This window comes from Bacillus sp. CCB-MMP212 (assembly GCF_022748145.1).
Taxonomy (GTDB): Bacteria; Bacillota; Bacilli; order Bacillales; family Bacillaceae_G; genus Bacillus_A; species Bacillus_A cereus.
Genome location: NZ_JALDQE010000014.1, coordinates 57672 through 104149, shown reverse-complemented (window position 1 = coordinate 104149; position 46478 = coordinate 57672). Strand labels below are relative to the sequence as shown.

Genomic DNA, 46478 nt, shown 5'->3' with positions numbered 1-46478 from the left:
AAATCCAAACTGCAACCAGACTATCATAGTAATTTTCATTACCTTAGACTCTTAGCTTTGCGACCTATCCTTTCGAATAGTGTGCCCATTTATTTTTTCTTTTTAAGACAATAAAAAATCCGGTTGCCTCTTCGATTTTCATACATACAACTATGTGTGAAAATCCAAACTGCAACCAGACTATCATAGTAATTTTCATTACTTTAGACTCTTAGCTTTGCGACCTATCCTTTCGAATAGTGTGCCAAAAATAGGTATTTATTTATCGTGTTTTGAATATACCATTAAAACCCAAAAAAGAAAATAGTTTTTTTAGAAAAAAACAATTAATTTTTATAGTCTAAATTTTTTACTGGAAAATCCATAATAAAAACTAAAAAAAACATTTTGATCTTAGAAATACATCATACATTCTTTATCGATAAAATGAGATTTTTACTATCCACAAATAGCAAGATAAAATAGAAAAACATCACTTATTTGGAAGTGATGTTTTTTCTATTTAATGCAGTGGTAACATAACCTCAACCGTCGTTCCAACCCCAACTTCACTTTCAAAACTCATTTTACCGTTGTGGTCTTTAATAATTTTTTCTGTAACTACTAAACCTAGACCAGTTCCTGTTTCTTTCGTTGTATAAAAGGCTTCATTTAACTTTGGAATTTTATCTTTCGGAATGCCGCATCCCTCATCTTTCACTTGAATGATGATTCCATCTTTTACAGTAACTTTAATCGTAATTGTTCCGCCAACTGACATTGCTTCAATTGCATTTTTAATTAAATTAAAAAAGACCTGTTTTAATCGTTTTTCATCACATGTAATTGATGGTAAGTCTTTACTGTAAATACCTTGTATGTAGACTCCTTGTTTTAAAGCAGGCTTTTCCATAACTCGAATAACATAAGAGATAATTTCTTGTATGTTATGAGTTTCTGATTCTAGTGATTTAGATTTCTCAAATCCACTAAGTTCTGTAGCAATTATATGAATCCGATCTACTTCTTGTTTCATAATATCACTATAAATTTTATCCTCTGGATGCTTGTCTGCTTGTTTATTCACAAGTTTTTTTAAGTTTGCTAAAGGTCTTCTAATCTTATAACCAATAACCGTTGCCATCTTTCCAACAGCTGCTAGTTTTTCTGTCTGTTTTATTTCTTTGTCCATCATCTCAAGCGTACGAACATAAGACTGAACCCTCAAAAATATAATCCAACATATGATAGTAAATACGCTATATAATGCCATTGGGATTAAAACGAGAGAAGATTGAATAATGATTCCTGTAAGAGCATACTTTCCGACAAGTATCGCTGGAATTAACCAGAAATATCTTTTATTCACAAAGATTGGTGCAAACAAAATAAAAAATCCTTCTACTATATTTCCACCGTCAAATTCTGCATCGCTACCATAATAAATCATAATGTTATGGATAAAATCTAATACATTATAGCCAATTAGAATAATATACTTTACCGCAAAAGCATTCTTCCATTTCATAAAGTATATCCCAACGCAAAACAATACCACCATCAAAAAGTAAAGCCATAAACCTAAACCATCTTCAAACTCACCTACACCTTCTTGCTCTCCACCGATTAACGGTACGATAAATTCATAAGCAAGATCATATACAAAAAATATAATGAAAAATAAACTTAAAAATGCTTTCAGCGCCTTTATTTCTTCGTTTTTAAATATATAGCCTTTATTCATATGGTAACTCCTAGCTTTTCTTCCACTTGGATTTCAGTATTTCCACACTTCTTTGGGAGAATGATGTCTATTCTCGTTCCAGTATCTCTTTCACTTGAAATATGCAGCTCACCAAGGTGCTCGGCGACAATTCGATTCGCTACCGTAAGTCCCAGACCAATTTTATCTTGTTTCGTTGTATAAAAGGCCTCTGTAACACGAATTAAGTTTTCTTGCTTAATACCATGACCATTATCAATCACGCTGATCATTACATACTCTTTCCCTTTATTTTCTAATCTTACATGTAATATGCCATCTTGTTCCATTGCCTCTAAAGCATTTTTTATCGTATATAAAAAGACTCCTCTTATTTTTCGTTCATCACATTCAACTTCTATTATTTTTTCTTCCACATTAGAAATAAACTGTACGTTTAATTCATTCATTTTTTCGCGAAGACTTGTTATTACTTGTAATACAATTTTTCCTACATCATGTTTCTTATAAATAGAAGGTTTGCATGTAGCAACTTCCATTAACTCACTTATCATATTATTCATATTTTCTATTTCAAAAATCATACGTTTATAAATAGGATCCTCTTCATGCTTCTCTCGTTGTAATTGCGTAAATCCTTTTAATGAAGCGAGTGGATTTTTAATTTCATGTCCAACCGTCGCTGCCATTTTTCCGATTACTGCTAATTTCTGTGATTCGCTAGCAATCGCAATACTTTCCTTTACAGCTGAAAGATATTGTAAAAATCGGTTTAAAATGATATACGCCGCAATTAGCATAAGTGTATACATAATAAGATACATAAATGCTTTTACTTCCTCTAATACAAATAAATAAATTAAATATTTTCCTACAATAGAAGAAAGTAAAATCACATAAAATTTTTTATTTAAAAATATGGGTACAAAGAAAATGAGAATAATTTCTATTATATTTGTCGCATCAAACGCCGCCTTATTATAAAAAATATATGAAAGTATATTAGCGATTTCTATCCCTATGTATGCAAATATCCATGCATATTTAACAAGGTTTGCCTTCTCTTTTTTCATTAAATATATATTCACGCACAGTATCGCTACTCCGCAAATAACTTGCCATACTATGTTGTATCCCTTATCCATTATTGATTTATCGTCTAATACGATTGCATAGAAAATTTGATATACAATAACAATGACATATAACACCCATAAAAGGATTTTTGCATTCTTTTCTTCTTCTTTATATGATAGAAAACTTTCTTTCACTTCAACACCCCTTCAAAATAATATCTCGAAGAATACCATTTATTATAATAAATGATTTTCATAGACAAACAAAGATAAATCGAACATTTGAGGAAAATCATCCCAACGACGCAACATCTTCATGCTATATACAAGCATAAAAAACACAAAAAATAATACGTATATTATGGGAGGTGTTTTTTATGGACGGCAAAAAAAATAAAAAGACAGAACAACTCCAATCTTTCACGCGTGAAAATGAAGGAAAGGAGATGACAACAAATACAGGTGTTAAAATTTCAAATGATGAAAACTCTTTAACTGCCAGTGATCGTGGCCCTACCCTTCTAGAAGATTTCCTTATGCGAGAAAAACTTTCTCACTTTGACCGTGAACGAATTCCAGAACGAGTCGTTCACGCACGAGGATACGGAGCACATGGCATTTTTGAGTTATATGAATCTTTAGAAGAGCTAACAATGGCCCACTTTCTACAAGACCCTTCAAAAAAAACACCGCTTTTTATTCGTTTCTCTGAAGTAGCTGGATCAAAAGGAGCAAATGAAACGAATCGAGATGTAAGAGGATTCGCCGTTAAATTTTATACAGAAGAAGGAAATTTTGATTTAGTAGGAAATAATATTCCCATTTTCTTTATTCAAGATGGCATTAAATTTCCTGATCTTATTCACGCCCTTAAACCAGAGCCACATAATGAAATTCCACAGGGTCAAACAGCACATGATACTTTTTGGGACTTCATCGCCAACAATCAAGAATCAGCTGCAATGATGATGTGGATTATGTCCGATCGTGCAATTCCAAGAAGCTTTCGAATGATGCAAGGATTTGGCGTTCATACATTTCGTCTAGTTAATAAAAATGGAAAGTCACGATTCGTGAAATTCCACTGGAAGCCAAAGCTTGGCGTTCATTCGTTAATTTGGGATGAAGCACAAAAACTAGGTGGTGCTGACCCAGATTACCATCGCCGTGATTTGTGGGAAAATATTAATGCTGGAAACTATCCTGAGTACGAACTTGGCATTCAAATTTTAGAAGAAGAGGACGAATTTAAATACGACTTCGATATATTAGATGCAACGAAAATTTGGCCTGAAGAAGATTTTCCCGTTAAAATCATTGGGAAAATGACCTTAAATCGCAATGTAGATAATGTATTTGCTGAAACTGAACAAGTGGCACTACACCCTGGAAGTATCGTCCGTGGTATTGACTTTACCAATGACCCTCTCTTACAAGGTAGACTCTTTTCTTATACAGACACACAATTAGCACGCGTTGGTACAAATTATCAAGAACTACCGATTAACCGTCCAATATGCCCATTTCATAACAACCAAAGAGATGGTGCGTCTAAATATATAATCGACAAAGGAAAAGTTGCCTACCATAACAATTCCTTAGCAAATAATTCTCCTTATACTGTACCTGGAACAAAGGGGGGATTCGTTACATATCCTTCTACTGTATCTGGTCATAAAACAAGGGAAACTGCTGCTAGCTTCAAAGACCACTTCTCTCAAGCTCGTTTATTTTGGAATAGTATGAGTCACTTCGAAAAAATCCATATTATGCAGGCTTTCTCCTTTGAATTAGGAAAAGTCAAAAGTAAATCTGTCCGCCAACAAGTCGTGGATATGATTGGACATATTAGTACAGAATTGGCTACTTTAGTTGCAGAAGCTCTCGGAGCAAAAGTCCCAAATGTGCAAGAATCCAACGTTACAAAATCATCTCCAGCACTAAGTATGGCAAATACAACCTTTAGTCCTAATACATTACGAGTAGGTGTCATTGTTGCAAATGGATATGATGGACCAAGCGCACAATATATAATAAATCAGTTCAAACAAGTAGGTCTTCAACCAGTGATCGTTTCCGAACGATTAGGCATAGTGCAGGGAACGCCAAATGGACAGTGGGAAGTAAATGATACTTTCTTAACAGGCTCACCACTCCTTTATGATGGATTACTTCTTATTGGCGGAAAGATGGATGATCATTTTCTTAACAAAGCAAGTTCATTTGTCGTAGAATCATATAATCACTTTAAGCCGATTGGCTCCTTCCAAAACGGCTCTTCTATTATTCAATCTTTAAATATCGAAGGAAAGCCTGGTGTTTTAATAGAACAAGACCCTACGCGACTAGCAAATGAATTTATTAAAGCTATGACAAAACAACGCTTTTGGGATAGAGCATATTCATAAAATAGGGGGAAATTTATGTTTGTTACTGTCGAGAAAGATGTGCATATTTTTGTGCAAGACGTTAATCCTGGTCCAGGTAGTAAGACTGTTTTCTTCGTTCACGGATGGCCTTTAAATCATCAAATGTATCAATATCAACTCAATGTTTTACCAGAGCATGGCTTTCGCTGTATCGCCATGGATATACGAGGGAATGGACAATCTGATAAGCCATGGACTGGTTACACGTATGATCGATTAGCCGATGATATCGCAATTTTTCTAGAAGCACTCCAAGTAGAGAACGCTACATTAGTCGGTTTCTCAGTTGGTGGTGCTCTTTCTATTCGCTATATGTCTCGCTATAATGGGCGCCGCATTTCTAAGCTCGCATTAATTGACGCTGTCTCCCCCTCTTTCGTTAAAAATCAAGAGTCCCCTTACGGTGTACCGAAAGAACAAGCAGATGCTCTCATTAATCAAATGTATGCTAATTTACCAAAATTTTTAAATGATGTATCTTTATCCTTTTTCAATAGAAACTTAGGAGCTGCAACCCTTGAATGGTTTTCTTATCTCGGTATGCAGTCCGCTTCTTATGCCCTTATCAAAATTTTACAAGCAGCTGCAAATGAAGATGTAACGAAAGATTTAAATAAAATTAACGTCCCAACAAAAATCTTCCACGGCGTTCACGACCAACTAATTCCTTACAAAAGTGCTGAACTTACGCAACAACGAATTAAAAATTCTCAGTTACATGCTCTTACAAATAGTGGTCATGGTTCACCAATCGATCAAGCGGATGAATTAAATAAAGAACTAATAAAATTTTTACAAACATAACAACTGCAATATAAGAATGAAAGTTAACATAATCGTTTTTTATAAAACATAAAATTCACACATTTCTCACAAATACACAAATAAAACGATTATATTTTCATATATACTAAATGTACAAGTAATACTCCCTAAACCCAGCTTGTCTGGTTACCCCGTTAAATACTATGAAAAAAGAACTTGTATCGTTATACAAGTTCTTTTTGTTTCTTTTATTTAAAGAGGATATCTTTACTATATTGATTTCCAACGAGTAAATCATATTGAAGCATTTTATATTGCTCTAACATTTCTTTTTGTTTCTTTGTTAAATCATTGATTACTTCTCCATTTTTATCAACTTTTAATTCATCTCTAAGCACTGGTATTTCCTTGTAAAGTTCCGATAAAAATTGATAAAATAAGGATTTATTTAATCCTGCATAATCAAAAATAAGATTAGAAAAATGAATTGGGCTTACTAAACCTAAATTATCATTTGGCATATCAAAGTTTGCATACATTAATAACGGAGTTTGCGCCATCGCTAAACGTTCGCTCGGTGTTTTTTCACTCGTTATATACCCATTTTCTTTATAAAAAGATTTATTTGTTCCTAATGATGGAAGATGATCTCCAAAGAATACTAATAATGTAGGTCTATCTAAATTATCTAGTTGCTCTATTAAATATTGAAGGGCCTCATCTGAACGTCTTAATCCTTCTGTATACGTCTCTAATTCTCCCTTTGATTCTTCATTTTCTAGACCGCTAATTTCTATTAGGTTTTCACCAAATCGGCCTTCTGTAAATGGAAAATGATTTTGCATCGTAACTGCATGAATAAATGTTGGCTGTTTTTGTTCCTCTAACTCAGCAATTATCTCTTTACTCATCGCTAAATCACTAATATAATCTCCATCAATATCCACATTTTCCATCGTGTCCTCTGCATTAAACTTATCAAATCCTAACACCTTATATACATCGTCACGTTTAAAGAATGTGCGACCAAATGAATGAATTGCACTTGTATAATAACCTTCTTTTTTCAACGCCGTAGGGATTGATGGAATTTCTTTCTTATTTGTAATGACCTGCTGATATGGTATAGAACCTGGCTTTAACAAACTCATTGAATAACTTGTTAATGCCTCAAATTCAACGTTCGCCGTATTTCCCCCAAATGTAGGAGAAATAGTTTGTCCACCAGGAAAGTTTTCTATATAATGATGTAAATTTGGTACAGGATCTTCACTAAAAGAAAGGTTAGTTACTTTCGTCGGATCCCAAAACGATTCACTCATTACAAAAATAATATTCGGTTTCTCTTTTTTCTTTTGGCTCCCTATATTTCCACTATATTGTTTTTTTATATCGTTTGCTATTTGAAGCATATTTTCTTTAGAATAATTTTTTGGTTTTTCCATAACTGTTGTATCTAAATTGCTAATAAACCCTAGTACAAAACCATTTGAAGCATAGTTCTCATTTTGATTCCACAAAACAAAATCTACACCTGATTTTTGAAATACTTTATTCATAAATGTATTCGCAAAATTACCGTACGCATATAGAACAAAAATAGATCCTACTACTAATAAGGTTCTTATTCCTAGATGAATCTTTACATTTTGAATATATCTTCTCATATATATCCCTGCTACAATACAAGCTACGATACTTAAGATAATGACAAAAATATAGCTCCAGCTAAAATAGTCCATCACCATCGGTATAACAGATTGCATATGCGTAATTTGTGTGAAATCAGAAGGATATAACGGATCGCCTCTGAAAATAAGCTTTAAATAATTCACAATACCTAAAATGACTAACGTACAGCTCGTTAAAACCATACTTAGAAAAACCTTACCTATTAAATTATATACAAGAATATATATTGCATAAATTACTACAAAACTTAATATAAACTGCATATTATAAAAGTAAATCCAATTCATTGCCTCTATGAAAATCATATTAACTTGCATGACAATATAAAATAACGCTACTGTATGAGCTAGTAAAAGTAATATAAAATGCACTCGCAGGGATGCTCTAAGTATAGACATCTCTTTTTTATTGAAATGCGTAATATAAAACGTTATGCCCCATATGAAAATCATCATAACACTTAAAACAAGCTTTTGATTTAAATGATCTTTCATCATGTCTAAATTAAAAACCTTTAAAATCATAAACAGCATAGTTATTACTAATAAAGTCACCATACTACTTATAATGCTAGAAATTAATATATTTCTTTTTGGAAGATGAAAAAGTGTAGAACCATACTTCAATTCATTCCCTCGTTTCTATGTCTTAATTTCCCTCGCATCGAAAGAACTATTTCTATTAAAATAACATATATTACATATTTCGTCTGCATACTTGTTTCTATCATAAATGTATTGTCTTAATATTCCCTTAATCAATAGTTAAATTGTGGCATACAAATTACTCATTCTTGAAAAACTTAATTTCAGCATTCCACTTTATGATACAATAACTATTTTTTAGAAGTCCTGCTATTAAAGATTTAACATGAAAATACGAAAGAATTAATAAAAAGGCGTTGCACGTTTTTAACAACTATTACTATAACGAAAAGAACCTGCCACAAGACAGGTTCTTTTCGTTATTTTATGATAAAAGAGAAAATGATTAGTATGTGTATTATATAAAGGGAAGCAGCCATATTTTCCATACGATACATACGAGTACTATAATTACAAAATCAAAAAAATCTAATCTCGGACCTTTTTTCATATTCATATGTAGCCACATATGAAACCACTTTATTTTTGTATATTTATGGATGTTTTTCTTTGCAAATCGGTAAATAAGCATTTGCATGATAAAAAATCCGGCCACAAAAATAAATAATAAGATGAGAAATCCAATCACAAAATTCCTCCTATTTTTGTAGCGTTTTTTCTACTATCCGATTTTTCAACACCCACTCTTCAAACTGGGCACTTCCAAATTCCCAGCTAAGATCGCGAGCATGTACAGAAAAAACGTAATGACCAGCATATTCGTCCATAAATCTCCCTAACTCTACATCGTCTTTCTGAATACCGTATACTCCAAAATTAAAATACACATCCCATACGTCTTCATTCTTTCTCTTATAAGCAATCGATTCCATATCACATTCTGTCCCGAAATAATCAAGATGTAAATATACGCTATCATCGTATTCGTACTCCATTTTATCACCCCTTATATTTGTACTTCTTTACCACCAAAAAAATTCCTGCTATCTACACTCACATATGGGCGATTACCTACATATCATGCTTGTAGAGTGACTTCTAGGAGGTGTTATATAGTGAAAAAATTAATCGCGATTTTTTGCATCATGTTACTAGCTGTTTTTACTTTTGCTGCTTGTAGTAGTAAAAAAGAAGGTACGAAAGAACAAACTCAAAACATTCGCGTCGGCGAAGTTACCCATTCTCTCTTCTATGCCCCATTATATGTTGGGATTGAAAAAGGATTTTTTAAAGATGAAGGACTAAATATTGACCTACAAACAACAGCTGGTGGCGATAAAACGATGACCGCCCTATTATCTGGCGGAATTGATATTGCTCTCGTCGGTTCTGAAACGTCTATTTACGTTCATCAACAAGGAGCGAAAGACCCTGTCATTAACTTTGCACAGCTTACACAAACAGATGGGACATTTTTAGTTTCACGTAAAAAACTAGACTCTTTTAATTGGAATGACGTGAAAGGTGTTACGTTTTTAGGACAACGTAAAGGCGGCATGCCGCAAATGGTTGGAGAATACGTTTTAAAGAAAAATGGCATTGACCCTCATAAAGATACAAACTTAATTCAAAATATCGAATTTGCTAATATTGCAAATGCCTTCGCATCTGGTACTGGAGAGTTTGTACAGCTCTTTGAACCGACTGCAAGTATACTTGAGAAAGAAGGTAAAGGTTATATCGTCGCTTCATTCGGAAATGAATCTGGTACTGTTCCTTATACAACGTTCATGGCAAAAGAAAGTTTCTTAAAGAAAGATAAAACTGCTGCTGAAAAGTTCACACGTGCTCTCTATAAAGCACAGCAATGGGTTGATACACATAGTCCAGAAGAGATTGCTGATACTGTTTCCCCGCTATTTAAAGACACTTCAAAAGACATAACAGTAAAAGTAATTGAACGGTACAAAAAGCAACATTCTTATGCGACAAATCCACTATTAGATGCGGAAGAATGGAAACAGCTCCAAACTATTATGAAAGACGCTGGCGAATTACAAAAAGAAGTCCCACATGAAGCGCTCGTCAATACAAAAATTGCCGAAAGCGTTATTAAGAAATAGAGGCGAAGGGTATGAGTTTTTTACAAATACGTAACGTTTCTCACTGTTTTTTTGCAAAAGAGAATGCCAAACTTATTCTCGAAGATATGAGCTTACAAGTGGAAGAAGGCGAATTTATTTCTATACTCGGTCCAAGTGGTTGCGGTAAAACAACGCTCCTCTCAATCATTGCTGGATTACTTGATCCAATTGACGGTATCGTCTTTTTAGATGGTGAACCGATTACAACGAAAACATCATCTATGGGATATATGTTGCAACAAGATTACTTATTCCCTTGGAAAACGATTGAAGAAAATATTATGCTTGGACTTCATATTCGAAAGATTTATGATGAGCAGATGAAAGAACATACTTTAAATCTTTTAAAACAAGTCGGTCTTCATGGTGTAGAAGAACAATATCCTCGTGAACTATCCGGCGGTATGCGTCAACGTGCCGCTCTCGTTCGAACATTAGCGACTGATCCGAAAATTTTATTACTAGATGAACCATTCTCCGCACTCGATTATCAAACGAAATTAAAACTAGAAGAACTCGTTTTCAACTTACTAAATAAATATAAGAAAACATCACTACTTGTTACTCATGATATTGAAGAAGCGATCGCGATGAGTGATCGTATTTATTTACTGCAAGCGAATCCCGGAAAAATCGCAAAAACCTTTATCGTCCCGGAAAGTATCCGTTCTTTATCACCGTTAGAAGCACGCCATCACTACGATTTCCCAGCCCTCTTTCAAGATATATGGAAGGAGCTGGAACGACTTGGATAATATAAAACAACTACATGAACAATTTCGAAAGAACGAACGCAGACGCGCTTGGATTGCTCGCTCGCTACAACTTTTACTACTTATACTTTTCTTTGCACTATGGGAAATAGCTAGTAAAAAAGAATGGATTGATCCTTTACTCTTTAGCTCTCCTTCGAGTATTTGGGATCTCTTCTTAACGAAATGGATCGACGGTTCACTTTGGGTCCACATATGGACGACATTACTGGAAACAGGAGTAGGCTTCATTCTCGGAACAGTACTTGGTGCTATTATTGCCACGTTCCTTTGGTGGATGCCACTTCTAGCCCGCGTACTTGATCCTTATCTCGTCGTCCTAAATGCAATGCCAAAAGTTGCACTCGGTCCAATCATCATCGTTATTTTCGGTCCAAACATTTCATCTTCTATCGCAATGGGAGTAATCATTTCCATCATCATTACCATTCTCGTTATTTACAGTGCATTTCAAGAAGTCGATTCTAACTATATAAAAGTGATGGACACATTTGGTGCAAATAAATGGCAATGTTATAAGCAAGTCGTTCTCCCTGCATCCTTTCCAGCAATTATCTCAACGTTAAAAGTAAACGTTGGTTTATCATGGGTCGGTGTTATTTTCGGAGAACTTCTCGTTTCCAAACAAGGACTTGGCTACTTAATTAGCTACGGATTCCAAGTCTTTAACTTCACACTCGTCTTACTTAGCGTACTACTCACATGTGTTCTTGCAACTCTTATGTATGTTTTTGTTGAGGCATTTGAAAAAATTCTAATTGGAAAAAGAAAAAGAAGCTGACTCAAAACAGTACGCTATAGTCAGCTTCTTTCTTTTACCTTTTATCACACATTTTCGTTTCATTTGTAATGTTTCCATCCGCAACCGTAACTGTATGGAAACAGTCTTTCACACGTACTGTAACGACATTATCTTTTCGATCTATCACATGATAATCATTAAACTTTTCATTCAAAGCACTACGAATTTGCTCCCCTTCAAAAATCGGAAAACCGTGAGACATTACCCAAATGAGACCAGCAACAGCAAGAATCGTTTTCATACGTTTCATTACCTCCTCGAGAGTAAACTTATAGTCCCTACAACACGCGCATTATAATTGTGTCTAAATTGTGACATTTTTATACTAATTCTATTTTATACCTCCAGTTCCTTCTTCTTTTAAAGAAAAATACAGAATTTTCAATTTTATCAATATAAAAAAACGCAAAGAATTAAAAATTCTTCACGCTTTACTTTAACGAAACTATATCGAACACATAACTTACATTAGTCTCCACTTTGTTGTTCTATCGTTTTCGAAACATCATATAATCCTGACAGCACTTCCGCTCTCATTTTTACAAGCTCAGGGAACTGATAGAAGAAAGCAATTTTCTTATATTTTAACTCTGTTCCTTCTTTCACTTTTTTTGAATCTTGTAAAATGAACGCTGTAAATGTATCTGCGATATCTTCTGCTACATTTGTCGTTCCATACTGTGAGACAAACTCATCTTGCTTTTCTTTAAAAAACTCAATTTGAGTTTCTTCACTTTCTTCTACTTTCTTTTCTGTCCACTCTTGCTCAATAGGCTTCCAGAAAGAGTTATAAAATTGATTAATATAAGATTTTCCCTTCGCACATCCCTCTTGTAAGAAAAGATTTCCACATTTATTTCGGTACGTTGAAATATCTTTATCTTCTTCAAAAGCCTTTACATAGTTTTCATCTACTGGTATTTGCTTATGCCCGAGCGTCAACACGTGAGCCGTCTCATGAATTAATGTTTTCATCACTTCATCGATATTTACCGCAGAATCAAGCGTATCTAGGCTAAGAGTCCAGTCTTTCGGATTCTCCATACTCGGCATAACATGGGCAACAACACCGTCATAACCATCTGTTATTAAATCAAATTCTGTTATATTCCCACGATATTTAGCTGGAATGAGTGTACGATACATATCCCATAAGTCTTCATGATACCCTCTATCTTGACGTTGTTGTAGCACCTCTTCTTTCGCTTCTTTATCTTCAGCGAATACTTTATTTAAACGTTTCCGTTCTATTTTTTCAAAATAAGGATCTACAATTTCATCACCATCGATATAATAAGAAGCTAAAAAGAAATAACTTTCATCATCATCCTCATCATCTTTTTTCTGCTCTGCCTCTTTCATATCCGCACTTTCATGCTCTTCTATTTCATAATCTTCTACTGCTTCAAGCTCAGATAATCCATCTATTTTTTCATATACTTTTTGAAGTTTCTTATCTCCTATTTCCACACATTCTTCGTCTGTTTTACACACTTCTTTTTCTTTCACACTCTTCATAGAACTTTCGCATCCTGCTAGTAAGCCGATTGCAACGATAACCCCTACTAACTTGCCATACAGTCTCTTCATACAGTCCTCCATCAATACATTCTACAAAAATATAATAATCATTTTTTAACGAATATGCGATAATTAATTATAAAAACTGCAAGGAGGCTTCTCATGATTCGTGCAATCTTATTCGACTTAGATGGAACACTATTAGATCGGCGCCAATCTTTAGAACAATTTATTTGTGAACAATATAATCGCTTCTCCTCACATTTGATGAGTATAGAGAAATCAGAGTATTGTTCTCGATTTCTTGAACTCGATAATAATGGTTATACGTGGAAGGATAAAGTATATGCTACTCTCCTTTCCGAATACAACATTACTACTTTAACGCAAGAGCAACTGCTACACGACTATATTACAAACTTCCAACATCATTGTATTCCTTTCAAAAACACGCATGAACTACTTCAACAGTTAAAACAGCGAAACATTAAAATTGGTATTATCACAAATGGTTTTACTGAATTTCAGATGAGCAACCTTCGAGCACTACATATACATACGTATACAAACACCATTCTCGTTTCAGAAGCTGAAGGAATTAAAAAACCTCACCCTGAAATTTTCGAACGTGCTTTGCAAAGACTAGATGTTAAGGCAGAAGAATGTCTTTATGTTGGAGATCATCCAGAAAACGATGTGCTTGGTTCTGAACAAGTAGGAATTCTTGGTGTTTGGAAAAAAGATTCGTTTTGGGGTGATTTTAAGCATTCACGTATCGTAGATGATTTGTTGGAGGTGCTTTCGTTTTTAGAGGTGGAGATAAAAACACAATAATAGTAATTAAATTATATCAATAATTTTCACAATATATTGATTCACCGACAAAAAATAATAAGAGGAAGCAGTTGTTCAAAAACGCCTCCCCTTCCTTTATTATTCATATACTGTAAACTGCGGTTTACTCGGATGATCTTTTACTAGCGCATCATCTGGAAACTTTGAAACTTTTTGATATAAGGCAATGTCACCGATACAACCTGCTGTTAGTAGAATTCCTAAAAATGAGAGTGGCTCCAGATTCATAGCTACTCCCAATACAATTGGCAAAATTCCAGTTGGTAAAAACGGAAGCATTAACACTTTCTTCATTTGCTTTACTGTAACCGCCTGTTTAGAATGAGCATATGCAACACCTAATTTCCAATTAACGCCCCATTTTAGTTCACTCCATGGAACACCTCCGATATAGCGAAAGCCAATTAAATGTATTGCCTCATGAATACAAACGAGAACAATCATTGCGATAATAAAAAGAAACACAGTTGGTAACGTAATTTCAACTTGAACCCCGCCTGAAAGAAGTGCATGTAAAAAACTAATTCCAAATGCCAAAACAAATATTATAAGAAATGCATAGACATTTAATTTAACCATAGACACAGTAACAGTCGTTTCTTTTCTTTTATCCATCTTCCCCCTCCTAAAATGTAAAGATATATTTACATTTATTCTTACATACAAAAAAAAGAAACCGGCTACTTTACTTCGTAAAACAGCCGATTTCTTCTATATGTTTCATCGTACGCGCTAATACGTCATCGCGCATTATAAAGCTAAATTTTCTATTCGTTTTAATGTTGTCAGGAATGTCTTTTAATAAAACAGACCCTTTCGTTTCTTCGTAATGCGTATGTTCTTCTACCGCACTAATTGTTGCAAAATAAATGTTTTTAATGATTATTTTGTCTTTTCCAGATACTTTGTATTGTCCTAAGTAAGTTAAATCAGAAACTATGCCGCCGGTTTCTTCATGAACCTCTCGAACTGCCGCTTCTTCCGGTGTTTCCCCTATTTCTACTTTACCACCTGGAAATTCAAGACCGCGACGTAAATGATGTGTTAATAACCATTGATCCCCGTACCGGCATACAACCCAAACATGCTTTGGCTCAGGAGAAAATGGATAACGTTCAAACGATAATTGTACAGTGTTGTGGTAATAATCTTTAAATTTGTACATGCCATTACTCCCCTATTGATGGTTACAAGTTTTTCCTACCACAAATTGTAGCATATTCTCGCTTTTCTGCATAATATTATCCAATTACAATCCATTGATTATTCCCATTTGCGCGACTAATTCTTTCGTCTCATGATTTCCTAAATCGTAAATCATTTTATATGCTTTTTGTAGTTGTTCATCATATCGGTCATTATTTGAATCGTGATGATACTCAACAAATGGAACGTGGGAGCGTACAAATGACCCTAAATCTTCTACATACGCTTGATCAAAGTGCTCTCTTAATTCCGTAATTTCCTCATCATTTGCGGAAATCTCAAAATTATACGTATCCGCCGTCTTCACTTGTGAAATTTGACCATTTCCTATTGATATATAATATGTTTTTTTCGTCTCCATGTAACACCCTTCTTTCATCCTTTTATTTTCTATTGTTTTCATCAATTACAAAATTATGTAAAATAAAGAAAAGGAGGGATTTTATGTTCAAAATATTAATTATCGGTATTATCATCGTCCTAATCATCCTCGTACTCTCCATCATGACAATTAATAAAGGCTATGCTTATAAACATTCCGTCGATAAACTAGAAGACAATCCTTATACAAAAAAGAATAAGGAGAATTCCTAATATGCTTCGTATACTTCGCATCATAGTAGCACTCACTGTGATCGTTATGTCGGCAATTGGATTATATACAGGTCAAAATAATTTTTTACCTCTTTCACAATTTCTATTAGGGGCTTTAATGTTTCTCATCGCATTTGAACAAATAAAGAAAAAGGAGGCAGCAACTGGATTTATTTGTATTATTGCCGGTGCTTTCATTTGGATTGTTCTCATCATTAGCTATATCAAATAAAAGGAGGTACATGCATGCTAAAAGGAGTACGGATTACTTTATCACTTATTGCTTTATGTATAGCAATCTATGGATTTTTTACTAGTAATAGAGAAATAATGCCGTATATGTTTATCTCTTTAGGAGTTATGGCCCTCACCATAAGTTTAGAGGAAATATTAAAAAGGCAAACAGGAGGTAGTGTGCTCGCTCTACTAGCAGGAGCCGCTGCTTTATTTATTGGTTTCACAGAAATATTCCGATAAATGGTCTAAAGGAGGCTATACAATGCTAACTCTAACTATATTACGGAGTTTTTTAGCATTTCTCATGCTTCTCTTACTCATTCTAAGCACTTATATCCATGTTACCGATAATTTTTCACTTCTCCCATACGTACAATTTATTCTCAGTTGTTTCTTTATTCTTCTAGGAATTAATGAATTGAAATCCGGACGAAAATCAATGAGTATCCCGTATTTTTTCGTTTCCAGTCTCATATTCTTCTTTTTAATATCAAACTACTTTCGTTATATGTAGAATGAAATTTTGACCAATTTAGCATTTATAATTATTTTCTCTCAGTAACTATTTCTTTCTACTTAAGGGGGATTCCATGTTAAAAAACATTCAAATTATAATCGCCACTATCGCTCTTTTTCTCGCCCTATTTAGCTTCTTTGCAAACTTCACTATTCTTTTACCTTACGTGTTTATCCTTTTAAGTATTATGTGTATCCTTTTTGGAATCGATGAAATAAAGAAGCAGCAAAAAACGAAAGCATTTGTTTATTTTCTCTGTTCTGCCTTTGTTTTATATGTTGGAGTATGTAATATATTTTCATAAAAAAGAAGAGTATGGTTGCTCTTAGGACAATAAAAAAACTGCCCTTTCACAGGCAGTTTTTTATTTTATCCAAACACTTTCTCAAGTTCATCTTTATCTTGGCTTAACCAGAAGTTCATTAAGCGTTGTGCTCCTTCTAAGTCGTGAAGCTTCGCTTGACCACATTGTGTTTCATTTGCAGCTGGAATTTCTGTAATTTGAACCGCATCTTTTAATGTTAATTCTAATAAATCAATGATTTCTCGTACTGTCGGTGTTCCGCTTACTACAAGATAATATCCTGTTTGGCAGCCCATCGGTGAAATATCGATAATATCAAAATGCGGATAACGATCAATATATTTACGTAAATTAAATGCTAATAAATGTTCTAACGTATGAATAACATCTGGTTTCATTGCTTGTTTATTCGGTTGGCAAAAACGAATATCAAATTTATTTACAATACCGTCACTACCTACATTGTGAACTCCGCAATGTCTTACATAAGGTGCCTTTACAATCGTATGATCTAATTCAAAGCTTTCTACTGATGGCATACAACATCTCTCCCGCTTTTAATTTAATTCCGTTATATCCAATATGATATAACGGAAATGCGCATTAGTAAAGTATTATGTACCGTCGTGCTATAATACTTTAAGACTATGCTGAAAAGGAGACCATTATGAAACAGATTTTTATTGGGATTATACGCTTTTATCAAAAGTTCATTTCTCCGATGACACCACCAACTTGCCGCTTTTATCCGACTTGTTCTCATTACGGATTAGAGGCGTTTCAAAAACATGGTGCACTCAAAGGCTTTTGGCTTACTTGTAAGCGTATATTAAAATGTCACCCTTTCCACCCGGGAGGATTTGATCCTGTCCCAGATAAAAAGGATGACAAAGTAAATTCTTAATTGTCGTAACCATTCACAACTAAATCTAATTTTCCTGTATCAGGATCTATAACAAGACCGTGAACAGGTACTTCTTCTGGAAGTAATGGATGGTTGCGAAGTATCGATACGCTATGTTCTACACTTTCTTCTACACTAGAGAACCCTTGTAGGAATCTTTCTAAATCGATTCCAGAATAACGGAGTGTATCTAATTTCTCATTTGTTATACCCCGCTCTTTCATCTTCTCAATTGTACTGCTTGCTTGAATTTTTGCCATACCGCAATCGTGGTGACCAACTACACAAACTTCATCAGCACCAAGTTCATATACAGCAACTAAAATACTACGCATAATACTTCCGAATGGATGTGAGATAACAGCTCCTGCTACTTTAATAATTTTCACATCACCATTACGCATATTCATTGCTTTTGGTAATAATTCAACAAGACGAGTATCCATACAAGAGATAATTACCATTTTTTTATTCGGGAATTTTCCCGTTTCATACTCTTCGTATCTTTTCTCTTCAACAAATTTTTCATTGTATTGTAAAATCTCTTCTAATGACTTCATAGTAAAAAACCCTCTTTTCTCTCATTTACATTACTTATATAGTGTACCAAAATATGAAAAACTCAAAAAGGATATCGCTTTATAGTAAAAATAAGATATTTTCAGATAATCGACATAATTCTTTCAAAATATACACACAGCTTTGTAACAAGTCTCACATACTTTAAACGTATTTTCACTATAAACTGATTGTAGATAATGTAAAAAAGGAGTGAATATTTATTATGTCCGACGTTCTGTTACTGAGTCGTTTTCAATTTGCAATTACTATTTTTTATCACTTTTTATTTGTACCTTTGACAATCGGACTTGTCATTTTAGTAGCATGTATGGAAACTCAATACGCCCGCACATTGAATCCAACATACCGTAAAATGGCAAATTTCTGGGGTAAATTATTTACAATTAACTTCGTAATGGGGATTATAACTGGGATTACGATGGAATTCCAATTTGGAACGAACTGGTCTGAGTACTCCAAATATATGGGAGATATTTTCGGATCACCTCTCGCAATCGAAGCACTCGTTGCCTTCTTCTTAGAATCTACTTTCATGGGAATATGGTTATTCGGTAAAGACAAAATTTCACCAAAGTTCCGTGCCTTCTGTATGTGGATGGTTGCACTTGGAACAAACATTTCCGCACTTTGGATTATTACAGCAAACGGATTTATGCAAAACCCTGTTGGCTACGTAGTACGTAATGGCCGCGCTGAATTAAATGATTTCTGGGCACTCGTTACAAATCCATATGCTTGGAATATGTTCTTCCATACTGTCATTGGTTGTTATATCGTAGGTGCTTTCTTCGTTATGGCAATTAGTGCCTATCACTTATTACGTAAAAATGAAGTGGAATTCTTCAAAAAATCATTTAAGTTTGGTTTAATGTTAGGCTTATTCGCCGCAACAATTACACCGTTTATGGGACATCAATCTGGTGTATCAGCAGCTAAATATCAACCAGCAAAAGGAGCTGCGATGGAAGCAGTTTGGGAAACTGGAAAAGGACAAGGCTTCTCAATTGTTCAAATTCCTGATGTAAAAAATGAGAAAAACTTTGAATTCCTTACGATTCCAAAACTAGGAAGCTTCTTCTATACAAACTCATTTGATGGCGAAATCGTTGGCTTAAAAGACATTCCAAAAGATGAACGTCCAAATGTTAACCTCGTGTATTATAGCTTCCGCTTAATGGTTGCACTTGGTATGTTCTTTATGGCATTAACTTGGTATGGCTTCTATTTAAACCGAAAAGGAAAACTAGAAAACTCAAAACGTTATTTAAAAATTACAATATGGTCTGTCTTACTTCCTTATATCGCGATTAACGCAGGATGGATTGTCGCTGAAGTAGGTCGCCAACCTTGGACAGTATATAAACTAATGCGTACAGCAGAATCTGTATCACCTATATCTGTCCCGCAAATTTGGTTCTCATTAATTAGTTTAATTTTGTTCTACACTTTACTTTTAATCGCAGACGTATACTTAATGCTGAAGTTCGCGAAAAAAGGACCTGCAGCATTAGAAGAACCTGCTACTGAGGGAGGTGTGGCCCATGTCTCATGATATGCTTGCAATCATCTGGTTCGGTTTATGGGGCGTGATTTGGACAGTTTACTTCATCCTTGACGGGTATGCACTTGGTAACGGAATGATCTTTCCTTTCGTTACGAAAGATCGACAAGAACGAAATCAATTACAAGAAGCAATTGGCCCATTCTGGGGCGGTAATGAAGTGTGGTTAATTACAGCTGGTGGCGCAACATTTGCTGCCTTCCCAGTCACATATGCAAATATGTTTAGTTATCTATATACACCGTTATTCTTAGTATTACTTGCACTGTTTGCGCGTGCCGCTGGACTGGAATTCATGCATAAAGATGATTCACCGATTTGGCAAAAAACTTGTAAATGGGCATTTGCAATTGGCAGTTTTTTAATTGCTTTCCTATTCGGTGTTACATTCGCTAACTTGTATTACGGACTACAAATCGGAAAAAATGGCTATGAAGGAAATTTACTTAGCTTACTAAACCATTACGGTATTTTAGGAGGGTTGTTCTTCACTGCTATATTTGTCGTATCCGGTGCCCTTTGGGTCATGATTAAAACGACTGGTGAAGTATCCGACCGTGCTTATAAAATCGCAAGACCATTTTCAATGGCAGCAGCTATTATTTTAGCTATCTTCTATGTAGCAACTGCTAATCGGACAAACTTATTCCAAAACTTTACGGAATATCCGGTACTATTCATTCTTCCAGTACTTGCAATGCTAATGAGTGTACTCGCACTTATTATGGTGTACAAACATAAAATTGGCCTTGCCTTCACATTCGTTTGCCTAACAATCGCAATGTTTATGACAACTGGCTTTGCAGGTATGTTCCCAAGAATGTTACCATCTCGTATTAACGATGCATACAGTACAACGTTATACAACGCAGCTGGTAGTCAATTAAACTTAAAAATTATGTTCTTCGTTGCAATGGTCATGGTACCAATCGTTATTGGATATCAGCTTTGGAGCTACAGTATATTTAAAAATAAAATTCATAAAGACTCTGCTAAAGGATATCACTAAAATAAAAAAGACACTTCGTTTGAAGTGTCTTTTTTTGTACGTATGATTTTCGATAAGATGTTATATTTCTAATCTAACAACTACACTATAGAAGAATCATTAACAGCTCACAGCTAGATTGTATCATAGGGCAACTTCATCATTTTATGCAATTTTACATACTGTACTATAAGGTAAACTGTATCCCCTGATCATTCGCATCATTATCCCATACATCAGCTGTACTAATCCCGCTAAACGTTTGTACTTTCATTCCTGTATTTGATGATCCCGATCCATTATAAGCCTTCGTCTTTTCAATCGGCTGTACGTTATATTTGTCACCTACATTAATTGTTCCATTGCAGTTTTCAATAATAACACCTTCCACAACTGCCGGCATTTTGTCACCCACTTTCATTTCTTTACTTTTATTTTATGAAAATCGCCTAGAAAAATAGCATGTTTCAATAAGAAAAAGCACTCAAATTGAGTGCTTTTTCTTTAAGCATAAAGACAAGTTTGGAGACAGTTGACTTCTTCAAAATTTTATTAGGGGTAATATTTTGAAAAAGAAAGCCTTTCATATGTAGGTTAACACCACTGGAATATATAGTAAATTGATAATATTTATACGGAAGATTGCTAATGTTTAGTATAGATAGTTTACACTATGCTAACAGTGAAAACTATCTATACTAATAAAAAAAGGTGCCTTCAAAGAAGCCACTTTTCAAAAACAGACACTATAAAACAGAATTATTTATTGTTATACGATTGTTAGATACAAAAAGTAGAGGGAAATGTTTGTATTAAATTCTGCTTTATAAAGTCTGTCTACAACTTATATTGTAATCCTCTTCATTTGAAAAAAAATATAATATGCACAATTGCATACAAAAAGAAAAAGCACTCTACTGAGTGCCTTTTCAACCATTTTACTTTTAATATATCGCTTTGAATATATTGTAACATACGTATCTATATATTTTATTGAGAAAATTCAAAATCATTTTTTCTTTCATTTTTACTTATAAAATCATGTAATATAAAAGGTATGTCAAATTCTTATACAAATTGAGGTGTACTATATTTATGATGTATTTCGGAATTATTCCTCTTATACTATTTATTATTTTTCTTATTTCCTATTTAAAAGATCCGCGAAAAATAATAAACGGCTTTTTATTTAATGCCTTTATCTGTTTTTTCCTTCTTTTTTGTGTGATTGTATCATTGAACTCAGATAGTGATGTCCTACGCTACATTATATTTTTACCTTTTTTAGCACTTCTCATTATGCTTCCTTTCGGTATTGTTGCTTTAATGTTTGGGCTATTTCTTAATGCTAGAATTTTAATGAAGCGAGAAGGACGACGGTTCACTAACTGTTTAACACTCCTTGCTGCTTTAGGGATGTTATTCTTTATGTTACTCCCTATTATAAATCCAGCAAGTTTGGTTTCATCGCATTTAGAGCCTATTTTTGCAGCTATTTCTCTTATAAGCATATATTTCTTTATACACTTATCTAACTTCTTAAGTGCATATTTTTTATACCAATTCAACAGACCAAGACGTAATCAAGATTTCATCATCGTTCTTGGTAGCGGCTTAATTAATGATAAAGTACCACCTTTACTTGCAAGCCGCATTAATAAAGCGATTGACTTCTATTGGAAACAAGCCGCTGTTAATACACCACCAACAATTATTTTTTCTGGTGGACAAGGTCCAGATGAAGGTCTTCCAGAAGCGGAAGCGATGCAAAGTTACGCTGTTGAAAAAGGAATTCCTCTTGAACATACAGTCCAGGAAAATCGCTCTGTAAACACATATCAAAATATGCTGTTCTCTAAAGAAATTATGGATTCTTTAAAACCAGAAGGTAAATATAAAAGTATTTTTACAACGAATAATTTCCACCTTTTCCGTGCTGGTATATATGCAAGACAAGCCGGTCTTAATAGCCAAGGTATTGGATCAAAAACTGCATTTTATTACTGGCCTAACGCAATGATCCGTGAATATGTTGCGATTGTCGTAATGGGACGTAAGCGTCATATGAAAATATGTGGAACTATTTTAGGTTTCGCTTTATTCGTATCAGTACTTAGTTTTATATTTTCTTAATAGCATCCCATCCTTTGAAAGGATGGGATTTCTTATACTGATTTCAAAAATATTTTAAAGATAATATGGTCATAATATTCCCTGCATACATCCATTAAAGGAGAAATTTTTCAAATTAAATGTTAAAATGGAATTTAGGTGTGAATTACGTAACAAATAAGAAACTAGTTTGAAACGAGGAAATTACATGGAGAAAATTATCAAAAACAAGCCCAATAAGCTAAAAATTGCTTCGAAAGCTTTGATGATTATTATTGGGGCATTTATCACAGCGTACGGATTAGAAGCAGTATTAATTCCAAATAACGTATCAGACGGTGGTGTGACTGGTTTAAGTATCGTTAGTTCAAGATTATTTGGATTGCCATTAGGAGCTCTAATCGCAGTTATTAACATTCCTTTCGTTTGGTTAGGGTATAAGCAAATCGGTAAAAGCTTTGCGATTTATTCCATTATCGGGATTGCTTCATTAGCAATAGGTACCGTTGTCATGCACGGAATACCAGCTATTATTGAAGGCGATACATTATTAGTTACAGTTGTTGGTGGTATTATCATCGGTTTTGGTATGGGACTAGCATTACGTAACGGTGGGGCATTAGATGGAATCGATATGCTTGCTGTATTGCTTTCTCGTAAGTTACCATTTGGAACGAGTGACCTTATTTTATTCTTAAACATGTTCGTATTTATTTTCGTATCAACCGTATTCGGTCTTCAAGGAGCTATCCTTTCGGCAATTGCTTACTTTATCGCTTCGAAAGTGATTCATATCGTTGAAGTTGGTTTAAGTGGTTCGAAAGCATTTAAAATCATTACAAAAGAGCCTGAATTGATGGTAGAAACAATTCGTGATCGTTTAGGCCGAAGTGCAACATATAACGAAGTATACGGTGGTTATTCAAGAGAGAAATTCAAAGAAATTTCTTGCGTAATTAACCGTTTAGAAGAAAGTAAAATGAAAGAACTTATTAATGAAATCGATCCTAATGCCTTTATTACCGTTTATGATGTAGCAGAAGTAAAAGGCGGTAATTTCAAGAAACGTGATATTCATTAATCATTATGAAAAAAGAGGGTGTGCTAAAATTTTGGCACACCCTCTTCTTATTATTAAGTTGCTATCGTTGTCAGTTTTTGTCGGTAAGTCGATATATTTCAATAATCGCTGATATATTTTGAGTTGTGGTCGATATATTCTAATAATCGCTGATATATTTTTACTCTCCCCTCTTACGCCTAAATTGCACCACCCGAAAGGAATTAGTTCCTATAACAAGAAAAAAGACCAAAAAGCAACTTACACTTTTCGGTCTCTCTACTATCTTCTCTTCGTAATTTTCCCTGAACCACCGACCCTCGTTTTCGGAGGAGATGTATTTCTTGGCGGCGTTTTAATAGATGATTTCGGCTTCACATCTGATCCACTTGAACCACCTGGTGTTTTTGTAATTTTACCCTTGCTTCCAGTAGAAGGTGGGGGCGTCGTATTACTTCCTTTTTCAGTAATACTTCCCTTATCACCTACTGATGGTTTCGAATCTACATTATCGCCTCGCTTAATGATAGACCCTTTCCCTTCCTTCGTAATTGGAGGTGGGGTTTTCTTTTCTTCTTTCGTAGGTGGTCTCTCTAGAATAACTGGTTTATGATTTTGTCTGTCATTATATCCTCGATAATCACCATATGATGATTTTCGTGAACCGAATATATCGTTTAATATGCTACCCATAATATATCCTTGCAAGAAGGACGGTTGGTAGTTTTGACGGACAAATTCTTCATTACTTACTTCAATTAACGTATCAGATGGTTTCTCTTTATCCTTTTGAAGGTTATACATTTTATCCGAATAAACGAGAAACATTTGATTTTCGTCTTCTTTAGATGCTTGTTTCGGTTTCCTTTCGGCTATAAGTTCCTTCGCGACTTCAGGAACTGACCGATTGGCGGCCCTATACACGTAAGATTCTTGTTTACCTTCCTTTGCGACAGACTCAAGCGGATAACGGTCTTGAATCGATTTTGTCTGCCCGCCTTGACAACCTGATAAGGCATAACCAGCAATAACAAGTAATGTAACGATAGCAAGTATAGGGATCACAAACGATTTAATCATGGTAAACAATCGGTTTGACATGATTACGCCCCCTTACGTTGCTCTTATAATTTGTACATCAGCAGGAATGATTGCTTCTCCCTCATACATCATTGTACGACCATTTTGCCATTCAATACGCAATAATTTTCGATTATCTGATTGGAATTCCCAGACGTACTGTTCCTCTGAAGCTGAGAATGGTGTTTTCCCCATCACAACAACACGTCCGTTATATTGTTCTTCCATATGGTACTCTGTATCATCCATTTCAATTGTCGTCGGAATTTCCTCAATTGAATCTAAGCGACCATCAATTGGTGTATATAATTTGTAATACGTATTTTCACGATCTTCAATTTTTAAATAACGAATGTCTTTCCCGTCTTGCAGTGTTAAAACAATTTCCTTGCGAGAATGCATACTCGTTTTCCCAGTTAATTCGTACATGACTAATGAAACTTCAATCATATCACCAGGAGCTAACGTTAAAAGACTTTTTTCCGGCTTCGGTGGCTCTGGGCTTTTCATTATATTTTTAATTCGTTTAAATAAACTCATGATCTACCCCTCCTTTTCTCTTTATAAACAAGCACCTAAAATAAGTGCACCAACAATATGTAATGATCCGGCTAACATCGCATGTGCAACGCTACCTTCTTTCGTACCTTCTTCTAAATCAAGACCAGACATTTTCTTTAATACGAATTCGATAAACATTTCTACCACTAATAAAATAACGAAAGAAACTGCTGATGCAAGAAGTGCTTGCCATAAATCATTTGCTTTCGTTATCGATTGAGATAAAATGTACCCTTGTGCAAATAATTTCATAATAAAACGAGTTGTTACAGCTGTATTTCCATTTTTGATTTCTTTTAAATCATTGTATTTTGTAAAAATCGAATCAACCCACATAATTGCAAATAAAAGTACTGCACTCGCTCCAGTCCATACAAGCATGGCAACTACATTCATCCATGTCATTGCAAAACCTCCTCAAAAATATAATAGAAAACCGACATGAATTTGTTTAGACATGTCGGTTCATTTGTCTCTATTCTATATTATTTCTCATACTGCTTCATAATACGAGCTAATTCATCGTCAACAGCAGAATTTTTGTTTAAGCTTGCGAATTCATCATCTAATGACTTTTCTTTCTTATAAACTTCACCGCTTGCTTCCGCTTCAGCCTCTAATTGAAGAGCTTTCTCCTCCATACGGCTTAAACCAGCCTTTGCTGAATTTGAATCAAATCCAGACATCGCCTGATTAATATTCTTCTGTGCTTTCGCTGCATTTACACGTGCTACAAGTGTTTCACGTTTATTTTTCAGCTCTGTTAATTGCTTGCGCATTTCTTCTAACTTAAGACGAAGATTATCAGCAGCAGCTTTATTTTGCTCGTAGCTTGCTTTATACTCATTCATCTTTTGCTCTGCATTTTGTTTTTCTTCTAATGCACGACGCGCAAGATCTAAGTTATTAGCTTGAACAGCCATATGAGCTTGCTCTTCACGTTTTTTCACAAGTGCTTCTTGCTCTTCAAATAATATTTTGAATTTCTTCTCAAGTGCGATTTGAGCTGCTACACTTTTCTCAGCTTCTTGTACATCCGCTTGCATATCGCGTAAATATTGATCCGTCATCTTAACTGGATCTTCCGCTTTTTCAATTAACGAGTACACATTCGACATTGTTAAATCTCTTAATCGTTTAAATACAGACATCTAAATTCCTCCTATGATATACCTCATATTTCAAATTCACTACTTGGAAAACTGAAAAATCTCCCTTTACAGTAAAGAATATTCATTTTTACAGCCTATGTGTTTATTATAACAAAACTAATATGTCCTTACATGTTATTTCCAAAATACATCCATTATAATATGACATTCTATATACAATATTGCATTTCTAATATATTCTCATTATCCCTCTTTGAAATTAACTTACTTTTGTGCAATTTCACTAAATTACATAAGTGTAATGTTACTGTAAGCTAACTCGATAGTTGCATTCCGATATTTCTTATACACTAATACCAGAAGCAACAAACAAGCTTCTTCACATGTAAGCACTAATACAAAAATTGTATTTACTATAAAACATATAAAAGGAGAAATCATCATGAAAAAATTAGTAGGAATCGGATTAGCAGCAGCAATTTCATTTGGAGCATTATCAGGTTGTTCTTTATTAGGAGAGAAAGCGAACGGTTTTGTACTGTACGGCTCAGAAGAACAAGTTCAACAAATTACAGATAAAAACAAAAAAGAAGTGAAAGAAAAAGACTTCTATAAAATGAAAATGACAACATTAGATGGTAAAAAAGTTCTTGTAATGGATAAGAAAACTGGTGAAGAACTAGTGAAAAAAGAGTTACTTAGCAAAGTTGATGAAAAAGACAACACGAAACCACTTGATAAATTACCAGCTGTAACAACAGAACAAGGTGTATTATTCGCAAAAGAGAAAGTAGAAAATGCTACACTTGATGGAGCGAAATTAAAATATGAAGGCAACACAATTATCGGAAGTGGCCGTGCATATACAGATATGTATGCGATTGTTGATGACGCAACTTACAGCAATGTAAAAGGTGATGAAAAATCTGTAGGTGTATTAAAATTTGATAAAGACCCGAGTAAAGAATTCCCTGGTTACAAAGGCGTAGAAGCTTCTCAACTTGTAAAAATTAAAAAGTAAAACAAAAAAGCTTTGCGAAATTTCGCAAAGCTTTTTTCTATTTATTATGAGCAATTTGCTCCATATCCGGGCTACAAGTTTGCGACTGACATGACTTATTTAAAGAACATGCCGCGCATTTCCCTTTTTTACTTCTCTTTACAAAATTAACTAACGTATATGCTGCATAACCAAAAATGATAGCTCCAATTATAATATTGACCATCATCACAATACATCTCCTTCTAGAATCCGAGTAGGGATCCAACTTGGTATATAATGAGCGTTAATACATAAGCAACTACGAGTGGATACACGACTGAGAAAATCGTCCATTTCGCTGATCCTGTTTCACGTTTAATAACAGCTACAGTCGCTAAACACGGAACATATAATAAAATAAAGAACATAAATGCATAAGCTGATAATGCTGTATAATGTGCTCCCATTACATTTCCAAGCACATCTTCTTTAACCGCATAAATAATTGCCATTGTAGAAACGACAACTTCTTTCGCTAAAAATCCTGTTAAAAGGGATGCCGCAGCTTGCCACGTTCCAAAGCCGAGCGGTGCAAATAATGGTGCGATAAATCCACCAATCATCGCTAAGTAGCTATCTCCCATATCAACGCCAAATCCTGATGGACCTGCATAATTTAATAACCAAATAACAACCGAACCACCAAAGATGAATGTACCAGCTTTACGAACAAATCCCTTTCCTTTCTCCCACGTGCTCAGCCATAACGTTTTCGCTTGTGGCACACGGTAAGGCGGTAATTCAATTACGAAAATAGATTTTTCTGCTTTCAAAATCGTAAGAGACATAATTTTTGTAACGAGTAATGCCAGAACAATACCTGCGACATATAAAGAAAATACAACAGTCGCCTGACTATTAGGGAAGAATACGCCCGCAAATAATGCATATACAGGTAATCGTGCTGAACAAGACATAAACGGTGTTACTAAAATTGTAAGTAAGCGCTCTTTCTCCTGTTCAATCGTTCTCGCTGCCATAATACCTGGAACGTTACATCCAAAACCGATAATCATCGGAATAAAAGCTTTACCGTTTAAGCCGAAAAACTCCATAATTCTATCCATAACAACTGCAATTCGCGCCATATATCCTGAGTCTTCTAATAATGAAATGAAAAAGAATAGTGCAAAGATTTGTGGTACGAATACTAATACAGCACCAACACCGGCAATAATACCTTCTGTAACAAGTGCTTGAATAAAATCAGAAGCTCCAATACTTGTAAGTCCAGCCGTCACCCAATCCGTAAGCTGACCACCAAAAAACTCATCTAACATATCCGATAAAGGTGTACCAATCCACGTAAACGTAACCTGAAAAATAAAAAACATAACTGCTAAAAAGATTGGAAGTCCTAAAATTTTATGTGTAATTAATCTATCAATTTTTTCTGAAAAAGGAATTTTTCCTTCTTTCTCATGCTTCATAACATTTGTTTTTAACTTTTCAATATACGCTTCACGAGTTTTGTAAATGTGCTCTTCTAACGTACAATCAAGTTTTCCTTCTAAGCGAGATCGAATGGCTATGAGTTCCTTATAAATTGGTAATGCTTTCATTTCTTTTTCTACTACTTCGTTATTGCTTAAAAATTGAAGTGCTAACCATCTCGGATGCTCATAATTCGCTGTCTCTAAAAGAGCAATTACTTCTCCAATTCCTTCATCCATTTGTACACCATATGAAATAAGGAATGGCTTTTTCTCCTTTTTGTCATTTTCTTTAAGAGTCGCAAGTAGTTCTTCACAACCTTTTCCACTTCTTGCAACGACAGGAACGACTGTTACACCTAATAGTTCTGATAATCGTTTTACATCAATAACAATTCCTCTTTGCTTCGCCACATCAACCATATTTAAACCAATTGAGACCGGCTTACCAAATTCAAGTAATTGCAACGTTAAATGCATATTTCTCTCAAACTGCGAAGAATCTACGATATTTAACATATGATTAAATTCTTCTGTTAATAGAAAGTTTGTTACAACACCTTCATCACGTGAAACTGGATTTAAATCATACACACCTGGTAAATCAATTAATGTTCCTTGTCTATCTTTTAATTTACCAACCTTTTTTTCTACTGTTACACCGCTCCAGTTTCCTACGTATTCATAAGAACCAGTAAGTGCATTAAATAATGATGTCTTCCCTGTATTCGGATTCCCTAGCAAAGCTACCTTATTCACGCTAATTCCACCTTTATCATTTTCGCGTCACAATGACGAATACTAATTAACTGTCCACGACACTCCAATGTACAAGGACCTTTGAACATCGCTTTCTGTTTCAAGCGAAGTTCGCTTCCTTCCGCAAGACCGAAAGCAGCTAGTCTACGCTTTAATAGCTGATCTAAAGACTGAATACTTTTTACTAACACTTTCTCTCCAATTTTAATATCTACTAAGCTCATAACCTTCCCCCTCAGAAGAGAATGATAATTATTTTCAAAAAAATTATACCACACCCAATTTCTCTTGTACTATACCCTTTTGCTTCATATTTATTAACATTTCGCTACAATTCTATTTCAATTATTGTCATACAGCATTTGTTTGCCATTCTCATCCATTTCGCTTACAATAAACAATAGCAAATAAAGAATCTCGTTATCACTGGGGGAGCCATGCCGCTGAGAGGGAACACTTCGTTCCGACCCTTCGAACCTGTTAGTTAATGCTAACGCAGGGATTGTGCAAACGTCCGAAATACATACCTCATTTTTATTTACGTATTTCGTATCCTCCTATGATATCTATTCTTTTTTGTACAACTTGGATTTAGGGGGAGACAACATGCGTAACACCAATTTACAAGCGATGATCGAATCTGCTATTCTTGCAGCCTTCGCCTTGGTCATCGACATTTTACCACTTTCAATCAAAATATCAGCAACAGGCGGTTCCATTTCATTTGCTATGATTCCTATTTTTATTATCGCATACCGCTGGGGCTTCAAAATGGCTTTCTTAGGAGGCTTAATTTGGGGATTATTACAAATTGTCGTAGGCGATGCCATTATCGTCACACCAATTCAAGTATTAATTGAATACTTTGTTGCTTTCGCATTCATTGGATTTGCTGGTTTATTCTATCGTCCAATTCAAAAGGCGCTTTTAGCGTCAAATGAAAATAGCGAAGAACAATCAAATTTAGGTAGCCGTAAAGACAAACCTTCATCAAAACCAAACCAAGGAAAGAAAGTAATTGGATACATTATCGTCGCTACTTTTATCGGTAGTCTAGCTCGTTACTTCTGTCACTTTATCGCTGGTATCATTTTCTGGGGACAATATGCACCAAAAGGCCAATCGGCTTTCCTATATTCTTTAATATTTAACGGTAGTACAATGATTGGTTCCTATATTCTATGTACCGTTTTACTTATATTTTTATTTATCACTTCACCACGCTTATTCAAAAGCATCAGTGCTTATCAAATGAATACACAAAAAAAGGGCGCTTAATGAGCGCTCTTTTTTCATATCGTAATATTAATTAAAAATACAATAAATGCGCAAAAGAAAATAAATACCATTATACTTAGCCAATTGCTATGCACGGTTCATCGACTCCTTACATAACCTCATATTCTAAACAAATTATACTGATTAAAAATAAAGATTAGGTAAAGATAATATGAAAATAATTTAAAAAAACGTAGATTATATTTTCTACGCTTTTTTCGGTAAATAGAAATAAAATAACACACCATCTTCTGTATTTCCTGCCCCATATTCAGTATCATGTAGTTCTAAAATATTCTTTGAAATGGCAAGCCCAAGCCCCGTCCCACCTTGTGAACGCTGACGAGCTGTATCCACTCGATAAAAACGATCCCAAATTTTATCTAATTGTTCTTCTTCAATGTGAGTACCTTTATTTTCAATGCACACTTTTATACGATCCTTCTCATCTATTGTAGAAATAATAATATCTTCTTTATTTGGTGTATAACGTATGGCATTCGTAATGAAATTCACGATGACTTGTTCAATCCGGCCTTGATTTGCAATCACTTCAAATGAACATATATTTTTATGAACACGAAGCTCTTTTTTCTCTATTTCCACAGATAGATGTTCACATATGTCTTCAATTACTGTATCAATATAAAACGAATCCTTTTTCATTTTATATGTACCAGATTCAAATTTAGCTAATTCAAGCATATCCAAAATTAACGTATCCATTTTGTCTACTTCTCTCTCCATCGCCTGAAAATAATACTCTTTTTTATGTTCAGCTACCCCGTCTTTTAAAATAGAAATACAGCTTTTCATAATACTTAGCGGTGTTTTTAATTCATGTGAAACACCAGAAATGAATTCTTTTCGCGTCTTTTCTAACTTTCTTTCCTTTTCAATATCTTCTTCTAACTGTCCAATATGCGAATGGAGTTTATTTGATAGCACATTAATATTTTTCGATAAATCTCCAATTTCATCTTTTGAAGTAATCGGTATTTTTTCTGTAAAATCTAATTGTGCTATTTTCTTCGTCGTATCATTTATTTTTAATAACGGTTTTGCAATTTGTTTTGAATAATAAAACGAAGCTAAAAAAATAAGAACGACTACAAATGCAATGATATAGATGTAATAATCTTGCACCATTTGTACAGCTTCATCTACGGGCTGTAAAGAAGCCATCGCATAAATATATGTTACTGATCCATCTTTTTCTTTTATTGGTTTCATTAATAATTTATATTTTATATCATTCTTTTCATGGTCCATTGTCTTTGTTGAATACTCTATTTGATTACTCTCTTTTAGTAATACATCCGTTTGAAATTCTTTTATACTATCCAAAAATAAAGAGTTTTTATAAATTGGATTTACGGGGCCTTTTACATCTGGAAACTGTACTTTCGTAACACGCCCTCCTATGTAAACATCTGGTTCTTGGGCAGCTTGCTCCTGAACGGCTGGCCTCTTCTCCTTAACAACTTGTTCCCCGGTTGCTTTCTTTTTCTCCTCATATAATTTTCTCATTTTCTCATTAAATGCTTTTTCTAGCGGTTTATTAGATCCGCTTAAATTCTGTTTAGATAAAGAAAAAGAGAATGGAATAAAACTATCTTCTTTTCTCACTCCAGAAAAATAAATTTCTTGCCCTAAAAAATGCTCTGATAATTTATTATCAATCTCCTCTATATTGACGAGATTACCTAAGGGAATTTTGAATATTTGTTGTCCAAAGCTCTTTTGTTGCCTACGATCTATCGTTACTTCAAAATAAAAATCATCTGCATGTTTTAAATTCCCGTTCTTATCTAATGTCGTAATCCACGTATTATTTTCTCTTAAAAAGTCTTGCTCTAGTTTCTGAATTTCTTCTGCATTTCCTGCATGATTTAAATAGTTCTTCTCAAAGGAATTTAAATTCACTTTAATATCTTCCACTTTTCGATTCGCATAATATTGTTTGAAAAATATCGTTTGTCCAATAAATATCGTCGCTAAAATTAACATGCATAATGCTGTTGTAAGAGTAAATAATTTTAGTACAATCCCTTTTCTCATATATTCCCCTCAAATTTATAACCAGTTCGTACTACAGTTGTAATATACTTTGCTTTCTCTCCTAATTTATTTCTTAAATTACGAATATGGCTATTCACCGTTCGATCATCGCCAGCAAATTCATATCCCCAAATTCTTGAAATGAGTTGCTCTCGCGTTAAAACGATTCCTTGATTTTTCATGAAATACGCTAATATTTCAAATTCTGTATGCGTTAAATTAATATCAGTTCGATTTACCGTAACAGTGCGTGACGGAAAATGAACGTGAATATCATGGATTGATAATGTATCATCTTCATTCTCTAAAAGTTGCTTTGTCACTTTTCTGCTTTCTAACAACCTTTTCGCTCTTGCTAATAAAATTGGCGGACTATACGGCTTCGTCACATAATCATTTGCCCCAAGTTCAAAACCAAGTAACGTATCGTCTTCATCTACGCGCGCCGTCAGCATAATAATAGGCACCTCGGACGTCTTTCGAATTCTTCGGCAAACAGACCATCCATCGAGTTCTGGCAACATAATATCTAAAATAACTAAATCAACCTCTTCTTCTTCAAATACAACTAAAGCCTCTTTCCCGTCCCTCGCTTCAAACACTACATATTGCTCACTTAAAAAATAATCTTTTAATATTTCACGTAATATGTCTTCATCTTCAACAATTAAAATGTTTTTTGACATAACTTATATCCCCCTCCCGCTTTCAGAAACTATAATTTCACTTCGAATAACTTCCAGTTAACTTCGCCTCGATAATATATCTATCTGGTGCATCCCCTATATAATTAAATGGGTAACAAGTTGTCAGTGTTAATATCGGTTCTTCTTTTTTTAGAATAACAGTACGATCATCCGCATGAGTAATCCATGTCTTTTGAATTTCATATGTGTACGTTTTATTATCATACTCTAAAACAAGAGTATCCTTTTCTTTCAACTCTCCTAAATCTGTAAATACAGTATCTCGATGTCCACTCAGTACAGTATGTCCTCCTCCAGATGGGGTTGTCGTTAAATCACTAACAAACATACCAACTCCTTTTTTCAAAGTCGTATCATCCGCTCCCCAATATATAGAAAACTTCTTCTTTATTTTCGGTATGTTTAACATCGCTACCTTTTCTCCTTCTTTATGTTCTGTTTGAGAAGAAGGCACTTGAGAAGTTACAGGTGTTTCATGAGAAAGTTGAGTATCTTGTATATTTTGAAGGCTCTTTATTTCTTCTGCCGTTAATTGCCCGGCAGAGCTTTTTCCTTTATACCATTCCACAGCGTAATAGGATCCCATGAATAGCCCTATAGCCATCAATATGATACCGATATAATTGAGTAACTTCATTCTTCATCCCTCCATGCAAAAAATGGTAGGAGTAACCTACCATTTTTAATATATGAAATTATCCCATTCTTTATAGGAAAATATTTTATTTACGCTTTAACCTTATTGCGACGATTCAAACCAAATAATGTACCTATCGCTACCAGACATGCACTTAATCCCATCATTGCTACATTATTTGATGCTGTATTTGGTAATTTTTCACCTTGTACAACTGGCTTTACTACTTCTTTTTTAGCTACTTCATTCTTTTGCTCGACTTTTATCGCTGCTTCTTTTTTTGCCATATCATTTTTTAACTGTTCTTGCGCTATTCTCTTTTTCTCTTCTTCACTCTTTTTCTCAGCTTTTATTGCTTCCTCTTTTTTAGCCATATCATTTTTTTCTTGTACTTGGGCCGCTTGTTTTTTCTCTACTTCATTTTTTTGCTGTTCCTTAATTGCTTCTTCTTTTTTAGCTTTATCTTGTTGCACTTGCGCTTCTTCTTCCTTTGTTACTGTTCCAGTATCCGCACTCGCTACTGAAGAATATCCTACTGTTAAAAGTGCCATTGCACAAATTGGTAATAGTCTCTTTTTCATTTTCATTCTCTCCTTATATTTTATTCACATCAACTCGCATCGGATGTATTACTAGAATAAGCAAGCGATATAAATATAAGATGCAGATGAAATATATTTCATTTAAAGATTTCATTGTAGAAAAAGAAAAAACATCGCAATATGTACGATGTTTTTTCGGGTGTGTGTCTCAATATTTACATGTTACTTTCGCGTGATTTGGAAGTAGAACGGGCCGGAGCGATAACTAATTGTCTCGGCTCAGTTTTCTTGAAGTGATTTTTGACGTTACACTTACGACGTTGAACAACCCACGCTTTAATAGGGTTTGTTAAAATAATCTTTTGCTCTTCGTTAGGGGCCTCTTCTTCAAACCTACAACTTTCGCTCCATTTATTCCATTTCATTGTAAATTTAGAAGAAGAATGATCATCTTCACGATCAAACAAGTGCAAAAAATCCATTTTTCCATCTAGCATTACGGTGTTACTAGTCGCTAAAAAAGAAAAGGTCGTCCAACGTTTCTCCATGCCCTCCTACTCCTTTTTCACATATAGAGTGCCTAAAACTTAATTTACCTAAAATATGCTTGCCTTTTACCTTACACCCATAGTTTATCCAAAATGCTATTATGCAACTATCGATTTGCCTTACAACTACCTTACATTTTTGTAAGAAACAAAAAAACCTTCACTCTATATAATGAAGGTTTCTTACTTGTTATCTATATGATCTCTCATATCATCAAGTCCAGCTTCTTTTAGCTGCGACATCATACCGTGCGAAATTGCTCCTAACACTAAAGTCATTCCAATTAATGAAATACGAATCGCAGGTACATCAATTACGTAAGCCAACAGGCCAAGAACAATTGTTAAAAGTAATGCTTTTATAAATGTTACACTTGTGTACTGTTTCTTCTTCATCATATTCACCCTTTATGGAAGCGTTTTCTTAATATACTTAGTATATCATATCATCAGATGATTTTGTCGTTGTCTTTGTAAAAAATTACTATCTTCTTTGACTTTTTCTATTCTATCCTTTACAGTCGAAATGTTCGCAAGTTTTACACTGTAGGAGGATTACAATGAATATTGAAATAAAAGACACTTTAATTTCTGAAGAACAATTACAAGCAAAAGTGAAAGAATTAGCACTTCAAATCGAACGTGACTTTGAAGGAGAAGAAATCGTAGTTATCGCCGTATTAAAAGGTTCATTCGTATTTGCTGCTGATTTAATTCGTCACATTAAAAACGATGTAACAATTGACTTCATTTCTGCATCTAGTTACGGAAATCAAACAGAAACGACAGGAAAAGTGAAACTACTAAAAGATATCGACGTAAACATTACTGGAAAAAACGTAATTGTTGTAGAAGATATTATCGATTCTGGTTTAACACTTCATTTCTTAAAAGACCACTTCTTTATGCATAAACCAAAGGCACTCAAGTTCTGTACATTACTTGATAAACCAGAACGCCGTAAAGTGGACTTAAAAGCTGAATATGTTGGCTTCCAAATTCCAGACGAATTTATCGTTGGCTACGGTATCGACTGTGCTGAGAAATATCGTAACTTACCATTTATCGCTTCAGTTGTAACGGAGTAATATAATAAAATAAGCTTCCATCAATTACTGATGGAAGTTTATTTTCTATCACGATTCGTAAAAGACAAAGGGAGAGAATAAAAATGACAAAGACAAAATTTGAAAAAGTACTCCTCATCGTAAATCCGAAAGCTGGTCAAGGTGACTTACATACAAATTTAACAAAAATCGTACCACCTCTTGCCGCAGCTTTTCCTGATCTACATATCCTTCATACGAAAAAACAAGGTGATGCAACAAAATATTGCCAAGAGTTTGCTAGTAAAGTAGATTTAATTATCGTCTTTGGTGGGGATGGAACAGTATTTGAATGCACAAATGGCTTAGCACCTCTCGAAACTAGACCTACACTTGCAATTATTCCAGGTGGAACTTGCAACGACTTCTCTCGCACACTTGGTGTTCCGCAAAACATTGCAGAAGCGGCAAAACTTATTACAAAAGAACATATAAAACCAGTTGACGTTGCAAAAGCAAATGGACAACATTTCTTAAACTTCTGGGGGATTGGTCTCGTATCTGAAGTATCAAACAATATCGATGCAGAAGAAAAAGCAAAGCTTGGTAAAATCGGTTACTATTTAAGCACAATTCGAACTGTAAAAAATGCTGAAACATTCCCAGTAAAAATTACTTATGACGGACAAGTATATGAAGACGAAGCTGTCCTTGTCATGGTTGGAAATGGTGAATATCTTGGTGGTATTCCATCCTTTATTCCGAACGTAAAATGTGATGACGGAACACTTGATATTTTCGTAGTCAAATCAACAGGTATTCAAGCATTTAAAGATTACATCGGAAAGAAACTGTTTGAAGACTCAAATGAAAATGACATCTTCCACGTAAAAGCGAAATCCATTCATATTGAAACGAAAGAAGAAAAAGAAGTAGATACAGATGGAGAAAGTTCGCTTCATACACCTTGTCACATTGAATTATTACCAGGACACTTTACGATGATTTATAATCCTGCGGTTGTGTAAAGAAAAAAACGAGTGCTAGCACTCGTTTTTTCTCTTCTAATCTAGCTATGTCGTTGAATCATTTCTTGTATTTCTTTAACTCTCTCTAAAGTAATTCCATTTCTTTGTTCGATTGCTAAAGGATGCTCGGTTGGCTCTAATTCAACATACGGTGCCGTTCCAACTTCTCTTATATGTACATTTGTTTTTAAATTTAATGTTTCTGGATAAACTGGTATTTCTACAGATAACCACCCAAAATAAGGATCACTATTTTCTCGGCCTCTCTCATCCCACTTTTCTAATACTTCATCATAACTTTCTTTACTAAGTGATACCCAAACAGTCCATATGAAGTTTTCGTGGTAGTCAATGATAGGAATCTCTAAACATCCTCTAATAAAGTAATGTTCATCGTCCATTACGCAAAGTTCTGATGTTAAATGGAAGCGTCCCTCTCTTTCATGGGGCGCTACCTCGTAATAATAATATGGTGCTTCACTTCCGTAGCATAGAGGTAGTGCAAAACGATGCATTTGTACTTTTTCTCCGGATTTTCTTCTTCTTTTCATTTGTTATTCTTTCTCCTATCCTTTTCAGTCACAATCAAACTCTACCCAATTTCTCCAATGCGTATTAGCATTTTCATTCACAATAACACTTGGATCTTTCTTCTCTATTGCAGAGGCTACTGATTGGAAGAATTCATTTTCACTTACTTTTTCGTCTTCAACATGTTTCCATTCTTCCGTTTCATACGCTACTTCCCAGTCGCCTTCTAAACCGAACTCTTCTAAAATTTCTCCTTTATCCCACCACAATAATTTTTGAGCTTCCTCATTAGTAGCAAGCATACGCATAAAGTATGTTGGATAAATGCTCTGTCGTTTGTACTTCTATTCCATTATTTATATAATCCTCTTCTGTAAATTCATATTCAAAATGATGCTCACGAATTTTTAGACTGCCGTTATAAATATTCGGCATAAATTCACCTTCATCATCAAACAACTCATAATTGCCATCATTTAATTGTAAAATGCAATCATCACCCATTGAATGAGTAATTCTATCTCCATATACTTGAATATCATTACATACACCTAATGAACCTACACCAACAAGTTGAAACACCATTAACCAATCCTTAGTATCGTTAAAGAAAAGAGAGAATTTCACTTGCGAAATATCCATATATTCATTATCAAATGCAGGAAATTCATAGTTACTTTGCTTTTTATCTAATAGTTTTAAAATATCTTTTTGCATATGTAGCATCTTCACCTCGATATAAACAAAAATATTTTTTTAATTTCACTAGAGTATAACATAACCATACTTAACTGTGACATTCTAATAACACTACTAAAAAATAGAAGAATGGCTTGTTTGCATACTCTAGTTCTTTTTATGTACAATGAAGGAAAGAAGCATCTTCATATAAGGGAGAGGACAAACTTTGTTCAACCAACAGTTAGTTAATTTACGCATTGATTTTGCATTTAAACAATTGTTTGGTACGAATGGTAGCGAAGATATTCTAATTGCATTTTTAAATGCTATGTTACAAGAGTCTTTAGAGTCGCCCATTGCTTCTCTACAACTAGAAGATCCACATTTACACAGGGAATATGAAGAGGATAAGTTATCTATTTTAGACATTTCAGCGACATTAGACACAGGAACAAAAGTCAATGTAGAAATACAACTCAATAATAATCACGATATGGTTAAACGCAGTTTATATTATTGGGGAAGACTATACACATCTCAACTACAAAAAGGGATGCCTTACAGTGCACTTCACAAAACCATCACCATAAACTTACTAAACTTCGTAATGTTTTCGGAACACCCAGCCTTCCATACAACGAGCATATTATGGAATACACAACAAAAAAAGCTCCTAAGTGACGACATAGAAATCCACATTATAGAAATTCCAAAGTTAACTGAACAATGGCATGAAGAAAAAGTAAATCCGTGGAAAGATCCATTTGTTCGTTGGCTTTTATTGCTTTCAGCAAATGAGGATGAGCACTTAACTAAACTATTGGAGGATATTGCTATGAACGAAGATCCTATTTTACAAAAAGCGATAAATAAATGGGAACGTATGAGTCAAGATTCTTCTTTCCGGCAAGCCTATGACGCAAGGGAGAAAGTTTTAATGGATGAAGCAGCAAAATTCGCCCATGCAGAGACAGAAGGAATAAAAAGAGGAATGGAACAAGGAATTAAAAAAGGGCTTGAAAAAGGCATTGAACAGGGCATTGAACAGGGCATTGAACAAGGCATTGAACAAGGCATTGAACAAGGTCGAAAAGAAGGAGTTCAACAGGGGAAAATTCAAATGATTAAAAATATGTATGATCTTGGTATACCACTTGAAACGATTGCTAAGGCAAGTAAATTAAGTTTGCATGAGATTGAGCATATTTTAGGACATAAATAGTGATAAAAAAAGAGCTTGAATAGTTTCAAGCTCTTTTTTATCAACTCTCCTCAATATCATCCAATTGAGTCTTATAACATTCATCACACTCTGGACTCGTAGGAAGAATCCCTCTTTCATCAGGTAATAAAACCCTCAAAACTTCTCGATCCATCTCTACGAAAGACTTCATAATAATGGGATATCCTTCAATAATATTCGTATACTCAATCCCTTGTTCAAACTTTTTTCCGCTCTTTATTTCTTCTATTATGGTACAAAAAACACTATGCGCGACTTCAGGATCCATATTTAATGCTATTTGTAAATCTTGATGATTAAAGTTATCTCTTAGACCATGCGTATGATAATTAGCATGGATGCCATCAATATCTTCTGCTAATATGCTATGCATGTACCATCCATACTCTTGTAGCATATTTTCTTCCCATTCATCTGCATCCTCTTCTAAATCTTCATCAAACAAATTCGGATCATACCACACGTCCTCGTAATCTCCAGCAATTAAAAATCTCCAACCAGGTGGTAACCCTAAATACTTCTTTATTTCAGGTGCCCATTCATCAATATGTTGAACGTGTAAAGGAAGAAAGAAATCTTCTTCTGTCCCCATTTCTTCACCAGCCCAAATGTACCAACCTGTCGTTCCATTTTCTATAGGCATTCGTAACCCATTAATCGGAGCGATACCATCTTTCACATTTTGCGCTATTCCTAATTTCAAGTCATTCGGAGATTCTACATACTCCGCTTTATATTTATCACATATACCCCTCTGTTCTTTTATGTATTTTTCCATCCTTTTAGCACACTCCCCAATTTTTGAAAGATAGATTTCTTTGCCGAAGCACTCTCTAACTTCCATACCCCACACTGGTTATAAAATGGATCCTCTTGTTCATAACGATTATCTATATAATGAGATAAAAGATACACTGGAGCATCTTCTGTGAAACTAATTGTATCTCCATCTTTCAAATTAGGTTTTTCCAATATATTATGTAGGTTAAAATCATTTAATAAATCTACAGCTACTTCCGGATCTATCCCTCCGTCTAAAACAACGTCTGGTAGATTAAATGCTTGCATTCCACATGAATAGTAACCGTCCTCTTCATCTCCAACTAAAGTTACAAGGTGCGAATACATCGGGAATATTTCCTTATTCTCTGCAAGCTCTTGCCATTCTTCTTTCGAATAAGCCACACCTGCTGTTTCAACTTTTAAAGCAAGTCCACCTGCATTTAAAAGTTCCATTCCTACATCAATTACTTCTTGTAATCTCTCTGTATCGTCAACTTTTGCAATAACATACACTGTATAAGTATGCTTCTCCAACTCCTGAAGCAATTCTTCATCAAAACGCTCACCACCTGCATAGAAGAAAGCCTCTCTCAAAGAAGGGTCTTGTTCATATATATCAATTTCAAAGCCAATCTCTTTCTCCTTATGGTGCATAACATTTCCCGCTAATATATAGTTACTTTTACTCACAACTTCTTGTATTAATTCTGTTCTATCTTTCCATAAACCAGGTACTCCAATAACGATTTGTGTCTCCATCATATGCACTCCACTTCTCATCTATTTTCAATCAATTCTTTCAATCTTCCAAACTAAATTAGCTGGGATATCTTTCTCTAAAAAGGTTAACATCCATACAGTTTTTCCTTTATCGTTCATCAGTAGCACTTTATGGTTTAACTTCCAAGCCACTTCACTAACATGATGAAACATCTTATACATATCTTCTTCTCTAATAAGCTTTTCCTTTTTGATTAACCGCCTCGTTCTATACTCTCTTATTTCTAAGTACACGTCAGCATAAGCCACTTCATGCTGACATGTTATACTACATACGTATTTTTTATTCGGACTACTCTTTTTTATATATACGAACTCGTTTCTATAATTCAATTCTAGTATCTTATTCTTCACTTTTTCTAACTCTTCTATATCCCAATCATATTTCACAGCTAAACGTTTCATTTCAACATGAACGATTTGAAGGGCTTATTCTTTTTTCTCTCTATCTGATAAATATGGAAAAGCCTTCACACTCTCATACTCCACAAAAACATTCATATATTCAGGGAAAATTCTATATTTCTTCTCCCACTCATCGAGTAATGAAATATCATCCACACAATGAATCAAATTCCCTTTCTCATAATCCATTCTTAACTTTGGCATATGTCGACAATATAAAGAAGTAATACTGCTCGTCTCTTTACCAAAAGAGATATCTTCATCGTAGTTGCTTGTAGATGTTAACTGTAATGCTTCTATGTTTCTGGTATGCTCTTTTACTTTTAGAAAACTCAATTGTATATCTCTTATAACCGGCATTTGCTCTCTCCTCTTCGCAATACAACTATGAAATATCTTTGTTAATACGCCTTAATCAATTTCAAGCCAGCCCATTCCCATAGAAAGAAATAACAGTCCGATTACCAAAAAGAGACCCCCAGTTAAAAAATAGAATGGCGCTCCGTGCAATGGATCACTAAATAACTCTATCAAATTTCCAGCTACTACTTTCCATTTCTCTCTCTTTGAATTTTTTTCTTTTAATTCTTTTACAAATCGATAAATACTGAAACTGATTAAAGTGATACCAATTAATAAACATCCTGCTATGATAAGAATTTCCAAATGTAACACTCCATTTAAATACCATCTTCATTTACACCTCATTTTAACTAAAAAAAGCGAAAGAGAACATAATTTTCACTATGCTCTCTTTCGCTTTTTCAAAAACTGTATACCTTATTTTCATTTACTAACAATCCTGAAATAAGAACGAACTGTTAAGTAATAATAACCAATATAAATAACACTATACACACCGATGCTAATTAGTAACGGAACTGCAATTTCATATGGAATAACTGTCGCTAATCCTTTTAGCGCAAATAAAGTGTGTAATATACCAACTCCTAAAGGAATGAAGAAGATAAATCTCATTTGTTTTGCAATTGCCTTTTTCATTTCTTTTTTCGTGACACCGAGTTTTCGAAGAACGATGTAACGCTCACGATCTGCATGTGCTTCTGTCCTCTTTAAGTAACAGTATTGAGTATAGAGATATTTTCTTAAAAAGAAATGCACTAATCATAAAAAAGCCTGCAGTTGTTACACTGCAGACTTTCAAATGTTTAATAAATTGGTTAAGCTAAATATGCTTGTTGTAATGCCTCTAAACCATCTTTATAAATTCCATGGAATAGATTAATTGCCTCTTCATCAGTAACCTCTACAGGAGTGAAGCTACCAGACCATTCAACTAATGATGTGTTAGCATCTTTACCTTCTTTAACACGGATTGTAGATAAATAATTAGTTACAGGGAATGGTGCTTGCATAATTGAATATGTGTAGTAGCGCTCTTTCTCATTAAATGCTTCTAAACGTTCTACAATCGCATCGCCATCAGGATTAGCTAAATGACGTACACGTCCGCCTTCAGTTACTTTACTGCTAGGAATATACGGTAACCAATCTGGAAGTGCATCAAAACCTCCAATTAATTTCCATACTTGTTCAGGTGAAGCTGGAATTTCAATAGATGTAATAGTGTTTGCCATGTTAATTACTCTCCTTTTTATTTAACGTTGATTGGTAGTGGTGCATTAGCTGCAACCAATTTTTGTTCGCGCATTTCTTCCCAGAATGCTGCCGGAATCACTGTTTTTAATGCAGCTTGGTCTTCTGCAATTCGTTCCGGTTTACTTGCACCAGGAATAACAGCAGCAACTGCTGGATTAGCCAATGCAAATTGTAAAGCAGCAGCTTTAATACTGATTCCATGACGATCTGCAAGGTTTTTCATTTTATTAACTTTTGCAATGATTTCTGGTGACGCTTTTTGGTATTCGAAGTGAGCTCCTCCAGCAAGAACACCTGAGCTATATGGTCCACCAACAACAATGTCCATATTATTTTTTACAGCTGCAGGCATTACACGTTCTAATGCACGCTCATGGTCTAATAATGAATAGCGACCAGCTAGTAAAGATACATTTGGTTTTGCTTCTTCTAAGTCCAGCATAAGTTCAATTGATTCTACTTTATTCACTCCAAGTCCCCAGCCTTTAATTACACCTTCATCACGTAATTGCGTAAGTGCACGGAATGCTCCTGTTCGAGCAATTTCAAATTGTGAAATCCACTCATCTCCATAAAAATCTTGTGCTACGTCATGAATATAAACAAAATCTAGACGATCTGTTTTTAAACGTTTTAAACTGTCTTCAATAGAACGAAGAGTTGCGTCCGCACTGTAGTCGTTGATAATTTTATTTTTACGACCAAATTCGAATAGTCCGCCTTTTTCACCTAAATCACGTGTAGATGGATCTTCCAATTCATCTGAAATAATTCGACCTACTTTTGTACTTAAGAAGTACTCGTCACGATTTCTTTTCGATAGTGCTTCACCAAGACGAATCTCTGCTAAACCAGATCCATAAAGTGGAGCTGTATCAAAGTAACGAACACCATTATCCCAAGCAGCATCCACTGTTGCAATTGCTTCTTCTTCCGGAATATTACGGTACATATTACCTAGTGGTGCCGTACCAAAACCAAGTGTACCTTTTAATAAATCTTTCATTTAAAATCTCCTCCTAAAATTTATATAAAAATGATTAATGGATGTAAATAATGTGAAAAGGGATGACCGATCAAAACACGATAGTTATGAAAAATAACGTATATGCTTTTTAGTTCTACACTACTCATTTCCCTCTCACGTATGTAATTATGTCTTATCTACAACGCAATAAAAAGTACGCACTTTAAAGTGTTATAGATACTAATAAGTAACAATTTTATGTTTCAACGTCTGTAGCTCCAAAATAAAATTATTAAAAATGATTTTATTTAAAAAAAACCACTATTCTTGCGGAGGTAACTATAGAAATTATCAGTGGAACATAGAAAGTTGTTATTATTCTTCATAAAAAAAGGCAACAACGAAATGAAATATGTTCGTTGTTGCCTTTTTACCTTCTCTAAAATATTAAATTACATTTTGAACAAAAAGGCGCAGCATTCCCTTTTCTAATTCTCGCATCACATTTTGGGCAATATACATATCGCTCTTCTATCATTTGTCGCTCTATCATATGTAAGGATACTATTCTCATACTGCACATAATCCCAATTAATATAAGGCTAACAATGAGTAGCATACCTCTCGCCCTCCCCCTTTATCATTTTACCATAAAATAACAAACCCGATTCTCTCATCTAGAACCGGGTTTATACTTACAATCCTAACTTCACCTTCGCGCCATCAGGAATTATTTCTTCTTCTATTTGCACTTTATCGTGCACAGACTTTCCTCTCGTAATTACATGCCAGTAGGAACCTTTTTGCAGTGTATCCACTCCATCAATTGTTATCTCTTTTTTGTTTCCATCCTTATCATATGTGTTCACTGTGTATGCACGGCCTTTATTTCCACCTAAATCTTTTCCATCGTTATCAATTACCGCATAACGATATTCTAATTTAAGAAACGGATTCATGGAATCTACTGTAGCACTCCCATTTAACAAATATGCCGCTCCTGCTATGATGACAAGTAATGATCCTAAAATAAATCTTTTCATCTATATTCCGCCTTTCATTATGTTTTTCTATAAGACCTTTCTAAGTATAGAGAGCATTTCTTAATAAAAACTCGTGCGGTTTCTTAACTTTTTCTTAATGTAACAGGGCTTTGCATCAGCGCTTCGATAAATAAAGCCATATTAATAATAAAAGGAGGCTGCCGCCTCCTTTATTTACTCATCACTGTATTTCTTTTTTGTCTGTATAAATAAAACACACTC

General features: G+C 34.4%; 55 protein-coding genes, 3 pseudogenes and 3 riboswitches (1 of these 61 only partly in view). Of the genes and pseudogenes, 20 read left to right on the top strand and 38 right to left on the bottom strand.

Annotated elements, in window-relative coordinates; genetic code table 11:
- Positions 1-7: 7 nt before the first annotated feature.
- A riboswitch (cyclic di-GMP riboswitch) is annotated at positions 8-96 on the bottom strand.
- Between the two features lie 71 nt (positions 97-167).
- Positions 168-256: riboswitch (cyclic di-GMP riboswitch) on the bottom strand.
- A gap of 246 nt (positions 257-502) precedes the next feature.
- Complete coding sequence (locus MRP26_RS27320; RefSeq protein ID WP_053563505.1) at positions 503-1723, bottom strand: ATP-binding protein; 1221 nt, start codon at positions 1721-1723, stop codon at positions 503-505.
- Positions 1720-2973 (bottom strand): ATP-binding protein, encoded by a 1254-nt coding sequence (locus tag MRP26_RS27315; RefSeq protein ID WP_053563504.1) that lies wholly within the window; start codon positions 2971-2973, stop codon positions 1720-1722. Before MRP26_RS27315 ends, MRP26_RS27320 begins: the two co-directional genes overlap by 4 nt.
- 182 nt (positions 2974-3155) lie before the next feature.
- On the opposite strand from MRP26_RS27315, the gene MRP26_RS27310 reads away from it, so the two are divergent.
- Both MRP26_RS27310 and MRP26_RS27305 read left to right on the top strand, forming a co-directional pair.
- A complete protein-coding gene (locus tag MRP26_RS27310) occupies positions 3156-5186 on the top strand; it encodes a catalase (RefSeq protein ID WP_095690106.1) in 2031 nt (676 codons plus the stop codon).
- 15 nt (positions 5187-5201) lie between these two features.
- A complete protein-coding gene (locus MRP26_RS27305) occupies positions 5202-6011 on the top strand; it encodes an alpha/beta fold hydrolase (RefSeq protein ID WP_242807150.1) in 810 nt (269 codons plus the stop codon).
- A 209-nt stretch (positions 6012-6220) separates the two neighbouring features.
- Here the strand turns inward: MRP26_RS27305 and MRP26_RS27300 are convergent, their stop codons facing one another.
- The 3 genes from MRP26_RS27300 to MRP26_RS27290 form a co-directional block, all read right to left on the bottom strand.
- Complete coding sequence (locus MRP26_RS27300; protein WP_242807149.1) at positions 6221-8290, bottom strand: LTA synthase family protein; 2070 nt, start codon at positions 8288-8290, stop codon at positions 6221-6223.
- Positions 8291-8666: 376 nt separating this feature from the next.
- Complete coding sequence (locus MRP26_RS27295; protein WP_000578980.1) at positions 8667-8897, bottom strand: hypothetical protein; 231 nt, start codon at positions 8895-8897, stop codon at positions 8667-8669.
- A 10-nt stretch (positions 8898-8907) separates the two neighbouring features.
- Positions 8908-9204, bottom strand: coding sequence for a DUF3986 family protein (locus MRP26_RS27290; protein WP_242807148.1), 297 nt, complete (start codon positions 9202-9204; stop codon positions 8908-8910).
- Positions 9205-9324: 120 nt separating this feature from the next.
- Between MRP26_RS27290 and MRP26_RS27285 the strand changes: the two genes are divergently transcribed.
- From MRP26_RS27285 to MRP26_RS27275, 3 genes are read left to right on the top strand one after another with little or no spacing between them, the layout of a single operon-like run.
- Positions 9325-10332, top strand: a complete 1008-nt coding sequence (locus tag MRP26_RS27285; protein ID WP_063548861.1) for an ABC transporter substrate-binding protein — start codon at positions 9325-9327, stop codon at positions 10330-10332.
- Between the two features lie 11 nt (positions 10333-10343).
- The gene (locus MRP26_RS27280) at positions 10344-11108 is read left to right on the top strand and encodes an ABC transporter ATP-binding protein (protein WP_000009022.1); all 765 of its coding nucleotides are present in this window, start codon (positions 10344-10346) and stop codon (positions 11106-11108) included.
- Positions 11101-11907 (top strand): ABC transporter permease, encoded by an 807-nt coding sequence (locus MRP26_RS27275; protein WP_000368798.1) that lies wholly within the window; start codon positions 11101-11103, stop codon positions 11905-11907. Before MRP26_RS27280 ends, MRP26_RS27275 begins: the two co-directional genes overlap by 8 nt.
- Before the next feature lie 34 nt (positions 11908-11941).
- Here the strand turns inward: MRP26_RS27275 and MRP26_RS27270 are convergent, their stop codons facing one another.
- Together MRP26_RS27270 and MRP26_RS27265 are read right to left on the bottom strand one after the other, a co-directional pair.
- Positions 11942-12169, bottom strand: coding sequence for a hypothetical protein (locus MRP26_RS27270; RefSeq protein WP_000849112.1), 228 nt, complete (start codon positions 12167-12169; stop codon positions 11942-11944).
- 227 nt (positions 12170-12396) lie between these two features.
- A complete protein-coding gene (locus MRP26_RS27265; RefSeq protein ID WP_063548865.1) occupies positions 12397-13518 on the bottom strand; it encodes a hypothetical protein in 1122 nt (373 codons plus the stop codon).
- A 93-nt stretch (positions 13519-13611) separates the two neighbouring features.
- Between MRP26_RS27265 and MRP26_RS27260 the strand changes: the two genes are divergently transcribed.
- Entirely contained in the window at positions 13612-14283 is a 672-nt protein-coding gene (locus MRP26_RS27260; RefSeq protein ID WP_088024712.1) for an HAD family hydrolase, read from the top strand.
- A 99-nt stretch (positions 14284-14382) separates the two neighbouring features.
- Here MRP26_RS27260 and MRP26_RS27255 read toward each other — a convergent pair whose 3' ends face one another.
- The 3 genes from MRP26_RS27255 to MRP26_RS27245 form a co-directional block, all read right to left on the bottom strand.
- Positions 14383-14919, bottom strand: coding sequence for a DUF3267 domain-containing protein (locus MRP26_RS27255; RefSeq protein ID WP_098390751.1), 537 nt, complete (start codon positions 14917-14919; stop codon positions 14383-14385).
- Positions 14920-14989: 70 nt separating this feature from the next.
- Positions 14990-15469 (bottom strand): antimutator 8-oxo-(dGTP/GTP)ase, encoded by a 480-nt coding sequence (gene mutTA / locus MRP26_RS27250; RefSeq protein WP_000276382.1) that lies wholly within the window; start codon positions 15467-15469, stop codon positions 14990-14992.
- Between the two features lie 84 nt (positions 15470-15553).
- Positions 15554-15871 (bottom strand): hypothetical protein, encoded by a 318-nt coding sequence (locus MRP26_RS27245; RefSeq protein ID WP_000448409.1) that lies wholly within the window; start codon positions 15869-15871, stop codon positions 15554-15556.
- Positions 15872-15954: 83 nt separating this feature from the next.
- On the opposite strand from MRP26_RS27245, the gene ytzI reads away from it, so the two are divergent.
- The 4 genes from ytzI to MRP26_RS27225 all read left to right on the top strand — a co-directional run bounded on the left by ytzI (position 15955) and on the right by MRP26_RS27225 (position 17162).
- Positions 15955-16104 carry a YtzI protein gene (gene ytzI / locus MRP26_RS27240; protein ID WP_000472791.1) on the top strand — a complete coding sequence of 50 codons (150 nt, stop codon included), beginning with the start codon at positions 15955-15957 and terminating at the stop codon, positions 16102-16104.
- Between the two features lies 1 nt (position 16105).
- Positions 16106-16336, top strand: a complete 231-nt coding sequence (locus tag MRP26_RS27235) for a DUF3953 domain-containing protein (RefSeq protein ID WP_000944455.1) — start codon at positions 16106-16108, stop codon at positions 16334-16336.
- Positions 16337-16350: 14 nt separating this feature from the next.
- On the top strand, positions 16351-16581 hold the full coding sequence (locus MRP26_RS27230) for a DUF3953 domain-containing protein (RefSeq protein ID WP_000912054.1): 231 nt from the start codon (positions 16351-16353) through the stop codon (positions 16579-16581).
- Between the two features lie 350 nt (positions 16582-16931).
- The gene (locus MRP26_RS27225) at positions 16932-17162 is read left to right on the top strand and encodes a YczI family protein (RefSeq protein ID WP_071731803.1); all 231 of its coding nucleotides are present in this window, start codon (positions 16932-16934) and stop codon (positions 17160-17162) included.
- A 65-nt stretch (positions 17163-17227) separates the two neighbouring features.
- Here MRP26_RS27225 and luxS read toward each other — a convergent pair whose 3' ends face one another.
- Positions 17228-17701: an S-ribosylhomocysteine lyase LuxS gene (gene luxS / locus MRP26_RS27220; RefSeq protein ID WP_001141371.1), complete on the bottom strand. Its 474-nt coding sequence runs from the start codon at positions 17699-17701 to the stop codon at positions 17228-17230.
- Positions 17702-17829: 128 nt separating this feature from the next.
- Between luxS and yidD the strand changes: the two genes are divergently transcribed.
- The gene (gene yidD, locus MRP26_RS27215; protein ID WP_000809334.1) at positions 17830-18066 is read left to right on the top strand and encodes a membrane protein insertion efficiency factor YidD; all 237 of its coding nucleotides are present in this window, start codon (positions 17830-17832) and stop codon (positions 18064-18066) included.
- Here the strand turns inward: yidD and MRP26_RS27210 are convergent.
- Positions 18063-18626, bottom strand: coding sequence for a beta-class carbonic anhydrase (locus MRP26_RS27210; RefSeq protein WP_000838173.1), 564 nt, complete (start codon positions 18624-18626; stop codon positions 18063-18065). The two genes, yidD and MRP26_RS27210, sit on opposite strands and share 4 nt — an antisense overlap.
- 224 nt (positions 18627-18850) lie before the next feature.
- Here MRP26_RS27210 and cydA point away from each other — a divergent pair, with 224 nt between their 5' ends.
- Together cydA and cydB are read left to right on the top strand one after the other, a co-directional pair.
- Positions 18851-20200 (top strand): cytochrome ubiquinol oxidase subunit I, encoded by a 1350-nt coding sequence (gene cydA, locus MRP26_RS27205; RefSeq protein ID WP_001286166.1) that lies wholly within the window; start codon positions 18851-18853, stop codon positions 20198-20200.
- Positions 20190-21218: a cytochrome d ubiquinol oxidase subunit II gene (cydB, locus tag MRP26_RS27200; protein ID WP_000017662.1), complete on the top strand. Its 1029-nt coding sequence runs from the start codon at positions 20190-20192 to the stop codon at positions 21216-21218. Before cydA ends, cydB begins: the two co-directional genes overlap by 11 nt.
- A gap of 166 nt (positions 21219-21384) precedes the next feature.
- Here the strand turns inward: cydB and MRP26_RS27195 are convergent, their stop codons facing one another.
- A complete protein-coding gene (locus MRP26_RS27195) occupies positions 21385-21618 on the bottom strand; it encodes a spore germination protein (protein ID WP_002001299.1) in 234 nt (77 codons plus the stop codon).
- Between the two features lie 674 nt (positions 21619-22292).
- Between MRP26_RS27195 and MRP26_RS27190 the strand changes: the two genes are divergently transcribed.
- A complete protein-coding gene (locus MRP26_RS27190; RefSeq protein WP_000990094.1) occupies positions 22293-23330 on the top strand; it encodes a YdcF family protein in 1038 nt (345 codons plus the stop codon).
- A 187-nt stretch (positions 23331-23517) separates the two neighbouring features.
- On the top strand, positions 23518-24390 hold the full coding sequence (locus tag MRP26_RS27185; protein WP_000411241.1) for a YitT family protein: 873 nt from the start codon (positions 23518-23520) through the stop codon (positions 24388-24390).
- 261 nt (positions 24391-24651) lie between these two features.
- Here the strand turns inward: MRP26_RS27185 and MRP26_RS27180 are convergent, their stop codons facing one another.
- The 4 genes from MRP26_RS27180 to MRP26_RS27165 all read right to left on the bottom strand — a co-directional run bounded on the left by MRP26_RS27180 (position 24652) and on the right by MRP26_RS27165 (position 27161).
- The gene (locus tag MRP26_RS27180; protein ID WP_242807147.1) at positions 24652-25470 is read right to left on the bottom strand and encodes a DUF4247 domain-containing protein; all 819 of its coding nucleotides are present in this window, start codon (positions 25468-25470) and stop codon (positions 24652-24654) included.
- A gap of 12 nt (positions 25471-25482) precedes the next feature.
- The gene (locus tag MRP26_RS27175; RefSeq protein WP_000051755.1) at positions 25483-25989 is read right to left on the bottom strand and encodes a DUF4178 domain-containing protein; all 507 of its coding nucleotides are present in this window, start codon (positions 25987-25989) and stop codon (positions 25483-25485) included.
- 21 nt (positions 25990-26010) lie between these two features.
- A complete protein-coding gene (locus MRP26_RS27170; RefSeq protein WP_000220087.1) occupies positions 26011-26415 on the bottom strand; it encodes a DUF350 domain-containing protein in 405 nt (134 codons plus the stop codon).
- Positions 26416-26495: 80 nt separating this feature from the next.
- Positions 26496-27161, bottom strand: coding sequence for a PspA/IM30 family protein (locus MRP26_RS27165; protein ID WP_000110281.1), 666 nt, complete (start codon positions 27159-27161; stop codon positions 26496-26498).
- Between the two features lie 403 nt (positions 27162-27564).
- Between MRP26_RS27165 and MRP26_RS27160 the strand changes: the two genes are divergently transcribed.
- Positions 27565-28143: a lipoprotein BA_5634 family protein gene (locus tag MRP26_RS27160; protein WP_048565089.1), complete on the top strand. Its 579-nt coding sequence runs from the start codon at positions 27565-27567 to the stop codon at positions 28141-28143.
- Between the two features lie 37 nt (positions 28144-28180).
- Here MRP26_RS27160 and MRP26_RS27155 read toward each other — a convergent pair whose 3' ends face one another.
- Genes MRP26_RS27155 through MRP26_RS27145 form a run of 3 tightly spaced genes read right to left on the bottom strand, consistent with a single transcriptional unit; the run spans position 28181 to position 30580 of the window.
- Entirely contained in the window at positions 28181-28351 is a 171-nt protein-coding gene (locus MRP26_RS27155) for a FeoB-associated Cys-rich membrane protein (protein ID WP_000989598.1), read from the bottom strand.
- A gap of 16 nt (positions 28352-28367) precedes the next feature.
- Positions 28368-30356 (bottom strand): ferrous iron transport protein B, encoded by a 1989-nt coding sequence (gene feoB / locus MRP26_RS27150; RefSeq protein WP_053563489.1) that lies wholly within the window; start codon positions 30354-30356, stop codon positions 28368-28370.
- Positions 30353-30580 carry a FeoA family protein gene (locus MRP26_RS27145; protein WP_000060512.1) on the bottom strand — a complete coding sequence of 76 codons (228 nt, stop codon included), beginning with the start codon at positions 30578-30580 and terminating at the stop codon, positions 30353-30355. The genes feoB and MRP26_RS27145 overlap by 4 nt, the downstream gene beginning before the upstream one ends.
- A 194-nt stretch (positions 30581-30774) precedes the next feature.
- Positions 30775-30876: riboswitch (TPP riboswitch) on the top strand.
- 86 nt (positions 30877-30962) lie between these two features.
- On the opposite strand from MRP26_RS27145, the gene MRP26_RS27140 reads away from it, so the two are divergent.
- Positions 30963-31634, top strand: a complete 672-nt coding sequence (locus MRP26_RS27140) for an energy-coupled thiamine transporter ThiT (protein ID WP_001246567.1) — start codon at positions 30963-30965, stop codon at positions 31632-31634.
- Positions 31635-31841: 207 nt separating this feature from the next.
- Here the strand turns inward: MRP26_RS27140 and MRP26_RS27135 are convergent, their stop codons facing one another.
- The 6 genes from MRP26_RS27135 to MRP26_RS27110 all read right to left on the bottom strand — a co-directional run bounded on the left by MRP26_RS27135 (position 31842) and on the right by MRP26_RS27110 (position 36528).
- Positions 31842-33695, bottom strand: coding sequence for a sensor histidine kinase (locus MRP26_RS27135; RefSeq protein WP_242807145.1), 1854 nt, complete (start codon positions 33693-33695; stop codon positions 31842-31844).
- A complete protein-coding gene (locus tag MRP26_RS27130; RefSeq protein WP_000041862.1) occupies positions 33692-34381 on the bottom strand; it encodes a response regulator transcription factor in 690 nt (229 codons plus the stop codon). Before MRP26_RS27130 ends, MRP26_RS27135 begins: the two co-directional genes overlap by 4 nt.
- A gap of 37 nt (positions 34382-34418) precedes the next feature.
- Positions 34419-35039: a class D sortase gene (locus MRP26_RS27125; RefSeq protein WP_242807143.1), complete on the bottom strand. Its 621-nt coding sequence runs from the start codon at positions 35037-35039 to the stop codon at positions 34419-34421.
- Positions 35040-35128: 89 nt separating this feature from the next.
- Positions 35129-35620, bottom strand: coding sequence for an LPXTG cell wall anchor domain-containing protein (locus MRP26_RS27120; protein ID WP_075717299.1), 492 nt, complete (start codon positions 35618-35620; stop codon positions 35129-35131).
- A 176-nt stretch (positions 35621-35796) separates the two neighbouring features.
- Positions 35797-36129: a hypothetical protein gene (locus tag MRP26_RS27115; RefSeq protein WP_000415613.1), complete on the bottom strand. Its 333-nt coding sequence runs from the start codon at positions 36127-36129 to the stop codon at positions 35797-35799.
- 183 nt (positions 36130-36312) lie between these two features.
- Positions 36313-36528: a hypothetical protein gene (locus tag MRP26_RS27110; RefSeq protein ID WP_002041936.1), complete on the bottom strand. Its 216-nt coding sequence runs from the start codon at positions 36526-36528 to the stop codon at positions 36313-36315.
- 161 nt (positions 36529-36689) lie between these two features.
- Here MRP26_RS27110 and hpt point away from each other — a divergent pair, with 161 nt between their 5' ends.
- Both hpt and MRP26_RS27100 read left to right on the top strand, forming a co-directional pair.
- Complete coding sequence (hpt, locus tag MRP26_RS27105; RefSeq protein WP_001019294.1) at positions 36690-37217, top strand: hypoxanthine phosphoribosyltransferase; 528 nt, start codon at positions 36690-36692, stop codon at positions 37215-37217.
- Between the two features lie 83 nt (positions 37218-37300).
- Complete coding sequence (locus MRP26_RS27100; protein ID WP_000167901.1) at positions 37301-38203, top strand: diacylglycerol/lipid kinase family protein; 903 nt, start codon at positions 37301-37303, stop codon at positions 38201-38203.
- A gap of 41 nt (positions 38204-38244) precedes the next feature.
- On the opposite strand, the gene MRP26_RS27095 is transcribed toward MRP26_RS27100, so the two are convergent.
- Complete coding sequence (locus MRP26_RS27095) at positions 38245-38754, bottom strand: DUF2199 domain-containing protein (protein ID WP_098127433.1); 510 nt, start codon at positions 38752-38754, stop codon at positions 38245-38247.
- Between the two features lie 24 nt (positions 38755-38778).
- Positions 38779-39451 (bottom strand): annotated as a pseudogene (locus MRP26_RS27090) (DUF7003 family protein).
- Between the two features lie 190 nt (positions 39452-39641).
- On the opposite strand from MRP26_RS27090, the gene MRP26_RS27085 reads away from it, so the two are divergent.
- Positions 39642-40637, top strand: a complete 996-nt coding sequence (locus tag MRP26_RS27085; RefSeq protein ID WP_069356359.1) for an Rpn family recombination-promoting nuclease/putative transposase — start codon at positions 39642-39644, stop codon at positions 40635-40637.
- Positions 40638-40677: 40 nt separating this feature from the next.
- Here the strand turns inward: MRP26_RS27085 and MRP26_RS27080 are convergent, their stop codons facing one another.
- From MRP26_RS27080 to MRP26_RS27035, 10 genes and pseudogenes are all read right to left on the bottom strand, one after another.
- Positions 40678-41436 (bottom strand): DUF4262 domain-containing protein, encoded by a 759-nt coding sequence (locus MRP26_RS27080; protein ID WP_242807142.1) that lies wholly within the window; start codon positions 41434-41436, stop codon positions 40678-40680.
- Entirely contained in the window at positions 41421-42200 is a 780-nt protein-coding gene (locus MRP26_RS27075) for a DUF4261 domain-containing protein (protein ID WP_142245194.1), read from the bottom strand. The genes MRP26_RS27080 and MRP26_RS27075 overlap by 16 nt, the downstream gene beginning before the upstream one ends.
- Positions 42201-42227: 27 nt before the next feature.
- Positions 42228-42986, bottom strand: a pseudogene (locus tag MRP26_RS27070) (hypothetical protein).
- 51 nt (positions 42987-43037) lie between these two features.
- The gene (locus MRP26_RS27065; RefSeq protein ID WP_000404317.1) at positions 43038-43292 is read right to left on the bottom strand and encodes a hypothetical protein; all 255 of its coding nucleotides are present in this window, start codon (positions 43290-43292) and stop codon (positions 43038-43040) included.
- Positions 43293-43412: 120 nt separating this feature from the next.
- Positions 43413-43706, bottom strand: a pseudogene (locus tag MRP26_RS27060) (FtsX-like permease family protein); the annotation flags it as partial.
- Between the two features lie 101 nt (positions 43707-43807).
- Positions 43808-44224, bottom strand: coding sequence for an SRPBCC family protein (locus MRP26_RS27055; RefSeq protein ID WP_016079934.1), 417 nt, complete (start codon positions 44222-44224; stop codon positions 43808-43810).
- 17 nt (positions 44225-44241) lie between these two features.
- Entirely contained in the window at positions 44242-45252 is a 1011-nt protein-coding gene (locus MRP26_RS27050) for an aldo/keto reductase (protein WP_016079933.1), read from the bottom strand.
- A gap of 400 nt (positions 45253-45652) precedes the next feature.
- A complete protein-coding gene (locus MRP26_RS27045) occupies positions 45653-45832 on the bottom strand; it encodes a hypothetical protein (protein ID WP_098680155.1) in 180 nt (59 codons plus the stop codon).
- A 76-nt stretch (positions 45833-45908) separates the two neighbouring features.
- On the bottom strand, positions 45909-46256 hold the full coding sequence (locus tag MRP26_RS27040) for a YxeA family protein (protein ID WP_088349406.1): 348 nt from the start codon (positions 46254-46256) through the stop codon (positions 45909-45911).
- A gap of 170 nt (positions 46257-46426) precedes the next feature.
- Positions 46427-46478, bottom strand: the 3' end of a protein-coding gene (locus MRP26_RS27035; RefSeq protein ID WP_098250696.1) for a DedA family protein. Its footprint extends 548 nt past the window's final position; the window shows 52 of its 600 coding nt (coding positions 549-600); the start codon falls outside the window, past its right edge — the gene reads right to left on this strand; it ends in the stop codon at positions 46427-46429.

What these genes read in the sequence shown, in the direction of transcription:
- MRP26_RS27190 (WP_000990094.1), top strand. Translation starts at nt 22,293, where the DNA reads ATGATGTATTTCGGAATTATTCCTCTTATACTATTTATTATTTTTCTT.
- MRP26_RS27130 (WP_000041862.1), bottom strand. Translation starts at nt 34,381, where the DNA reads ATGTCAAAAAACATTTTAATTGTTGAAGATGAAGACATATTACGTGAA.
- MRP26_RS27305 (WP_242807150.1), top strand. Translation starts at nt 5,202, where the DNA reads ATGTTTGTTACTGTCGAGAAAGATGTGCATATTTTTGTGCAAGACGTT.
- MRP26_RS27195 (WP_002001299.1), bottom strand. Translation starts at nt 21,618, where the DNA reads ATGAAAGTGGGTGACAAAATGCCGGCAGTTGTGGAAGGTGTTATTATT.
- MRP26_RS27270 (WP_000849112.1), bottom strand. Translation starts at nt 12,169, where the DNA reads ATGAAAACGATTCTTGCTGTTGCTGGTCTCATTTGGGTAATGTCTCAC.
- ytzI (WP_000472791.1), top strand. Translation starts at nt 15,955, where the DNA reads ATGTTCAAAATATTAATTATCGGTATTATCATCGTCCTAATCATCCTC.
- MRP26_RS27180 (WP_242807147.1), bottom strand. Translation starts at nt 25,470, where the DNA reads ATGTCAAACCGATTGTTTACCATGATTAAATCGTTTGTGATCCCTATA.
- MRP26_RS27055 (WP_016079934.1), bottom strand. Translation starts at nt 44,224, where the DNA reads ATGGCAAACACTATTACATCTATTGAAATTCCAGCTTCACCTGAACAA.
- hpt (WP_001019294.1), top strand. Translation starts at nt 36,690, where the DNA reads ATGAATATTGAAATAAAAGACACTTTAATTTCTGAAGAACAATTACAA.
- MRP26_RS27230 (WP_000912054.1), top strand. Translation starts at nt 16,351, where the DNA reads ATGCTAAAAGGAGTACGGATTACTTTATCACTTATTGCTTTATGTATA.
- MRP26_RS27290 (WP_242807148.1), bottom strand. Translation starts at nt 9,204, where the DNA reads ATGGAGTACGAATACGATGATAGCGTATATTTACATCTTGATTATTTC.
- MRP26_RS27320 (WP_053563505.1), bottom strand. Translation starts at nt 1,723, where the DNA reads ATGAATAAAGGCTATATATTTAAAAACGAAGAAATAAAGGCGCTGAAA.
- MRP26_RS27045 (WP_098680155.1), bottom strand. Translation starts at nt 45,832, where the DNA reads ATGCTACTCATTGTTAGCCTTATATTAATTGGGATTATGTGCAGTATG.
- MRP26_RS27155 (WP_000989598.1), bottom strand. Translation starts at nt 28,351, where the DNA reads ATGATGGTCAATATTATAATTGGAGCTATCATTTTTGGTTATGCAGCA.
- MRP26_RS27160 (WP_048565089.1), top strand. Translation starts at nt 27,565, where the DNA reads ATGAAAAAATTAGTAGGAATCGGATTAGCAGCAGCAATTTCATTTGGA.
- MRP26_RS27260 (WP_088024712.1), top strand. Translation starts at nt 13,612, where the DNA reads ATGATTCGTGCAATCTTATTCGACTTAGATGGAACACTATTAGATCGG.
- cydA (WP_001286166.1), top strand. Translation starts at nt 18,851, where the DNA reads ATGTCCGACGTTCTGTTACTGAGTCGTTTTCAATTTGCAATTACTATT.
- MRP26_RS27225 (WP_071731803.1), top strand. Translation starts at nt 16,932, where the DNA reads ATGTTAAAAAACATTCAAATTATAATCGCCACTATCGCTCTTTTTCTC.
- MRP26_RS27080 (WP_242807142.1), bottom strand. Translation starts at nt 41,436, where the DNA reads ATGGAAAAATACATAAAAGAACAGAGGGGTATATGTGATAAATATAAA.
- MRP26_RS27185 (WP_000411241.1), top strand. Translation starts at nt 23,518, where the DNA reads ATGGAGAAAATTATCAAAAACAAGCCCAATAAGCTAAAAATTGCTTCG.
- yidD (WP_000809334.1), top strand. Translation starts at nt 17,830, where the DNA reads ATGAAACAGATTTTTATTGGGATTATACGCTTTTATCAAAAGTTCATT.
- luxS (WP_001141371.1), bottom strand. Translation starts at nt 17,701, where the DNA reads ATGCCATCAGTAGAAAGCTTTGAATTAGATCATACGATTGTAAAGGCA.
- MRP26_RS27170 (WP_000220087.1), bottom strand. Translation starts at nt 26,415, where the DNA reads ATGACATGGATGAATGTAGTTGCCATGCTTGTATGGACTGGAGCGAGT.
- MRP26_RS27165 (WP_000110281.1), bottom strand. Translation starts at nt 27,161, where the DNA reads ATGTCTGTATTTAAACGATTAAGAGATTTAACAATGTCGAATGTGTAC.
- MRP26_RS27255 (WP_098390751.1), bottom strand. Translation starts at nt 14,919, where the DNA reads ATGGATAAAAGAAAAGAAACGACTGTTACTGTGTCTATGGTTAAATTA.
- mutTA (WP_000276382.1), bottom strand. Translation starts at nt 15,469, where the DNA reads ATGTACAAATTTAAAGATTATTACCACAACACTGTACAATTATCGTTT.
- MRP26_RS27210 (WP_000838173.1), bottom strand. Translation starts at nt 18,626, where the DNA reads ATGAAGTCATTAGAAGAGATTTTACAATACAATGAAAAATTTGTTGAA.
- MRP26_RS27175 (WP_000051755.1), bottom strand. Translation starts at nt 25,989, where the DNA reads ATGAGTTTATTTAAACGAATTAAAAATATAATGAAAAGCCCAGAGCCA.
- MRP26_RS27140 (WP_001246567.1), top strand. Translation starts at nt 30,963, where the DNA reads ATGCGTAACACCAATTTACAAGCGATGATCGAATCTGCTATTCTTGCA.
- MRP26_RS27125 (WP_242807143.1), bottom strand. Translation starts at nt 35,039, where the DNA reads ATGAAGTTACTCAATTATATCGGTATCATATTGATGGCTATAGGGCTA.
- cydB (WP_000017662.1), top strand. Translation starts at nt 20,190, where the DNA reads ATGTCTCATGATATGCTTGCAATCATCTGGTTCGGTTTATGGGGCGTG.
- MRP26_RS27115 (WP_000415613.1), bottom strand. Translation starts at nt 36,129, where the DNA reads ATGGAGAAACGTTGGACGACCTTTTCTTTTTTAGCGACTAGTAACACC.
- MRP26_RS27135 (WP_242807145.1), bottom strand. Translation starts at nt 33,695, where the DNA reads ATGAGAAAAGGGATTGTACTAAAATTATTTACTCTTACAACAGCATTA.
- MRP26_RS27040 (WP_088349406.1), bottom strand. Translation starts at nt 46,256, where the DNA reads ATGAAAAGATTTATTTTAGGATCATTACTTGTCATCATAGCAGGAGCG.
- MRP26_RS27280 (WP_000009022.1), top strand. Translation starts at nt 10,344, where the DNA reads ATGAGTTTTTTACAAATACGTAACGTTTCTCACTGTTTTTTTGCAAAA.
- MRP26_RS27100 (WP_000167901.1), top strand. Translation starts at nt 37,301, where the DNA reads ATGACAAAGACAAAATTTGAAAAAGTACTCCTCATCGTAAATCCGAAA.
- MRP26_RS27310 (WP_095690106.1), top strand. Translation starts at nt 3,156, where the DNA reads ATGGACGGCAAAAAAAATAAAAAGACAGAACAACTCCAATCTTTCACG.
- MRP26_RS27110 (WP_002041936.1), bottom strand. Translation starts at nt 36,528, where the DNA reads ATGATGAAGAAGAAACAGTACACAAGTGTAACATTTATAAAAGCATTA.
- MRP26_RS27120 (WP_075717299.1), bottom strand. Translation starts at nt 35,620, where the DNA reads ATGAAAAAGAGACTATTACCAATTTGTGCAATGGCACTTTTAACAGTA.
- MRP26_RS27235 (WP_000944455.1), top strand. Translation starts at nt 16,106, where the DNA reads ATGCTTCGTATACTTCGCATCATAGTAGCACTCACTGTGATCGTTATG.
- MRP26_RS27095 (WP_098127433.1), bottom strand. Translation starts at nt 38,754, where the DNA reads ATGAAAAGAAGAAGAAAATCCGGAGAAAAAGTACAAATGCATCGTTTT.
- MRP26_RS27050 (WP_016079933.1), bottom strand. Translation starts at nt 45,252, where the DNA reads ATGAAAGATTTATTAAAAGGTACACTTGGTTTTGGTACGGCACCACTA.
- MRP26_RS27075 (WP_142245194.1), bottom strand. Translation starts at nt 42,200, where the DNA reads ATGGAGACACAAATCGTTATTGGAGTACCTGGTTTATGGAAAGATAGA.
- MRP26_RS27145 (WP_000060512.1), bottom strand. Translation starts at nt 30,580, where the DNA reads ATGAGCTTAGTAGATATTAAAATTGGAGAGAAAGTGTTAGTAAAAAGT.
- MRP26_RS27265 (WP_063548865.1), bottom strand. Translation starts at nt 13,518, where the DNA reads ATGAAGAGACTGTATGGCAAGTTAGTAGGGGTTATCGTTGCAATCGGC.
- MRP26_RS27245 (WP_000448409.1), bottom strand. Translation starts at nt 15,871, where the DNA reads ATGGAGACGAAAAAAACATATTATATATCAATAGGAAATGGTCAAATT.